Source organism: Novosphingobium album (ex Hu et al. 2023) (assembly GCF_022832385.1).
GTDB lineage: Bacteria > Pseudomonadota > Alphaproteobacteria > Sphingomonadales > Sphingomonadaceae > Novosphingobium > Novosphingobium album.
In genome coordinates this window covers 1-55,017 of the sequence record NZ_JALHLE010000031.1, presented here as the reverse complement: position 1 = coordinate 55,017, position 55,017 = coordinate 1, and the positions used below count along the sequence as shown (strand labels likewise).

The window sequence follows — 55,017 nt, the reverse complement described above, 5'->3', positions numbered from 1 at the left end:
ATCCGCCTGTCTCCCCAAGATCCTCCCCAGGCTCGTCCTGGGGAGGGGGACCATCGCGCAGCGATGGTGGAGGGGGATGGCGCGGGCGTTGAGGAGGTTCCTCCCCCTCCACCACCCGCTGCGCGGGCGGTCCCCCTCCCCGAGCAAGCTCGGGGAGGAATGGGCACCTCGCTGGGCTCCTCTTCCGTTTGCCCTTCCCGCCGCACCTCGCGCACCGCGTTCTTCGACGAGCCGCCGGACGCGGACGATCCGTTGCTGGGGTTCGCGCCCTATCTGCACACGGCGCCGCGCCGCAATTCGATCACGCCGGACCGGCAGCGCGCGTTCATCGCCGCGCTCGCGGCCACCGGGATCGTCACGCAGGCGGCGCGCACGATCGGGGCTTCGCTGGAGGCGCTCTACAAGCTGCGCCACCGCAAGGGCGCCGAGGGCTTTTCCAAAGCCTGGGACATGGCGATCGACCGGGGCGTCGCCCGGCTGGAGGACTGCGCGCTCGAACGCGCGATCGCAGGCGAGGAACGCGTGGTGGTGTGGGACGGCAAGGTGGTCGCCACCTGGCGGCGCTACGACACGCCGCTGATGCTGTTCCTGTTGCGCCAGCGCCGCGCGGAGCGTTTCGGCGGCACGGCGGAACTGCTGCGCGAGCAGCGGCGCGAGGCGCGCGAGTACGACAGCGAAGCCTTGCTCGACAGCATCAATGCCAAGATCGAGAAAATGAAGGAACGCCGCCTCGCCGCGCAGGAAGGCCGTGATCCGGAGCCTGACGAAAGCTGAAAACAGGGCACCCGGGGTACCGGGGCAGCGCATCGGCAATGCGGAAAATGCTGAAATGCGACCGTCCGGGCGACCGTCCGGATTGTGCGGCGCGAATGGTGCCTCGCCGCGAAAGGCAAGTCAATGCGAGTGGCCTGCAGGGCTTGTTTCCATGAATCCGCACGATTGACTTTCGCGGAACACGGGGCGAAGTTTCCGCCGTCCTTGACGCCGCCGCGCGGAAGGATGCTCCGGGGAGAGGGACAGAGGGTCGGAGGGCCCTTGACGTGGGAGAACTTCGCCATGCCGAGCCAAAGGATCCGTGATCTCGCCGGTGAACTCAACGAACTCATATCGCAGGTTGCGATCCGCGACGAACCCGATGACGAAGCCGATGGTCAGCCCCTGATCCCCACGGTGGATGACTGGCTGGAAATCGCGCTGGGCACCTACAACATGCGGCGACATCGGGAAAAAGTGTTCGGCTCGCCGCAACTATTCGGGGAGCCGACCTGGGATATCCTGCTCGACCTTTTCATCGGCGAGTTGCGGAACCGGCCGATGCAGACGACCAGCGTGTGCCTGGGCTCGCAAGTGCCGCAAACCACGGCGCTGCGCTGGATCACCTTGCTGGAAAAGGAAGATCTGGTGCGCCGCTATCGCGACAAGACCGATTCCCGCCGCGTCTACGTGCAACTGACCGACCGCGCCCTGCGGGGCATGATCCAGATCTTCATGGAACGGTGCTTCTGGCTGACAGCACGGAAGCGAAAGGGTCTGCCGGCCCTGTTCCTTGGGGCCTCAGGCGGCGGCTTGCGCCAGAACACGGAAGCCATCGTGGCGGAAGCGATGGCCCAGATCACCCGCGGGCGGACGGGCGCGGGCTGAAACGTTCCCGCGCGCGGCCTGCCGCCTTCAGATATCCGCGTAGGCGGCCAGCCGCAGAGCTTCGTTGGTCGAATCCGTCTCGAGCTTGGTGATCATGTTGGCGCGGTGGATTTCCACCGTGCGCGGGCTGATCCCCAGTTTCATGCCGATGATCTTGTTCGAGTCTCCGTCGGCCATGCACTTGAGCACTTCACGCTCGCGCTTGGTGAGCAGCACCAGCTTGGCACGCGCTTCGGCCCGCAGGCGGCCGTTTTCCATCAGCTTCTGGCGCTCGGCCCGGTTCGAGTTGATGACATCCATCACGCCATCGAGATCGGGCAACCGGTCGATATAGCCGATCGCGCCCTTGAGCATCGCGGAGACAATAGAGTTAAGCGGAGCCTCTTCCGCATAAGGGATAATCGGAAACCATTGGGCCTGACCGTTGATCAGCTTCAACAGCTTGTCCAGATTATCGCCACTATCGTGGATCAGGACGATATAGCTCGTCTTGCTCTCGGAAATGAATTCCTCGATCTCCTCGAACGGTTCCACATGAAAACCGCCAGCGAACAGGGCGTTCGTGATCTTCGCCCGCTTCTGGTAGTCGTTTTCGATCAGTGCGATAGTGCGATAGTGTTCCATACTCGATCAGTACGGGGGATTGCGGTCCGGATTAATCCCTAATCCGCTCCATCGGCGACTATTTTGCATCCAAAACGGAACTATCTTTCGTAAGTGTCGTGCAATCGTTTGAATTTTTCCGGCGCGGCATGACCCGAAAATCAACCACAAATCTGCCAAAAACCACCGAGTACCGCTGATGCGCGAGGAGTCCGTACCGCTCGGAACGCGCTTCAGGGGCGCGAACGCGTGATCACGCCCCTGATTGCAGTGTTGCCGCCTGCGCTGGCGGCGGTCAGTCGATGTCCAGCTTCGTCGGAGCGCCACGGCCCTCCATGAAGTTGGCCAGATTGCGATGAAGGTTAATCACCTTCTGCTCCTGATGCGGGTTGGGCAGCGGCCCGCGGAAGCCGGAGGACTTCATCCCCTTCTGCACGAACTGCATGTTCGAGAAGTCCTGCGCCAGCACCGAGCCCCAGTTCTCGCCGGTGGGATCGGCATAGACCCATTCGGTCCGCGGCTCCTCGCCTTCCGGGAAGCGTTCGAGCGCATAGCTTTCGAACACGCACTTGTCCGGATCATTGCCATAGGGACGCACCCGGTAGCACAGCGCGAACGTCTCGCCGTGGAGGATGTTCTGGTTGGGGAACAGGCCCCAGGCCAGTCCGCTCTCCTTCTTGATCTCCGGCGGCACGGCCGGCCAGATCACCCCGCGCGCGGCATCGTCGGCCCTGGCGGACTTGATCCAGTGCGCGATGCATTCGGCCGGCGAAGTGCCCTCGGGCAGTTCATCGACCAAGCGGCTGGCGGCCTTCACCAGCGTCTCTGTAGACGCCGAGTAATTCACCGTCTCGTAGTTCTCGCGGATCAGCTCGTAGGTCGAGACGCGCGCGTCGTCGCCCTTGCCGGCGCGGGTGGTGCCCGCGCTCTCGCTCATCTGGAACTTCTCCTCGCGCGTGTCGTAGCTGGACACCGAGTGCAGGCCGTACTGCTTCGAGAGCGCGTAGTAGTCGCCATAGGCGAGCAGCTGGGTGTGGGTGCCCGCGACGTGGTAGGGTTCGAGGAAGGCCTCGATCGCGGTCTTCCAGTTGCAGTCGTAGATCGCCCACTGGCGCCACTTGTAGCGCATCTTGTCGAGTTCGAAATGCTCCAGGATCTCGCCCGCGCGGCCCATCCACTCCTTCAGCGGCACCGCGTCGGGATCCATGGTGATGTAGATGTACCCGCCCCAGGTATCCACCTGCACTTCGGACAGGCAGGTCATCTCGGGCGTCAGCTTGTTCTGCCAGTCCTGCGGATCGAGGATGTAGGTGTTGTTGCCGTCGGTATCGAAAGTCCAGCCGTGGAAGCCGCAGATGAAGTTCTTGCGGTTGTTGCCGCGCACGTCATGCACCTTGCCTGGCAAATGATCGGGCGTGGAGACAAGCTGGCGGCCGCGGTGGGGGCAGACGTTGTGGAACGCCTTGAACGAGCCGTCGTCCTTGCGCAGCACGATCACCGATTCATCGGCGACGTTGTAAGTCATCCAGTCGCCGGGGTTGGGCAGGTCCTCCACCCGCTCGACCATCTGCCAGACCCTGGGCCAGAGCAGCTTCTTCTCCACCTCGAGGTAGTCCTTCGAAAGGAAGGCATCTGTCGGATAGGTCGACAGCACCTCGTCATCCATGTCCTTCGCAGTCAGGCGGCTGGGTTCGAACTTTTCCGGCTTTTTCACGCTGCGTCTCCCTTGGCCCTTGTGGCCTGATCTCCCGGCGCGGGGCGACTTTGAAGCCCTCCGCTACTCAACAGGGGTGTTTATTAAGGGATCACGAGGCCGAGCACCAGACCCGAAACGGCCTCATCGCTCGCGGGATGCCTTCTCCGCCGCGTGCCTGCGCCGCCCGTCCCGGTGCGCGGCATAGCTGTCGAGCACCTTGCGCATCTGCGCCAGAGCCTCTTCGCGCGCCTTCTCGTCCTCGATGCGGCCGAGGTCGCGCTTGAGGCCGGTGACGAAGGAGGCATAGGCGTTCTGCCAGTCGTGCCCGAGGCTCTGGGCAATGTCCTCGCGGCCCGTCTTCGTGCGCCGTGCGGGTGCGCCCGCAGGCAGCTCCCAGGTCTCGCCGATCGACGGAACGACCATCGTGGCATCGGGCGCGCGGGTCTGTGCGAGCTGGCGCATGGTTTCCAGCCCGCTGTCCTCGCCATGAACGAGGAACACACTGCCGTGAATCGGCGCGCGGGCGGCCACCCAGTCGAGCAGTTCGGACTGATCCGCATGGGCCGAGTAGGAATCGATACGCCGGATCGACGCGCGCACGTGCACGTCCTGCCCGGAAATGCGCACCCGCTGCGCACCGTCCAGGATCACCCGGCCGAGCGTGCCCGCCGCCTGATAGCCGACGAACAGGACGGTCGCCTCGCGGCGGTAGAGGTTGTGGATCAGGTGATGGCGGATGCGCCCGCCCTCGCACATGCCCGAGGCGGCCAGGATGATCGCGCCGCTCACCGAATTGAGCCGGATCGATTCCTGCACGCTTTCCACGAAATGGAGCTGCGGATGCGTGAACACGCAGGAGCCGTGGAGGTCCTCCAGCTCGGCGGCATGGCGCTTGAACACGTCGGTCGCATGGCTGGCGAGCGGCGAGTCGATGAACACCGGCACCGGCGGGATCGCCTTGGCCCGCAACAGTTCGACGATGTCGAGCAGCAGTTCCTGCGTGCGTTCCAGCGCGAAGCTGGGAATGAGCAGGTTCCCGCCCCGGTCCAGCGCCCCGCGGATTTCCGCCTCCAGCACCTTGCGCCGCGCCTCGATCGTCACCCGCTCGCGGCGGCGGTCGCCATAGGTGCTTTCGCAAAGCACGTGGTCGAAGCCCGAAGGCCCTTCGGGATCGGGATGGAAGGCCTTGTTGTCCGGCCCGATATCGCCCGAGCACATGACACGCGTGCCGCCCGCCTCCATTTCGACCGAGGCCGAGCCGAGGATATGCCCCGCGTTCCACAGCCGCGCGCGGAAACCGGGAGCCGGTTCGAACCATTCCTCGCGCTCCACCGGACGGCACAGGCCCCATGCGGCCATGGCATCGGCTTCGGTATAGAGCGGTTCGAAGGGTTCCTCGCCCGCCCGGTCGCGGCGGCGGTTGCGGCGGGCGGTATCAGCCTCGTGAATGCGCCCGGAATCGGCCAGCATGTATTCGAGCAGGTCGGCGGTTGCCTGCGTGCACCAGATCGGCCCGCTGAACCCTTCGGCAACGAGGCGTGGCAGAAGGCCCGAATGATCGATGTGCGCATGGGTCAGCACCACCGCATCGACATGGTGCGGATTGAAGCCGAACGGGCTGGCATTGAGCCCTTCGAGCGTTCGCGATCCCTGGAACATCCCGCAATCGACAAGCACGCGCGTCTTGCCGAACACGAATTCGTGACAGGAACCGGTTACCGTCCGCGCGGCGCCGTTCAACGTCAGGGTGAGAGGCTGTGTCATGGCCGGACCATGGAACCGCCCCGGCGCCGTAACAAGGGGTTAGATCAAATTCCGGAGAATGGGCATGTGGCCCATGGCGATGCACGCGCGGCTTTCCAACTCCCGAAATTTCCCCCAGACAATCCGACAGTCGGATATTTTCAGACAAAAAGTTGCGACAGGCCTATCGGGTGAGACCCTCCCCGGTTGGGGCGAGATTCACGTTGCCCCTGAAAACTGGGGTGCGCAAAATGAAACTAGCCTACATCGGATGTGCTCTGAGCTCGATCTGCGTCGCGGCGGCCGCTCAGGCGCAGGAGATGGCCGATCCGGGGGCGGCCAACGAGATCATGGTGACGGCCCGCCGTCAGGACGAACGCCTGCAGGACGTTCCGGCTTCCGTGACGGTTATCACGGCGGACACCCTGATCCGCACCGGTGCCAACAAGGCCCAGGATTTTGCCCAGCTGACGCCCGGTGTCACGATCGTGACGGGCACGGCAGAGGCCGGCGACACCCAGATCTATATTCGCGGCATGAACGGGGCGCGCGATGCCGAAAGCTCGGTCGCGCTTGTCGTCGACGGCATTCTCAAGACCAACACGGCGCAACTCAACCAGACGCAGGGCACGCTGCGGCAGATCGAAATCCTGAAAGGCCCGCAAGGCGCCATCTACGGCCGCAATGCCGCCGCGGGCGCGATCGTCATCCAGACCGCCAAGCCCGGCGACCAGCTGGAAGGCGCGCTGCGGGCCAGTGCCGCCGAGCGCAACACCTACGAAGCGACCGCATACCTTTCCGGGCCATTGGCGGAAGGCGTAGGTGCGCTGGTATCCGGGTACTACCGCACGACCGACGGCTATTTCCGCAACGCCTATCTCGACAACCGCAAGGTCGTGGACGACCAGAAAGTGTGGAGCGTCGATGGGCGTCTGACCGCCGAAATCGGCGACGCCACCGAACTCGACGTGAAATCGCGCTATTCGAAGCTCACCGGTGCATCGATCAACTTCAATGCATCGTTCCACCTGCCCAACTTCGCTGCGGTCAATCCGGCCTTCTACGAGAACGTAAACGACCACGAATTCAACTATTACAGCAACATCCGGCCGACCAATACGCAGAAGACCTTCGACATATCCGCCAAGCTGGAGCACGATTTCGGCTCGACCAAGCTGACGGCCTGGGCACTCTATTCGGACGTCCGGCAGAGCCTGACCGCAGACGGAACCTCCGCGGACTTCGCGCGCTAAATCAGCGCCGTCGATCCCACCGTGCAGGGCGTGGTCGATGCCTGCTTTGCCAGCACTGCAGCGCTCACGGGCTTTCCGGTCAACCAGCCTGGTTTCATCGGCCAGATCCCCGTTCCCTTCATCTTCGCCCCGGCGAACGGCTCCACCTTCGGCGCCTACAGCCCGGCGACCTGTGACGGCAGCCAGCTCCAGATCCGCAACCAGAAGGACGTCAGCGGCGAAATCCGCCTGTCGTCGAAAGGGACCGGCCCTCTCTCCTGGCAGTTCGGCGCCTATTACCTGCACATCGACCGCAAGGTGGGTGTCAGCCTCGGCGCGGAAAACGGCAACGGGGTGAGCCATTCGCTCTACAACGATCCTACCAGCGACAATCCCACCTCGATGCTGCTGGCGGACAAGTTCCGCAGCAATGTCTACGCGGGCTTCGGCTCGATCGACTACAAGGGCGACAATGGCCTGAACGCCGGGATGGCGCTGCGCTACGACATCGAGCAGCGGCGGACATCGTCGCTGGTGCCCGACGCGCTCGACCCCTTCACCGGCGGCCCGATCAACCCCGGCCAGGCCTTCGGCGCACTTACCCCGAAGTCGCGCACCTACAAGCAGCTCGAACCCAAGATCAGCCTGAGCTGGGAACCGAGTCCGGAACTCAACATCTACGGCAACTGGGGAATCGGCTTCAAGTCGGGCGGCTTCAACAACCAGGGGTCTGCCGCTGTCATCGACCAGACCTTCAACCAGTTCCTCGGCACCGATGTCACCATCTCGGACGACTACAAGAAGGAAACCTCGAGCGCGTTCGAACTGGGCGTGAAGGGCTCGATGCTGAACGGACGGGTCACCTTCGACCTCGCCGGTTACTACACGCGCATCAGCGACATGCAGTTCTTCGAATTCTTCGTCGGCTCGTTCGGCCTGCTGCGTGTCGTCTCCAACATCGACCGTGTCGATGTGAAGGGCGTCGAGGCCAACGTCGCCGCCAAGATCATTCCCGGCTGGAAGATCTTCGGATCGGCCAACGTGACCGACAGCGAGATCAAGAAGAACAGCTCACGACCCAATACGGTCGGAAACAAGTCTCCCTACACGGCGGACTACACCATCAACATCGGCTCGGAAATCGAGGCGCCGATTGCCCCGTCGACCGATCTTGTGGTGCGCATGGACTACCGCATCACCGGCCCGACGTGGTTCCACACCGTGCAGAACCAGACCAACCCGACGCTGTTCAGCGGGCTGCTGCCGATCTCGGCGCTGGCCCTGCCGGCCTTCGTCGGCGATGCGAAATACGATGTTGCCAAGCGTGAGGCCTTCGGCGTCCTCAACGTGCGTGCCGGGCTTTCCGGCGAAAACTGGGATCTGTCGGTCTTTGCCAACAATGTCCTGAACCGGAAATACCTGGAAGAGGTCATCCCGGCAGTCGAATTCGGCGGCTCGTTCATTTCACCGGGTGCACGCCGCCTGGTGGGCGTGGAGATGGGCTACCGCTTCTGATCCGCGCGTGACCGGCGTGGCGGCCCCGCCGCCGCGCAGCAACAGAAAAGGGAGGAGGCGCACCGGGCGCCCCCTCCCCTCTGCATTCTTCCCGAAGGAAGCTCCAAGACTTAGAGACCGATGATGCCACCATCATCCTTGGTGATCGCAATGATCGCCGAGCGAGGACGAACGGTGGCGGCCGCCGTACCGGCCTGGCTGTCGGGCCAGTGGCTGCTCGGCGCGGCAGCATCGCCATTCTCGCCCGGATGCTGGATGCCGACGAACAGCGTGCGGCCGTCCGGCGTCATGTCGATGCCGGTGATCTCGCATTCGACCGGGCCTACAAGGAAACGGCGCAGGTTGGCGGCCGTCGCGGCGGTACCGGCGAACGTCGCCTGCGTGGCCGTGTTGCCATCCTTGTCCTTGTTGGTCAGCGTGGTCGCACCGCCGTCGCCGACATTGCCCGGAAGGGCGGCGAGCAGCATGCAGTTGGTACGGTCGGTCATCGCGCCGTCATCGGTTTCGATCCACAGCACCGGATTGATCTGGCCCGCCGGGTTGGTGTCGCGCGAGAAATACAGGCCGTCCGGGCTCGAGAAGTCGTTGCTGGTGGTGAGGCCCGAGACATTGACATTGGCATCCGACGGGTAGTCGGTGGCGTCAGCGCCGAACAGGTAGATGTCCCACTTGAAGGTGGTCGCATCGGTGGTGTCGCCATCTTCGCGCAGACGGATGATGTGGCCGTTCGGGTTGCCGTAGCTGGTCGAGCCCGAAAGGTTCGGGTCGCCATAGTGGCGTGGGTTGGCCGCATCGGTGCCATTCAGCGGCCGCTTCGAGGCATTGCTGTTGGTGAGAGTGAGGTAGATTTCACCGGTCACCGGATTGCCGGCGGTCCATTCCGGACGGTCCATCGGCGTGGCGCCTAGGGCGTCCGCGGCAAGGCGCGTGTTGACGAGCACGTCGGCCTGGTCGGCGAAGACGTATTCGGGGTAGGTGCCCGTCGCAGGCAGGCTCGGGACCGAACCATAGACCAGCTGCAGCCACTGGCCGGTACCGTCGGCGTTGAACTTCGCCACATAGAGCGTGCCGTTGTCGAGGTACTTGTCACCCACGCCCAGGCGGTCGCTGGCGCTGGCATCGGCGGAATCGAACGCGGTGTTCGAGACGTACTTGTAGAGATACTCGCCGCGGCTATCGTCGCCCATGTAGACGCCGACCTTCTGGCCTGCGACGACGCGCACGAAGGCGCCTTCGTGGCCGCAGCGGCCGAGCGCGGTGCGCTTGCGCGGGGTCGAAGTAGGGTCATAGGGATCGATCTCGACCACCCAGCCATACTGGTTGGGTTCGTAGCGGTAGTCGGCCGCGGCGCTGGCGCCGGTGATGGTGGCGTTCCACTTCTGGAACATGGCCTCGGTCGAGGCGACGGTCGACCAGGCATAGTTGCCTGTCTTGCTGCTGACGCCGTAGCGGGCCAGCGCGCGCAGTTCGTTACCGGTGCGCAGCGCCGCGTCGGACGCATCGCGGCGGAAGTAGCCGGCCCAGTTTTCCTCGCAGGTCAGGTTGGTCGCCCAGCCCGAAATGCCGTTGGCGCAGTTGTTGATGGTGCCGCGGCCGGCGGTGCCGTTGTTGGAATAGGCGGTGACCAGCATCGCCGAACCGGCGGCCGGACCGTGGAACGCCATCGGCGTCATCGGCGTAATGCGGCGGTTGAAGCTGCTGCTCTGGACATAGGCCCAGGTGCGGTCGCCGCTGTCGGCATATTCGGAAACCGAAACGCCGTGCGCCTCGATTTCCTTCTTCGCCTCGTCAGCGGGGCGCGGGCCGGTCGAGACATTGGTCGGGCCGCTCGGGTGGAGGTAATCAACGCTCAGGTTCTCGTGGTTCTGCACCATGAGGCCGCGCGTCGAACTGCTGTCGTCGCGCGAACCGGCGGCGGACAGACCGAAGAAGTGCAGCGCGTCACCATGGTCGCCGATGCGCTGGGCGAAGTTGTCGTCGGTGCCGTCGTTGGCATAGGCGGCAACGCCCGCCGCCAGCGGATCACCCAGACGTGTCATGACGGTGACCGAATAGCCCGCCGGGACGACGGCGATGTCTTCCAGGCTGTGCGCGATGGCGGTGAAGCCGAGTGCGGCAGGCGAAACGCGGACCGTGGTGGTCGACACCGCGGTCTCGCCATCGGCATTCGTCACGGCGAAGCTGAACTTCAGATCCGTCGCGGCCGAGACGGCCGGAGCGATGAAGGTGGCAGTAAGGCCGGAAATGGTCAGGTCGACAGTGGTGCCGCTGTTCTGCGCCCAGGCGGACGAGGTCACGCCGGTGTTGCCGGCGGTGACCGAGCCCGTCAGCACGACGACGCGGCCCGAACTGGTCGCGGCGCTGTCACCGGCGGAGACCACGAGCGTGGTTTCGTTGTTATCACCGCCGCAGGCCGCGAGCACACTTGTGCCCAGCACGGCCATGGTCGTGGCACCTGCGCCGCGCAGCAGTGCCTGGCGGCGCGAATAGCGCGCCTCGGCCAGCGCCTCGAGCGAGATCTGGGTGCTCGGATTGGTGTCGACGTCGCCGTCGGTATAGCCGTTGGTAGGGAGAATCTCGGTCATGCTACTGCCCCGCAATATTAACTGGAGCAGCGCTAGCTAGAGGACATTGATGGCACTATTGCGCAAAAACATTGGCAGTTTCGCGTCTGTGGCGTGACGCTTTTTTGGCAGTGCCGCCCCTTTCGCAGGGGAAGGCGCCGGCGCTATCCCTCCATGTCCGGATAAACACCGCCCAGCACCCTTTCGAAATGCGCCGAAACGTGGACATTGCACGAGCAGGCGCGGTTTTGCAGGGCATCCCGGTCGAGCACCACGATGCCACCCCGGCGCGTGCGCAGCAGTCCGTCGTGCTTGAAGCGCTGCAGCACGCGGCTCGCATAACTGCGGCCGATCCCCATCATCGCGGCGAGTTGATCCTGCCTCATTGTCACGTTGGCGTCGCCAATTCGGTCAACAGCGGCGCCAAGCCATTTCGCCGCGCGCTGTTCGATGGTGTGGACGGCGTTGCAGGCGATCGACTGGAACACTTGCGCCATCATGCAGTCGGCATAGCAGGCGAACAGGTTCGCGATCGCCGGGGACGCACGCTTGGCGGCTTCGAGTTCGTGCAAGGCAATGCGCCGGAACAGCCCGCCGTGCAGCACCTCCGCCCGGGCATAGGCGGGTATCGAACCATGGCTGACAAACCCGCCCAGCGCCCCTTCCCGGCCGATCAGCATTGTCTCGATGGCCGTTCCGTCATCGAGTTCGACGATGTACGAACACAGCGCCGCGCCTGTCGGCAGGTAACAGTGGTCGACTGCATCACCCGGCTTGTGGATCACCGCCCCTGCATCCAGCACGCAATCGGAAAGATGCCGCGTCAGGAGCGCCTGCTCCCGGGGCCGAAGCGCGGCGAGCAGGTCGCTGGCATTCGGATGCGGGGGGAATGGGGACATAGGGGGTTACCCGGTGTTTGGGATTCAGTCTCTGAAGCGCTCAACCCGCCTGGAAGGCTCCGGTTCCCGGTGATGCGTGCACAGGTAAAACGACAAGCGCCGCCACGGATTCCTTGTCCTCACCAACTAGAGCGCACGGGGCTGCCTGTCAGCGCAATGGCTCGAGGTCGGCCGGGCGGCCCGAAACGGGGCAGCCTGCCAGCGCATAGGCAATCGCTGCCAGAATCGACTGGCGCGTAAACGGCTTCTGGACCACTCCGATCGCGGTTTCGGCGGGCGTGTCGATCTGTCCGGGATTGGCCGTCACGTAGATCACGCGCGCGCCGTACTGCCCTGCAAGCTGGCGGGCCGCCACGGGCCCGGTAAGACCATCACGCAGGTTGAGATCCACCAGCGCCACGTCCGGCGCTTCCGACAGGCCCCCGAGCGATGCGAGATCGGGAACGGTTCCGACAACCGCGTGTCCGCCTCCCTCGAGAATGTCTTCCAGTTGCAGGGCAACCAGGAATTCGTCCTCCACGATGAGGACCTTCCCCCGGCCTTCCATCAATGCAGCACCCAAGGCACCGTATTCCTTATGCTAGGCGTCAGGCGGCCGCTCTGGCGTCGCCATCATAGTTCGCGATCTTGCCCAGTTCCGCAAAGAAGGCGTCGATCGCCTCGCCGTTGAGGACGAAGCTGTGGCGGAAATCGGGGAGCTGGCCCGACTCGATGATGTTGAGCAGCATCGCACGCGCGCGGCAGATGCGGCTTTTCACGGTGCCGAGCGCGACACCACAGATTTCGGCGATCTCCTCGTAGGAGAGGTTTCCGGCAGCGACGAGCACGAGTGCCTCGCGGTAGCTTTCCGGGATCGCGGTCAACGCGCGGATCACATCGGCAAGTTCTATGGCGCTTTCCTGGCCGGCATCCGCGCAGAGGATACGCTCTGCAGCCACTTCATCATATTCGCCGTGAAAGCGCGCGCGGCGCGTCTCGCTGTAGAAATGGTTGCGCAGAATCGTGAAAGTCCAGGCCTTGAAGTTCGTGCCGGCTGCATAACGGTCCCGCGCAGCCCAGGCGCGCAGCATGGCTTCCTGAGCAAGATCATCGGCCCTGTCGCGGTCGCCGCACAGACCTCGGGCAAAGGCGCGCAGGTGTGGTGCGACGTCGGCGAGAGCCTGCTTGAATTTCCGGTCGCCCAATGCCTTTGCGGGCGCCGGATCGGTCTGGACTCCCGCTTCGGATGCTGCGGTCATGCGTTATCCTCCATTCTAACCAGATGCAGCGCTAACGCCGACTGCGCTGAAATGGTTCCCGGCAAATTTCGACACGTGGCACGCAAGATACTGAGAACGGGCTGATATCCGGCCCGGCGGGCCGCGACCGGGCAATCCTCCGGGCGAGTGTGAAAAATATGCGGGCCGTGCGGGAACAAGTGTGCGCCAGAAACTTTGAGGCCCCCGACGGCTCTTGAAACCGTCGGGGGCCTCCGGGATCGGGTCACCACCGGGTGCGGGGGGTGGTTGGGGGACCAGTGGTGATACCGGGCAAACGTGGAGGAATGAATTTGGTTCCCGCTAAAAGCGAAACCGCGAAAAATTTTCCGGTTGCCCTGCATCCACCTGCCATTCAGATCATTTAGATCATAGGACAGGCACCTTGCGCCCTGACCAAGCGAAAGTGTGCGCCTGACCCAAAGGCCAGAGGAATTTCCATGTCCGTCTCAGACCAGATTGCCCTCCAACTCCCGTATCTGCGCCGCTATGCCCGCGCCTTGACCGGTACGCAGCATTCGGGCGACGCCTATGTGCGGGCCACACTGGAAGCCGCGCTTGCTGATCGCGACCTGCGCGACGAGATCGCGCACAGCCGCGCCGCGCTCTACGCCGCCTTCACCCGCATCTGGACGACGGGCCATGTCGAGAACGCGCAGCTGGAAAGCGGCGGAGACTCGCACGAACAGGCCGCCCGGACGCGCCTCGCAACGATCGCCCCGGCGCACCGGCAGGCCCTGCTGCTATCCACCGTGGAAGAATTCTCTCGCGAGGAAACTGCCCGGATCCTGGGCGTTTCACCCGACGAGGCCGACGCACTGGTGGCTCAGGCGATCGCCGAAATCGAGAACGAGAGCAAGACGAGGGTCCTGATCATCGAGGACGAACCGCTGATTTCGATGCAGCTGGAAAGCCTCGTCGGCGATCTCGGGCACGCCGTGGTCGGCACGGCAGCGACGCGCTCGCAGGCAGTGGACATCTTCGAGCGCTCGCCCGCCGGCCTTGTCCTCGCCGACATCCAGCTCGCCGATGGCAGTTCGGGAATCGATGCCGTGGAAGACCTGATGAAATTCGGCGATGTGCCGGTGATCTTCATCACCGCCTACCCCGAGCGCCTGCTGACCGGGGAGCGTCCGGAGCCCACCTACCTCGTGACGAAACCGTTCCAGGAAGTAACGGTCCGCGCGGCGATCAGCCAGGCACTGTTCTTCGGATCGAGCAAGCCGATGGAGTGAGGCCTGCGGGGCAAACGGCGGAGGATGAGATGACGGTCGGGCCCTTCTCGGGTCCGACGCGATCAGCCAGGCAGGGTTCCCGCCAGTTCGTGATAGTGATCAACGGCCGCGAGTGCGAGGGCACTTACAAGAGCCAGCGCGAAAGTGCTGCCCGATGACGTCGATTCGCGGCGCTGTCTGCTCAGCCGCACGGTCGCCATGTGATGGCCCGATCCGGACGTAGAGGTCATGACTCGCGCGTCGTAGGGAAGCAGGCGCAGCGCCGCCGTTTCGAAGGCACCCGCCATGACGGCACGCAGAACGTCGGCTTCGCCCTTGGCAGTCAGGCTTGCGCCGCCAAGGCCTTCAGGGCGCATGCGCATGAGCTTGCCCATCGCACGAACATATCCGGCTTCTGCCTCGGGGCATGCCACGGTCGACGAAAGGGCGATATTGTCGACTTCGTTGAGCCACTCGGCAATGCGTGGGGGGGATGCCATGGGCTATTCGCTCCTAGATCACGATGTTCAACGGCCCCCACCGCCCTTTTGACATTGCACCATTTGCGATCATGCAAGACACATATAGGTATATTCACGTATACATCAAAATAATCGTCGTACTTTAGGTATTTACCCTGCCCCATAGATCCCGGGGCCTGTCACGAGAACAGGGATCTCACACCTCGTCCGGCCCGCAAACTGAACTCCCGGGTAGCCCTGACGGGCATCTTGAGGCTGCACTCGACACCGGCCGGATTGAACCTGAGATCGACCTCGGAGTTGAGCTCGTGCGCGACGATCTTTTCGATCAGGTCGCGCCCGAAACCGCGCTTGGCCGGTTCGCGGACCGGAGGCCCGCCCTCCTCCCGCCAGTGGATTTCCGCGAGATCGGGCGACAACAGCGCCCAGTGGACGTAGATGCGTCCCTTGATCGTGCTGAGGGCCCCGTACTTGGCGGCATTCGTCGCCAGTTCATGAATCGCCAGCCCCAGCGACATCGCATCGTTGGGCGCCAGCTTGATATCGGGACCGGCCATTTCGACGAGGCTTTCGTTCCCGCCCATGTAGGGCGCGAGTTCGGAGCGGACGATATCCCCGATCGCAGCGTTGCCCCAATCTGACTGCGACAGCAGGTCGTGCGTTGCCGAAAGCGCCCGGATGCGTGCGGTCAGGCTTTCGGTGAAATCGTCGATGTCCGTCGCCCGGCGGCGGGTCAGGGCGGCTATCGACAGCACGTTGGCCAGCGTATTCTTGACCCGGTGGTTCAATTCGCGCGTCAGCGAATCGCGGATCGAGGCCTGGTTGGTGAGCCATTCCAGCACCCGCCGGTCCTCGGCAGCCCGCTTGGTGATGAGGCGGCCGATCGCCATGACCATCAGCGAGGCCAGCGCTCCGAAAAACAGGGTGATCCGCGAGAGCGCGGACAGGACACCGGTCTTCTTGTCATTGACCTGCACGATCCACGAATGATTGCCCACGTCGATTCGCCGTTCCATTGTCGAACCGCTCATGCCCTCGACGCGCTGCTCGGCCAGCAAGTTGTCGGGGGACACGGAGCCATCGTAGACCGAAACCTCGATGCGGTTGTTGCGATAGAGTTCCCCGGCCGAATTGAGGAAATTGTCCGCGCGGAAGGGGCTGTAAACGAACCCCTTCACACGATGGCGCCCCCCCTCGCCCGTTTCCACCGGCATGTAGATGAGGAAACCGGCCGCGCCGGGATCGGCCTTGTCCTGAACGAGGTGGACCTTGCCCGAGGAAACGGGGCGCCCCAGTTCCATCGCCTTCTGCATGGCCGCCCGGCGCACCGGCTCGGAGAACATGTCGAAGCCGATCGCGAGGCGGTTGTTCGACGTGCCGGGCTGCAGGTACACGATCGGCGTCGCATAGTCGGCATCGCGGCGCGGATAGGGATAGGTCAGGAAGTCGGGCTGCCCGGCATCGTGGACGTCATCCTCGAAACTCGCGAGATCGCGCACCGGAACCAGCGGCGCCCAGCCCATGCCCAGCGAACCGTAAAGCTTGCCGTCCCCCTGAAGATCGTCGGCGAATTCGCTGAACTGCTGCTCCGTCACTTCCGGCTGGGTGGCGAACAGCGCAGCCCCGGCCCGGAGCAGGGCGATGTTCTCGGTCACGCGGCGCTGGAGGGCCGAGGCGATTTCGGTGAGGTTGCGGTCGAGCTCCACCTCGCGCGTCTTGTGATCCGCCCGTTCGATCGCCATCACCGAGACAGCCGTGGTGATGCTGGCGATCAGGAACAGCAGGAACGGCCAGCCGCGCGGATACTTGTGGAACCACGACTGCTTCTGCACCCGGTCCAGAAGCGCCTGATCAATCACCCCACACTTTCCCGTCTCCTGACGCCGCCAGAACGCCGTCCCGCGCGCCCTGAAGCCCCTATGGCAACACTTTGCATTCGGGGGAACCTTGCAGCCGGTTAATTGTTCCATGCTCGAACAGTATTGTCATGGCACGCCGCCCTGTTCCCCGCCGGGACGAGCGGCTGCGACGGACTTGACCGGCCGCCCCTCTCTCAGCAAGGGTAGCCGGCGAAAGGGAGCTTGTGTTGAATCGACCCAATGGACGTAAGCCATCCGGGAAAGTGCAGGGTCTGCCACCCGGCATCGAGACGCCGCCGAAGGACGGCGAACCGGGTTGGGCGTCTGGGTTGCGAAAGCTCTACAACTCCGTGGTCGAAGAGCCGCTGCCGGACAGCTTTCAGGATCTCCTGAGAAAGCTGGATGACAGCGGCGATGCCTGACCGGATCGCACCCAGTCCGGCGGACGAGGCCTTCCGCAAGGAACTGCTCTCCGTCCTGCCTCACTTGCGCGCCTTTGCCCGCGGCCTGTGCGGGCGCCCCGACTTCGCGGACGATCTGGTGCAGGAAACCGCAGTGAAGGCCTGGACCGCGCGAGAACGCTATCAGACCGGCACCAACATGCGCGCCTGGACATTCGCGATCCTGCGCAACCACTACCTGTCCGAACTGCGCCGCAGCCGGCGTCAGACCGACCTCGACGACGGGGCAGCAGAGCGGATGCTGGTGATGGACGCCGATCAGGAAGCCCCGCTCCATCTCGATGACATGGAGCACGCGCTGCACCAGCTTGCCGCCGAGCGCCGAGAGGCGGTGCTGCTCGTGGGCGCGTCGGGCTTCAGCTATGAGGAAGCCGCCGGGATCGCCGGGTGTCCGGTCGGCACCATGAAAAGCCGCGTCGCCCGCGCAAGGGCGGAACTGGCGCGAATTCTCGAAAGCGAACCGCCGGCACTGACGGCGCGGCGCGGCTGAACGGTTGCCCGGTCAGGCCGCGGCGGCCCCCTCGCGCAGCTTCGGCAGCAGCACAAGGCACAACGTCGAGACCGCGTGGAACGCCAGCGCCGCACCCGCGACCGGCGCGCTGCCCAGTTCGATCCACGGCGAGACCAGCGCCGTGCCCACCGCCGCCGCGCCGAGCACGAACAGGATCACCAGCGCGCTGGCGCGGGCATCGTCGCCGTGCGCGGCAAGGATCGCCCGGAAGAACCCCGGCGGCCCGCGCAGGCCGAGCCCGGTGTTGACCGGCACGAACAGCGCGGTGATCACCAGCGCGGACGTCCCGCCCGTCAGTGCATAGAGGAATTGCGCCAGCGCGCCTGCCAGCGCGAGCCATGTGCCTGCGGCGATGACCTGCTCCACGCCGTGGCGGCGCACGGCCCGCGTGGCGAAATTGGCCGCGACCATGAACGTGACGATGCCGCAGGCCTGCATCACGATGAAGTCGGTCAGCGTGCCGCCATGGACGCGCACGAAGACCGTGGGCATCCCGAACACAAAGACCAGCAACCCGCCCAGCACCAACGCCTGGCTCAGCGCATAGCGCAGGAACGTCGCATCGCGCAGCAGGGCTACGAAGCTGCCCTTCCCCCGGCGGCGCACTTGCGGCACCCCGCCCGATGCGAGCAGCAGAACGCCCAGCAGCGCCGCCGTGGCAGCCATGACTTCGAAATTGAGATGCCATCCGCCAAGGGTCAGCAGCGCGGCTCCGGCGACTGGCGCCAGCGCGGGAGCCAGAGATTCGATGCTGCCGAGCACACCGATCGCACGCACCGCGTCCTCTTCCCGGAACATGGCGTTGACGATGCCGGGCGCGAAGACCGCGGGTCCCGATGCCACCAGCCCCTGCACCGCGCGCAGCGTGATCAATGCCTCCATCGACGGCGCCAGCGCGCAGGCCACCGACAGCAGCGCTGTGGCGAAGAGCGAAGCGATGAACAGGCGCGCGGTCGCTACCCGGTCGCCCAGCACGCCGTAGCCCAGCAGGCCGAGGCACGAACCGCCGACATAGGCCGCCAGCACCAGTTGCGCCTGCGCCGGATCGCCACCCAGCGCTTCGGGCAGGCCGGGCACGGCAGGCAAGACGAGGTCCGTGCCCATCAGCCCCACGATCGTGCTGCCCACGACCAGCCCCAGTGTGATCCACCCGCGATTCACGAACCTGCCCCTGTCCTGCCTGCCCTCGTTGCCGGACAGCGGGGATGACAGCTTGTTCGCAGGTGCACAATCCCGGACGAGCGGGCACCGCAGCGCCCACGACAAATTCCGTCGCGGTCAAAAAAGCGCAGCCTGACCCGATATCAGTTCCGGCGCACGGATAGCCGGGCTATGCCGCCTTCTGTTCAGCCCCCGCTTCCCCGGGCTGATCGGCTCCCCAGACCTTGATGCAGTTACGGCCCCCGCGCTTGGCTTCATAGAGCGCACTGTCCGCACGCTTCAGGGCGTTGTCGATCGCGATCTCGTCGTCCTGCAACTTGTCGACACCGATACTGACCGTGAAGGGAATGGGTTCCTGCCCCATCCAATCGAATTCGAAGGCGGCATTCGCAATGGTGCTGCGCATCCGTTCGCCGACCCTGGCCGCTTCGTCCCGATCGGTCATCGGCATGAGGATCGCGAACTCCTCGCCGCCAAGTCGGGCGAAGAAATCCGATTTCCGCAGACACCCTGCGCCGGACGCCGCCATCGCCTGCAGGACCCGGTCACCTGCCGCATGGCCAAAAGTGTCGTTGATCTGCTTGAACTTGTCGATGTCGATCATCAGCAGCGACAGCGGATTGCCGTGGCGGTGCGCCAAGGCGATGTGTTCGGTTGCCCGTTCATGGAATGACCGCCGGTTGATCAGGCCGGTCAGGGCATCGACCGTGGCCTGCTCCTGCAACTGATCGATCAGGCGGGCACGCTCCGAGATATCCCGCACGACCGCCGTGTATTCGGTTTCACCATCGACGTCGATCTTCGCGATCGAGATTTCTACCGGGAATTCGGCGCCATCGCTGGTCACGCCGGTGATCCGCCCGCCCCGTTCGAACATCTGGCGCGATCGGATCGGCGAGGAATTGAACTTCTTCAGGTGCTCATCATGCCGTTCGTGGAACCTGTGGGGAATGAGCGTCGAGATGTGCTTGCCGATGATCTCGTCCGCATCGTAGCCGAACATTTCCTCGGCGGACGCGTTGAAGATCTTGATCATCTGGTTGCTGTCGATCGTCACGATGCCATCATAGGCCGACTGAATGATCGAGGAGAGGCGGGAATTCGCCGCGCGCAGGTCGTTCTCCAGCACCATCTTCTCGCTGACGTCGATACACGTCAGAAGGATGGACGCAGCTTCCTTCGTGTTGTCGAGCACGGGGTGCATGATGACTCTCCACCACCGCGTCGTGCCGTCCAGATCGAACGGCTGGATGAATTCCAGCGTGAACGATTTTTCGATGCACTCGGTCAGGTGCAGTTCGAATTCCTTCCTGGCGTACCGCGGAATGAACTCCCGCAGCGGCCGGTCAATGACGTCCCCGGTCCGCGCGCCCAGCATCGAGCAGAAATTCTGGTTGCAGCTGACAACGCATCCAATCTTTTTGTCATTTATGCTGACAACCGCCACGCTGGTTGCAATGGCTTCGATGAATTCGGACAACATATTGGATTCGAGTTGAAACACGCCACAATTCCCCCGTTTCTGCTGGGGGCAATGACTGACTGCATTGTGGTTAAATTTTTGTAATCCCGACTATCAGGACATATTCCTGCATCGAGCCCCCTCTTGGGGATTTCTTCAATAAAAACCCCCGCTTCCTTCCGGAAACGGGGGCTCTTGAATTCCGGCAGACCGGAAGCCGGATCAGGCCGGGTAGGTCCAGGCCGTACCGCGGTCGAAGTTGTCCGAGGCGAACTTCCAGTTGAGGAGGTTCTCGAGCACTGCCTTCACGTAGGCCGGACGCTTGTTCATCTGGTCGATGTAGTAAGCGTGTTCCCACACGTCGACGGTGAGCAGCGGGTTCACGTCCGAGGTGATCGCGGTGGCGGCGTCATGGGTCGAGATGACCTTCAGCTTGCCGCCGTCGACGACCAGCCAGGCCCAGCCCGACGCGAAGTGGTTCACCGCTTCGTTGGTCAGCGCTTCCAGCAGCGCGTCCATCGAACCGAAATCGGCCGTGATGGCAGCGGCGAGGCTTTCGCTCGGCGCGGTCTTCTCGGGGCTCAGCGAGTGCCAGTAGAAGCCGTGGTTGTAGACCTGCGCGGCGTTGTTGAAGAGCGGGCCCGAAGCCGACTTGCTGATTTCTTCGACCGACTTGCCCGCGTTGTCCGTGCCGTCGATCGCCGCGTTGAGCTTGTCGACATAGGTCTTGTGGTGGGCGCCATGGTGGATTTCGAGCGTCTTGGCGGAAATGTGCGGCTCGAGCGCATCCTGGGCGTAGGGCAACGGCATCAGGGCAATGGTCATGGCTAGTTTCCTGTTTCGGTTATCGAACGCGTGACGAAAGCACCGGCGGGAGAAGACATGGCCGGCGCCTGAGAGAACTCGGGGGCCTATGTCTGTCCTCACCTGCGACAATTCAAGCTTTCAATCACGGCATTTTCTTGGCCGGCGCGGAATTTCCGCGTGCACTGCGCTCAGGCATGCGCGAGGATAGCGGGAACACCACTACCCTCGCGCACTGGCGGGTTCAGGCAATACTGCGACGGATTCAGCGCACCGAACCCCGGCGGAACAGGTTCACCAGCGCCAGCAGGATCACCGCACCGAGGAACGAGGTGAACAGCGACAGAATGTCGAAGGCACCGCTGGTGATCGGCGCGCCGCCGAGCAGCGGGTTCACCAGGACGCCGGCAATCACGGCACCAACGACACCGACCACGATGTTGAGGAAAATTCCCTGCTGCGCGTCGGTGCGCATCAGGATCGAGGCCAGCCAGCCGATAATGCCGCCAACAAGCAGGATAAGCAGAAGGGTCATGGGATCTTCTCCATAATGTGTGTCTGTTGCCCCTAATAACGGATCGCCCCGGCGCTGGTTCCGGAGGCTGTCCCGGAAGCGTTCTCCGGCCGCCCGGCACTGCATCACCCACGCCGCCTCGAACTCCGGCATATTTGAAACCATTAAGGTGATTTAAATTGGATGTCAGGCACCATTCCCTCCAGCAAGGAACTCGGAAAAACACTATTGAAACGAAAAAGGTGTTTAATTAAACCGGCCACGGGCCATGATTCCTTCCCACGCAAGGAGCGAACGGCGGCCCGCCCCTTGGGAGAGGATGCCACATGATCAGTAATGAGCCCGACAGCTGGGATATCGAGACCGACTTCGTTTCCATCGGCTCGGGTATCGGTGGCCTGTCGGCAGCCATTGCCGCCGCAGAGCATGGGCTCGAGGCCGTGGTGCTGGAAAAGGCGGACCAGTTTGGCGGCGTGACCGCATTGTCGATGGGCGAGGTCTGGGTGGCGGGCAACCGGCACATGGCGGAAATCGGCGTCGAGGACAGCGTCGAAAGCGGGTTCCGCTACCTCAAGCGCCTGTCGATGGACTACGGCAGCGATGCGGCGATCCTCAATTTCACCGCCCACGCCCCGGTGGCGCTGAACTGGTTCGAGGACACGATCGGGCTTAAGATGGCGCCGATCCGCGGCTGCCCCGACTATTACTATCAGGTGAGCAACGACGGCGTACCCGAGGGACGCATGCTCGAAGTCGAGCCCTTCCCCGGCCCAACGCTGGGCGAATGGGCGGAGAAGACCCGTCTCTCGCAGATGCCCTACGGCATGACCCACGCCGACATCGACGAAGGCGGCGGCGTCGCCAACATGATCCACTGGGACTTCGCGAAGATGGCGGAGCGCCTCACGGCCGACGAGCGCTGCCTCGGCTGCGGGCTGGCCGCCTATTTCGTCAAGGGCGCGCTGGACCGGGGGGTGACGATGATGACCGGAACCGGCGCGGTGGAGATCTATGCCGACGGCACCCGCGTCACCGGCGTGCGCGCGCAGCAGGACGGCAAGGACGTGACCATCCGGGCGCGCAAGGGTGTGCTTGTCGCGGTCTCCAGCTACGAGCGGCGGCAGGACTACAACAAGACGATCGGCCAGCAACTCGAACTCGGCTCGATCGTCAGCATCTCTGCGGTAGATGGCGCCAACTTCCGCCTGACCGGCCCGCTCGGCGCCCGTACCGCGCGGGTGCCCGACATCACTTCGCTCGGCTTCATCATGCCCGGCGAAGAGGATGCGGAAGGCTTTCCGATCTGGCGCAGCGCGCTTCAGATCATCGGTCAGCCGCACATCATCGTCGTCAACAAGGGGGGCCAGCGCTTCGGCAACGAGGCCTTCTACCGCTCGTTCTACTACAACATCGACCGGATCGACGGCCTCAACCAGACCCACCCCAACATGCCGTGCTTCATGGTGTTCGACAGTCAGGTCCGCGCGAAGTACCCGGTCGGATCGGTTCTGCCCGGCATGGACTGGCCCGAGGGGCTCGGCTGCGTTGCGGACACGCTGGAGGAACTTGCGGGCAAGATTGGCGTCGAGGCGGCAGCGCTCAGGGAAACCGTTGCGACCTTCAACGAAGGGGCCCGGCAGGGCCGCGATCCCGCGTTCGGGCGCGGTGAGCAGCCGTGGAGCTTCTGGATGTGCGGCGACAAGCACAACAAGCCCAACCCCGTGCTCGGCCCGATCGAACAGGGGCCGTTCTACGCGATCGAACTGAAGCGCATCGGCGGCTCGGGCATTCCCTCCACCGGCATCCTCGCCGACGAGCACGGCCGCGCGCTCGACTGGAACAACGAAGCGATCCCGGGGCTCTATGTGGCGGGTAACTCGATGGCGCGGATGGAAACGGGCGCTGTCATGCAGTCGGGCATCTCCAATGCGCGCGGCATGACTTACGGCTGGCTCGCAGCCAGGCATGCCGCCGGGCAGCCCAGCGACCTGCTGGCGAAGGAAGCGGAAAGGCTCGGCCTTTGATCGAGACGTGCCAGACGGTTACCGTCAATGCCCCGATCGACGCGACCTGGGACTATGCCAAAGACGTGGAGCGCTGGGCCGAGATCATGCCCGGCTACCAGTCCTGCGAGATCGTGGACGAGGACAATTCGCTCTGGATTCTCAAGATCGGGGTCGGCGCGATGGTGCGCACGGTCAAGGTCGAGGTCCATGTCGACCGCTGGGCCGGGCCGGAACGAGTGGATTTCTCATTCAAACTGAAGGGCGATCCCGTCGAGGGCGGCGGCTCCTACGAGGCTGCATCCACACCGGACGGGCAGACCTCGGTGGACCTTGCCGTGCAGGTGCGCGGCTCAGGCCCGATGGCACCGATGTGGGAAGCCATGGGCGGGCCGGTCCTGCCCAAGTTCGCCAAGGGCTTTGCCGAGCAACTCAAAGGCCGGATCGAGGCCCAGGCGGGCACCGCCGCCCCTGCCCCGGCGGCCAGGCCATCGCTGCTGGCGCGCCTGCTGGGCTGGCTGCGGCGCCAGTTCGGCGGCTGACCTACAACGCCGGGGCGAACGCCGCAGATCGCTCAAATGGGAGATAGACAAGCGGTCGCCACGCGCGCACTGTACACATGTACAGCACAATCCTTGGGAGAGGAGCGCAAAGCCATGACCCTGACGGTAGAGCCCGTAAAACCGCTGATCGGCGGCATCGTCCATGTATCGCCCGAACACCTGCTCGACGACGAGACGATCGAGACCGTGCGCAGCGAACTGGAAAAGCGCGGCGTGCTGGTGTTCCCCAAGATCAACGTCTCCGACGAACTCCAGCTCGCCTTCACCGACAAGCTGGGAGACCGCGTGAACTTCACCCGGCAGGTGCCCGGCTCCGACGCCGAGACCAACGACGTCTACAAGATCACGCTCGACCGCAAGCTGAACACCGAGCCGGACTATGTGCTGGGCACCTTCTTCTGGCACATCGACGGCATCACCATCGACCAGCCGCTGCCCAAGGCCACGGTGCTTTCCGCCCGCCACCTGTCGGCCAGCGGTGGCGCCACCGAGTTCGCGAACCTCTACGCCGCCTGGGACCGGCTGCCCGAGGACGAAAAGCGCGAATACGAAAACCTCACCGTGGTCCATTGCGTCGAGGCTGCCGTGCGCCCGGTCCACGGCCACCCCAGCGAGGAACGCCGCGCGCGCTACAAGGCCATGGCGGCAGTGATGGAACAGCCGCTGGTGTGGACGCATGAGGACGGGCGCAAGTCGCTGCTGCTCGGCACCCATGCGGACGGAATCGTCGGCATGCCCGGCCCGCACGGCCGCGCCCTGCTCGCCCGGCTGCAGCAGTGGGCCGCGCAGCCCGATTTCGTCTACACCCACAAGTGGAACGTGGGCGATCTCGTCATCTGGAACAACCAGGGCGTGATGCACCGCGTGGTGCCCTATACCGACGAGGGCCGGGTGATGCACCGCACCACCATCGCCGGCAAGGAAAAGCCCGGACACAAGGCTGAAGAGGCCAACGTCGAACGTATCTACCAGATTGCTTGAGAAATGCGCGCCGCCGCCTTGACGCGGCGGCACCGGCGGGCGCAAGAAACGCGGAACATCTGTTCCTCGAGACGTCGCTCCCGCAATGCTTTCGCAGAAAACCCGCTATGCGATCCGGGCCATGCAGCACCTTGCCGACAAGTACGGCCAGGGGCCGGTTCCGCTGACGGAGATTGCCGAGGCGCAGAACATCCCGGCCAAGTTCCTCACCGTGATCCTCTCCGAGCTGACCCGCTTCGGCGTCGTCGCCTCGCAGCGGGGCAAGGATGGCGGCTACTGGCTGGGCGTCTCCCCCATCGACATCACCTATGGCGACCTGATCCGCGTGATGCGCGGCTCGCTGGCACTGGTGCCCTGTGCCAGCCGATTCGCGCACGAGACCTGCAAGAACTGCCTCGAGGAAAAGGACTGCCGCACTCGTGCGCTGATGCTGCAGGTCCGCGACGCCACCGCCAGCCTGCTCGACGGCATCCGCCTGTCCGATCCCATCGAACTGGCTCCTGCGGCCGGGGATGAAGGCAACCTTTAGCCACCTGTTTCGTGGGCCCGACCGCATGAAGATGATGCCTTGGCCTGCCTTTGACGCCCTCTCGCCTTCGACACCCGCATTCCGCCCCTGTCGTTAGCGGGGCGCTTCAAACACACGATTCGTCGCAAACACGCTTGCTGACTTTGCCCCAATGCACTCTGCACGCTGCGCTGCAACATGGCGGCGGCAAGAAATTCCCTTGCAGGAAGGTAGTCCGACGTGAATCTCGAGCGTGCTGATCTGGACCCATGGGTGCTGTTCATTGCACTCATGGCCCTGGTGACCTCGATCTGGATTTCGCGGGACGTGATTGCCACGCACCAGATCCGATCGAGCCGCATCAACGGAGCCGTGCGCCTTGTTGCCGCGGCGTCCTGGGCCTTTCTCATGGCAGGGCCATTGGTAGGATTTGCAGCGAGTGCCCCCCCGCTGATTGCGTTCCTGTGCCTGTCGGCAATCGTGAACCTCCTCGCCCGGAATCTGAGCACCTCGGGAACCGCGTGGCTCGCGATTGATGTCTTTGGATTGCTGATCGGCTGGTTCTGGTCCGCTCTCCTTTTGGTTGAAGCCGGATTGCCGCCACTCGTGCAGGCGCTTACCCTGACCCTGCAGACCGCGGCACAGTTCTTTCTAGTCCTGAAAAGCCTGGAGCGCTTCGCCCGGGAGGCGGTATTGACCCATGCGCACTGGCGAGAGCCCATTGCGGCCCCTCCTGACGCTGCGAGCCATTATCGGCCAAGGGTCTCGATACACCTGCCCTGTTACGCCGAGCCGCCCGAAGTGGTGAAGCAGACGATGAACCGCCTCGCTGCCCTCGACTACGACAATTTCGAAGTGCTCGTCTGTGACAACAACACGAAAGACGAAGCACTCTGGCGGCCTCTGGAGCAGCATGTCCGCGTGCTGAACAGGCGGGCCGGCCGCGAGATCTTCCGGTTCTTTCACGTCGCCCCCCTTGCCGGCGCAAAGGCGGGTGCGCTGAACTACCTGCTGAAGCAGATGGATCCGAATGCGGAACTCGTTGCCGTCGTTGATGCCGACTATTACTCGGAACCCGGCTTCCTTGCCCGGCTGGTGCCGTTTTTCCAGGACCCGCGAATAGCCTATTTGCAGACACCCCACGACTATCGCGAATATGCTGGCAGTTCCTATCTGACCGGTTGCTACTGGGAATACATGCCCAACAACAAGGTCGACATGCTGGGGGTCCACGAATACGGCGGCGCCTTCACGATCGGTACGATGTGCCTGCTGAGAGCCAGGGCTCTCAAGGACGTTGGCGGATGGGCGGAATGGTGCCTGACAGAGGATTCGGAAGTCTCCGTTCGCCTGCGCGCCGCCGGATATCGTGGCATTTATATCGGCGAAACCTTCGGTCGCGGCCTGATCCCGGCGACCTTCGAAGACTACAAGAAGCAGCGCTTCCGATGGACGGCAGGGCCCGTGCAGCAGCTGGTCCGGCATTGGCGTCTTTTCCTCCCGCAGCCATGGTCCACACCCATGGCAGGGTGGACCAAGCTCCTTGAGGTTCTGCGCTGCCTTGCGCCCCTGCAAAGTCTGCTTGCACTCGTATTCGGACTGGTCGCATTGGGGACCATATCAACCGCAGTCCTGATCGGCGAGCTTCCCCCGATAGCCGTCCCGAACCTCGCCTGGCTCATTTTGCCACTTGCGATCACGACACACCTTGTGCGCACGTGGCATCGTTACCGGTTGAGCGGGTGCCGGAGAATCGGCGAAATGATCCAGGGAGAACTTGCGCGTGCATCGCTGACGTATGTCGTGCTGAGTGCCGGCCTGGCAGGTTTGTCGAACAAACCGCTGGCATGGAACAGAACCCCGAAGTTCGGCAAGGGCAGCAGCATGTTGGCATCGTTCGCCTCCGTGCAGGTGGAGACCGTTTTGGGGATCATCGGACTGTGCCTTGCCGTGGCCCTGCTGTTCTTCCATTTCGAAGCGGGGGACCCACTCGGCATGCTCTTCGCGCTCGGTGTCGCTACACTCGCGGCAAGTTTTCTTTGTGCCCCCTACATGGCCTGGTTGTCATACCGCGACCAGTCGCGCCTGTCCGGCGGCGACACGTCCTGCTCGTCATGGGAATACAGGATCGACGAGGCAAGCGAACTCCAGGCCACGGCCAAGACTGGTTTCCCTTCATACTAAGACGGGGCCGTTTCACGTTTGCCAGTGACGCGCGCTCAATGCTTGGGAGATCCTGTCCGCAGGCGGTCTCGACCATCTGTCCAACTGCCCCGCGTCCCACACATTGGGAGGAGCGCGACAGAAAGCTCTGCATGGATACCGTCCGGGCGAGCGCGGGTCCTCAGATAAATCAGGTAACCCAGAAGGCCAGTGCCAATTAATGGCACTTGCCCGGGTGATCGATCGAGCAGTCCACGGCGTGTAAGCGATCGAGTGACAATGACTGCAAAGCGCAGCTGGCCGTTTGCCGCCTGACCCTAGGGTCAGGCGCGCCCTGCCTTGGCGCACCGGCAACGCAGTTACCCGCCGGTCATCCTGAGGCCTGCATCGGCAATCAGCGTCTCCCCCGTTACCCGGCAGGACGCCTCGCTGCCCAGGAACAGCGCGGTGCCCGCGATGTCCTCCGCCGTGGAGGCGACCTTGAGCGGGGTGCGTTCGATCACGGATTCGCGGATCTTGTCACGGTGGGGGCCGATCTTGTCGAACCAGACCGTGTCCATGAACCCCGGTGCCACCGAATTGATCCGGATCTTCGGCGCCAGCCCGCGCGCGAGCGTGAGCACCATCGTGTTGAGCGCTGCCTTCGAGGCCGAATAGGCGATCGACGAGCCATTGCCGGTCACGCCCGCGACCGAGGAGGTGACTACCACCGCCGCCCGGTCCGACTGCTCGAGCAGCGCGCGGCAGGCGCGCACGGTCTGGAACGTGCCGACCACGTTGACACGATAGACATCGAGGAAGTCCTCACCCGAAAGCTTGTCCAACTGGTGCGCGTAGGCAGGGACCCGCGTGGTCTTTCCGGCATTGCAGAACAGCGTGTCGATGCGGCCGTAGGGCGCGGCGGCCCCGGCGATGGCGATGCAATCCGCGTCCTCGCCAACGTCGCCCTGCACCACGACCGCCTCCGCGCCCAGTTCGCGCACCTGCCGCGCGGTTTCTTGCGCGTCCCCTTCGCTGCTGGCGTAGTTGACGATCACGGCCCGCGCACCCTGATCAGCGACCGCCACGGCAATGGCCCGGCCAAGCCCGGTCGAAGCCCCCGTCACGACGACGACGGCGTTTTCATAGGGTGGTTTCATGTCCTCTCCATGCTGCGCAGCCTTGCCGCAGCATCACTCGGGTGGTGATGTCATGACTTCGCCGTGATCCAGAAAGTAGAGGAGGCTGCGCGCCAGTTGCTCGATCGCGACCTTGACGCTCGGCCCCGGCCCGCCTTCGAGGATCTGCACCGTCGTGCCCTCGATCATGAACAGCATCATGTGACACTTGGTCCGCTGCAGTTCGCGCTGGTCGCGCGGCAGGGCATCGAGATCGAAGCCGGCAAAGCGCCGCCCGAGCGTGGCTATGATGTTGTCGTGATGCTGGAACACCGGATCGCGGATGTCGGTCTGCAGGTTCGCACCCGCCCAGAACAGGTTGAGCGAATTGCGGCGCTCCTCCTGCTCGCCGCGCAGCCGGAGGAGCCACTTGCGCACGGCAGCCAGACTGATCCGCTTCACTGTCACCAGTTCTGCGTAAATCTCCAGCTGGTATTCGAGGTCCTGCCGCATCAGGTCCAGCAGCATTTCGTCCTTGCTGCGGTAATAGAGGTAGACTGTCGCGCGGCTGACACCTGCCTTTTCCGCAATTTCCTCGACCGACGCCGGGAAAAACCCCTTGGCGTAGAATACTTTGCGGGCAGCAGCGCGGATACGCGCAATCGTCGGCTTCACTTTGGGGCGTGATGCCTTGCGTGACGTGGTTGTAGTCTCTGTCATAGACAAGTGTGTAGCGGCATCCTCTCGGCTTGAGCAAGCGCCGAACACGGACGCCCCCCGTGACCAATCGTTCCGGACACTGTAGAGGGACCCTCCCCCCGACGAGAAAACAGAGAGGTTGCCCGCAATGATCACTGCCGTGATCGACGAAACCCATGCTCCTGACCGCACATCCTGGGTTCCCGGTGCCGACGGACATGCCGATTTCCCGATCCAGAACCTGCCTCTCGGCGTGTTTTCCCGAGAGGGGGAAAGCCCGCGCGGCGGGATCGCGATCGGAAACAGCATTGTCGACCTTGCCGCCCTGACCCGCTCCGGCCTGCTCGAAGGCGAGGCCATGGCGGCCGCCAGTGCGGCATCGGCGCCCGCACTCAACGCCATGCTGGCCCTCGGCGCCGGTCCACGCCGGGCGCTGCGGCGGCGCGTTTCGGCCCTGCTCTCCGCAGGTGCTCACGAGCGCGAGAGCATCGCGCCGATGCTCGTGCCGGCGTCCGAAGCGGCGATGCACTTGCCCGCGCATGTCGGCGACTACACCGACTTCTATGTGGGCATTCACCACGCCACCAACATCGGCAGCATCTTCCGCCCCGACAACCCGCTGCTGCCCAACTACAAGCACGTGCCGATCGGTTATCACGGCCGCGCCTCGACAATACGGCCCAGCGGCGCCCCGCTGATCCGCCCGCAGGGCCAGACCAGGGCACCCGATGCCGCGGCGCCCTCGTTCGGCCCCGTCCGGCGGCTCGACTACGAGCTGGAACTGGGTGTGTGGCTTGCACGGGGCAACGATCTGGGCGCGCCGATCCCGATTGCAGAAGCAAGCGATCACGTCGCGGGACTCACCCTGCTCAACGACTGGTCCGCGCGCGACGTGCAGGCGTGGGAATACCAGCCGCTCGGCCCGTTCCTCGCCAAGAACTTCCTCACCACGGTCTCGCCGTGGATCGTGACGATGGAAGCCCTCGCCCCGTTCCGCCGTGCCCAGCCGCCGCGCCCGGAAGGCGATCCGCAGCCGCTTCCCTATCTGTGGGACGAGGCCGACCAGCGCGAAGGCGCGCTCTCTCTCGAACTGGAAGTGTTCCTGAGCAGCGCCGCCATGCGCGAGAAGCACATCGCGCCGCTGCGGCTAAGCCGGGGCCCGGCCAGCAACATGTACTGGACCGTGGCCCAGATGGTGGCGCACCATGCCTCCAACGGCTGCCAGATGCAGACGGGAGACCTGCTCGGCAGCGGTACCATTTCCGGCCCGCAGGACGGTTCGCAAGGCTCGCTCATGGAAATCACCCGCAGCGGCAAACAGCCGGTCACACTGCCGACGGGCGAGACCCGCACCTTTCTGGAAGATGGCGACGAACTCATGCTGGCAGGGCATTTCCGCACCGAAGGCGCGGTCTCGATCGGCTTTGGCGAATGCCGGGGGGTGGTCATGCCGGCCCGGATCTGACCAGCGAGCACCTGAAAGACAGAAGAACGGCGGGCCCCGGCATTCCGGAGCCCGCCGCTTCTGTTTCGGCCGGGGTGGCTGTTACTGGCCGAAACGATACTTCAGGCGAACGCCCCACATGCGCGGTTCGCCGATCAGGCCGGAAACGAAACCACGGGACGTATTCTCGTTGATGTTGAGAATGACCAGTTCCTTGGTGACGTTGGTCACGAACAGCGTCGCGTCGACCGGCATGCCACCGACATTGTTCCAGTTGAGGTTGAGATTGAGCACGTTGCTGCTCGGCACGATGCCCGCGCCGGCGGAGGAGTAGATCGTACCGTTCAGCGCGCGGCCGTCGGTGCCATCCGCCACCGAACGGAACTTGCCGGTGTAGAGCCAGGTTCCGCCGATGGTCACCTGTCCGACCGATTCCGGCAGCGGCAGCGTGTAATTGGCCGAGACCGTCAGCTTGTGCGGCTGCGCGTTCGGGATCGGATCGCCGACGTTCGGCAAGGTCACCGTGTCATACGGCGAGCCCGGCGCGAATGTCGGTGCCACCAGCTCCTTGATCTTGGTCTTCAGGTAGCCATAGGCGACGCCGATGCGCATGCCCTCGAAAGGCCGTACATTGAGTTCGGCTTCGAAACCCTGGAGCGTTGAAGAACCCGAGTTCACGATCGAGGCGCTCGGCGGCGCGGTCGGCGTGCCGTCGGTGTTGGCGATCAGATCCTGCACGCCCAGCAGCAGCTGCTGGTTGGTGAAGTCGTTGTAGAAGGCCGAGATGTTGAAGCTGCCGGGGATGACACCGCGCCAGCTGGACTTGAGGCCCAGTTCGTAGGTGTTGACCTTTTCCTGATCATAGGGCTGCGTCGTATCCGGGCTGAAGATCGACAGACCGCCCTGACGGTAACCGCGCGTCCACTTGGCATAGAGCAGCACGTCGTCGACCGGCTTGTAGTCCAGACCGATCAGCCAGGTCGGGGCCTTGGACGACTTGCTCTGGATGTCATGGCAGCCATCATAGATTCCGCTGATCGGGAACGGCGTGGTTGCCGTAATTGTGGTCCCGGATGTTCTGGAAACGCCAACCGGCGATCCGCAGAAGTAGATGCCCTGCGCCAGACGCGGACGCAGCTGCTGCACGTCCGTGCTCTGCTTGTCCCAGGTGTAGCGGATACCGGCAGTGAACTTCAGCTTGTCGGTGATGTCGTAGCTGGCCTGCCCGTACGTAGCATAGTCCTCGAACTTGGTGCTCGAGAGCTGGCCGTTGATCGAGCCGAACGAGAAGAAGCCATTCACGCCCGGGGCGATGTAGTTGGGCAGGACCGTCAGCGGGCAATCGAACGTAGTGATGTCGCCGCAAGCCGAGAAGGTGGCGGTCAGCACGCCCGACTTGCCGAGCGGATCGCTGATTTCGGAGTAGGCGCCGATCTGCCAGTTGAGGCGGCCATCGTCCGAGACGCCCTGCACCTGCAGTTCGCCCACGAAGGTCGACTGAGCGTTGGTGAGGCCGGTCCACGGGTTGATGTGGGTGAACGCAAAACCGCCCACCTGGCTGCCGGATGTTTCGGTTCCCGGCGTGACGTTCGGATTGATGAAGTAGGTGCCGAACAGATCGAGGTTCGTCTTGCCGCGGAATTCACCGTAGGACAGGATGTTCTTGACCGTGATGTTGTCGCTGGCATGCCAGGTCAGCTTATTGATGATCTGCCACTGTTCGATGGTCGATTGCGAATCCGGCAGACGGTTCGAGACGGTCCACGGATCGTAAGCCGCTTCACGCTGGTACTGGGCATAGGCCATGTCGCCGAAGGGAATGCCCGAGGCCAGAACGCCGGGATAGGCGTCGAGGATCTTCGGGATCGTGCCGTTGCTCTTCGACTTGGTGTAAGTCGCGATCGTGTAGTTTTCGAGGTCCGGCGTCAGATCGGCCACCACGCTGGCGCGGAACGTCCAGTAGTCGAGATTGCCCATACCCTTGCTGCCGTACTTGCCGTCGCCAAGGTTGCCGATGTTGCGCAGGTAGCCGTCACGCTGCTTGTGTTCGCCGCCGAGGCGGACCTTGAAAGTGTCGGCCAGCGGAATGTTGAGGACGGCCTGGACCCCGAACAGGTCGTAGTCGCCTGCGGTACCCTCGACATAGCCTTCCAGCACGTCGGTCGGCTTCTTGGGGACGAGCAGCACCGCGCCGCCGGTCGAGTTGCGGCCGAACAGGGTGCCCTGCGGGCCTTTCAGGACCTGCACGTTCTGGAGGTCGAACAGGGCGCCGGGACCGGCACCGTCACCGCCGAACGATGCGCCCGAACCGCGCGGCGCGACCACCTCCGCGAAGTAGACGCCCACCGTCGCGGTGGTGCGCTGTTCCTGCGTGAAGCCGCGGATCGAGAAATTGGTGCTGTCCGCGCCGTAGCGGTTGTTGACCTGCAGGCCCGGCGTGTACTGGGCAAGGTCCTTGATGTTGCTGACCGCGTTGTTGTCGATCGTCTCCTGATTGAAAACGGTGACAGAGACCGGCACGTCCTGCAGGCGCTGTTCGATGCGCTGTGCGGTCACGATGATGTCGTTGGCACTGCCCTGATCCGCCGATTGCGCCATGACCGGCGTGGCCACGGCCCCGCCCAGCGCGGTCGCTGCAAGCAGAATCGTCCTGTGGTGTAGTTTCATGCATTCCCTCCCTGTTACTTCCCAACCGGATTGTCGCCTGTGACGATCTGCCGATTCAAATTGTTCGAAATGAAGATGAACAATTCTCAGTTTCGAACTAGTGCCCCGAAGACAGATTCGTCAACGCGAATTCGTCATTCGCCTGTACACAACTAGACACTTGTCAAATAGCCGTGTCGTTCCGGCCACAGGTGCGCAAAAGAGCGATTTCCGTCGCAGTCAATTTGCATGGGTCGAGGTGCTTTTTACGACACAGCAGCGATCATATGCTGCAATTGCGGCATCGGCCGCCGTCCGATGTGCGCCGAAGCGAACCCGAATCATTGTTGGCAAAGAGGCATGGCCCGGCGCCTGAAAGATGCCAAGACTGCCAGTTAGTATACAATGCCTCTCAATCCGCCCCGTCCGCGTATCGTCATGGCGGTAACAGGCCAACGCCATTCAAGGCATGGGCTTCTTTTTCTGCTGCAGCCGCTGGGGTCTATTCGCCACGCTTCCCTGACTTGGGGTGATCTGCCAAGCTGGCCGGAAAAATGATCCGGATTTGCGCGGGAGAGGACCGGCACTTGGCCTATTTGTCAGAAATCGCCACGGCATGGCGGCCGATCCTGGCGGCAACGCTGGGCATGGGCACGGGCATGTCGATTGCCGGCACCGTCACGAGCGCGATCGCGCCGACGCTGGTCGCCGATACCGGCTGGGACAAGGCGCAGTTCGCGCTGATCGGCAGCCTGGGCGTGCTCACTGCCATTGCCATGCCCTTTATCGGCCGGCTGGCGGACGTGATCGGCGTGCGCGCGACTGCGGCCATCGGCCTGGTTCTGATGCCCCTGACTTTCCTGGGCTTCAGCCTGTGCGGCGGCTCGTTCGCACTGTTCGCGGTCTTCTACGTGATTCAGACGTTCTTTTGCGTGACGACGACCGCAACCGTCTATTCGCGGCTTGCCGTCCAGCACGTGGTAAAGGCGCGCGGGCTTGCGCTCGCGATCATCGCCTGCGGCCCGGCGGTATTCAGTGCTGCAGGCGGCCCCCTGCTCAACGACTATGTGGAAGTCCATGGCTGGGCCGCTGCCTATCGCGCGATGGCCCTGTTCGTGACGGTCACCGGCATCGTCACCTTCCTGCTGTTTCCGCGCGACGCCCCGGACACCGGCGATGCTGCATCCGGCGCCGCGCCCAAGGCGCGGACGCAAGCCGCACGCAGTGCCCGATCGGACTACCCGCTGATCCTGCGCTCGCCGCCGTTCTGGATCCTGCTGGGCGCCATGCTCCTGTGCAACCTGCCGCTCACGCTCGTGCTCGTGCAACTCAAGATGCTGGTGCTCGACAACGGCGTGACCGGGACCGGCGCGTCGGTGATGTTCACGACGCTCGCCGCCGGTATGCTGCTCGGACGCTTCCTGACCGGCGTTGCCCTCGACCGTTTGCCGCCACATCTCGTGTCCTTCGTGACGATGGTACTCCCGGCCATGGGTCTGTTCGCGCTCGCATCGCCGCAGGATACGATGACTATCGTGACGTTGTCGGTTTTCTGCCTGGGCTTCGCGGTCGGCGCGGAAGGCGACGTGCTGGCCTTCCTTGTTGCCCGCTATTTCCGCACCGCGATCTATTCGAGCGTTCTGGGCCTGCTGACCGCGGCCGCGGCGCTTTCCAACGGCGGGGGAGCGCTTCTGCTCAGCTGGTCGCTGGCGCGCACGGGGCACTTCAACCAGTTCCTGCTGATTGCCGGAACCGGGGTGCTTCTGGGGTCGTCGCTGCTCCTGCTGCTGGGCCGGGGGGAACGCCAGACACGCACTCTCGCGCCAGCCTGAGCACCCGTCAGCTACAGCGCACGTGGACCTTGGTCTCGTTGTTCGGGCCGCGCAGGGTTTCGAACATCGCGGGCAGGTCCTTCAGGCCGATATTGCCGCTGACGATCGCCTTGGGGTCGGGCGTACCGGCGCCGCGGATGCGATCCCGGTCGAGCTGTTCGGCGATGTAGATGAACTCCTTCATCGAATAGCCCACCGCGAACTGCATCGAGACGCACTTGTAGCTCGCCATGCCGGGGATCACCGGATCGGGCGCGGTGCAGAAGCCCAGCGAGATGATGCGGCCGAACTGCGCGGCGTGCATGACCGCTTTCATCAGCATCCCTTCGGCGCCCACGCATTCGAGCACGACCTGCGGCGCCCCGCCGAGCACTTCCTGCACCTCGCCGATCTCGTTGTCGCCAAAGGCCACGAAGGCATCGGCGCCCATCTCGAGGCACAGGTCCTTGCGGCGCGAGGAGCGCGACATGGCGACGATCCGCCCTGCCCCCAGCCGCCGCGCCCAGTAGATCGCATAGAGCGCCACCGTGCCGCCGCCGAGCACCACCACGCTGTCGCCCGGCTGGATATGCGCCATCCTGGTGCCGTAGAGGCTGATCGCCATCGGCTCGATCAGCGCGCCGTCCGCCATCGAGAGCGTCTGCGGCAGCCGCGTCGCTACGCTGGCGGGAACCTTGGCCAGTTCGGCAAAGCCGACCATGGCCGAGGCCGGGCTGGCACTGCACAGCACGTTGTTGCCGTGCGCCGTGCACGACGGGCAGGTTCCGCAGGCGACCGAGGGCAGCACCGCGATCCGCTCGCCCACTTTCCAACCCGAGATGTCCTTGCCGACTTCGATGATCTCGCCGGCGTACTCGTGGCCGAACTGGACGCCCTTTCCGTAGTCCCATTGGCCGCCCTTGGTCATCGACAGGTCGGTGCCGCAGATGCCGCAGCGGTCGACGCGGATCAGCAGGTCGCCGGGGCCGGGAACGGGATCGGCAATGTCCTCGATGACGATGGGCTTGCCTTCGCCCGGATAGATCGCGGCTTTCATCGCTTTGTCTCCACCAGATCGTAGCGTTCGACATAGTCCCCGAACGGCTCCCGCGCCTCTTCCTCGGTCATGCCGAAATCCGCGATGGAATAGCGATGCACGCCGTGCTGCAGTTCGGGCTTTTCCTCGATCCGCCGCGCCAACGCGGCGCGGGTGTCCCCGGGGATGTCCATGCCGATGAAGCGGTAGATCGCTTCGACTGTCTCCATCGGGCGCGCGTGGAAGTCGGCATGAACCACGTCGAGCACCTGTCCGGGATGCTTCTCGCGCACCTTGTCCGCCTTGCGCACCGCATTGGCCCACTTGGCCACCTCGCGCTGGAGCAGGTTCTCCGCGCGCTGCTGCGGCCGGTCGCCCTCCATTACGTTGTTGAGGTTCATCAGCAGCGAGACGAGGCTCGGCACCGCCTTGGCGGGATCGCGGTGGGTCTGGATCACGCGGGCATCGGGGAACACCGCGAAGAGCAGGTCGAGGTACTCGATATGCCCCGGATTCTTGAGCAGCCAGCGCTTCTCCGGCTCGTTCATGCCGATGAGCTGCACGCACTTGTGGAAGTGGCTGTAGGCCGCCGCCTCGCTCTGGCACTGCCACCAGGCGTCATAGGTCGCTGCCGACCAGCCGCAGGACCACAGGTTAGAGACGAACGACTGGCGCAGCACCATGCAGCATTCATGCACTTCCTCGGCGGCGCGGTAATGCGCGGCCTTGGCATCGGGCGCGGCGGCATATTGCGCCTCGAGCTGCGCAACGGTTTTCTGGAATTCCGGATAGTCGCTCCAGGTCTCGATCGGCGGGCGCGGCATGGGGCTGTCGAGCAGCCATGTCTGCAACCCCTGAAAACGCCTGTCGACCGCCAGCAGCCGGTGCAGCGCCGTGGTGCCGGTGCGCGGCACCCCGGTGATGACCACCGGTGCAAGGATGGGGCGGGCATCGAAGCCGGGATTGGCCTTCATCGCGGCATAGGCCTGCGCCCTGCCCCGCAGCACACCCACCACCATGCCCCAGGCAACGCGGCGCCCGGTCTCGGAGAAGTGCGGATCGTAGTCCATCGATTGCAGCAGGACCTTGAGCCCCGGCAGATAGTCCTCGGGGCCGAAATCGGTCAGGCCGGTCTCGGCAATAACCACCTCGTGTAGCTGGCCCAGCGCGTGGCGGAACGCTTCGGGCGGATCGTAACTCAGGTCCATGATCAGTTCCTCACCACCGGCGGCGGCGCTGGCAGGCCACCACGCGGCGGCGGATTTCCTCCGCGCGCTGCTCGGGCGTCACTACTAGCGTATCATCGGGCAGATGCTCGCGCAGGTCCGCCAGCTTGACGCGGGTGATCGTGGGCACCGGCTCGCTGTCGCAGTCGTACCAGCGGCCGTAGATGCCGCCTTCCTTGTACCCGGCCGGGTCGAGCCAGTTGGGCACGCCCGGATCGGTCAGCGCGATCACGGCGCGATACATGCCATCGCTCGACAGCGTGGCCAGTGCGCCGTTGGAGCTGCTGAGCCGGTAGACGTATTCCAGCGCGTTGAAGTAGGGATCGTTGAGCTGGATGTTCCAGTAGGGCGCGCGCTGCGGGATCTCGGTCTCGATGATCAGCGCCTCGTCTTCCTCAAGCTGGAACACCGCTGGCCAGTAGGTCTGCTTGACCAGCGCGCCCGGCATCCGCAGCGGTTCGAAGACATTGAAGCCGACGCGGTCCTTCACCCCGTTCTGCATCGCATAGTAGAGCTTCGTCTTCCGCGCGGGAAACTTCGCCATCTCCTGAATGCGATGCAGGATTTCCTCCGGCATCAGGCGCGGCTTGGGGGGGACCGGATCGAGGCATTCGATCGACAGCACCGGGTCCACCTCGTTGTGCCAGTCGTACATGCGGTAGCGGGTGAACATGCCGCGCGCATCGGGATCGATCGGCGCCCAATGGCCTTCATAGCCCTTGGGCCGTTCGGCACTGAACACGATCGAGAAGTCCTCGCCCAGCCCGATGCCGATGTCATTGGTATCGAGTTCGTTGTGGCCGCCCGGACGCGGGAGTTCGTCCACCGTGCCCGAAAGCGCCTTCTGCGAGGTGAACGAGAGGATCTTGCACGTCCCCCGGTTTCCCGAAACGCGGTAGGTCAGGTCACCCCGGATCGGCGACTGCACGTAGATGTCGTCAGGATTGGGCTGAAGCGTGTAGACCGGGTTCCACAGCGGCGCCCAGTCGGGATGTTCGGCATCGGCGTGGAAGTACATGAAATAGGCGTAGGACAGGCTCGTCATCGTCTGGCGGTAGACGTCGGCGCGGTAGGCCGGATCGTCCGGGTGCCAGGTGTCCCTGAGGTTGGCGACCGCGCCTTCGAGATCGGCGAGGTACGACAGGATGGTGGGTTCGATTTCCATCGCCTTACTTGCCTCCGGTCATGAATGAGGGGTCAATGGCGCCGGTATAGACACCGCTGGCAAAGCCCTGATCGGTCAGCAGGAACGCCCCCGTCACGGCGGCATTGAGCGGCGAGTTCAGCAGCACCAGCGGCCAGGCCTGCTCCTCCGCCGTCGCCATGCGGCCGAGCGAAGGATAGGGCCACGCATCGAGGAAGCCCTCTGGCAGGTACTGCCCCTGTTCGTCCATGAACGCGGTCTTCGTCGGGCACGGGCCAATGGCATTGAGTCGGATGCGCCGCTCGTTGCCGAGCTTTACCGCCGCGTTCTGCACCCAGACCACCAGCATCTCCTTCGACGAGGTGTAGCCGTCGCGCACGCGCATTTCCGGATCGGCCTGACACCACGCCAGCGCCTCGTCCGGATCGGAAATCGCCAGCATTTCCAGGCACTGCGCAAGGTTCTTCTGCCAGCCCAGCGCTGCGTCCGACGAGATCAGCGCGATCCCCGCGCCGTCGTTCAGCGAAGGCAGCAGGCATTCGACGAAATGGCGCGTGCCGATGTAGTTCACCTGCATGCAGTACATCGGCCCCTTCACCGTCGGCGGCAGCCCGGCGCAGGGAAACACGAAGTCGATGGGCGCCAGCGCAGCCAGCGCTTCGGCCACCTTCTTCACCGCCGGAAAATCGGCGAGATCGACCTGATGAAAGCTCTCGTGCGCCACCTTGGGCTCACGGATATCGACGATGTGCACTTTCGCGCCGAGTTCGCCGAGAATGCGCGCCACCTGCTCGCCCATGCCGGACGAACCGCCGGTGACCACCACCGTCTTGCCGCCATAGCCCAGCCCATCGAGGTTCAGCATGCCCGTCTCCCCTTCCTCCACTTCCGGCCGCGGTCATCGGTTGCCTCGCCGGAAGAATCACTTTCGATCGTTTAGATAGTATAAGCTATCTAAACAAGCCAGAGGGAGTGCCGAAGCGTCTTGCAGATGGCGGGGAAATGGAAGCGCAGATGCAATAAAGCCTGCCTCCCGTCACCGGAAAGCAGGCTTCGATTGCCAGTGGAGACAACCCGGAGGACGGGATCAGAATTCCGACCAGTCCGCCTCGTCGATCACGTGAGCCGATGCAACGGCAGCCGCAGCGGCAGCCGGTGCAGAGGCAGAACGTGCCGCCGGGGCACGACGCGGCGCTGCCGGGGCCTTGGCCGGGCTGAACGACACCACCTTGTCATTGCCGAGCCTGAAGCCGCCGACGAGCGCGGCAAGGTTGTCGGCCTCGCTGGCAAGGCTGCGCGCCGCGGCGGTCGATTCCTCGACCATGGCAGCGTTCTGCTGCGTCACCACGTCCATCTTGCTGATCGTATCGTTGGTTTCGCGCAGGTTGCCCGCCTGTTCGGACGACGCCGAGCTGATGCGCGTGACGACTTCGGTGGCCAGGTCGATGCGCTCGATGATCGTCTTGAGCGCTTCGCCGGTTTTGCGCACCATGTCGACACCGGACGCCACCTGGCCCGAACTGGTTTCGATCAGCCCACGAATGTCCTTGGCCGCCTCGGCCGAACGCTGGGCAAGACCACGCACTTCGGTGGCAACGACCGCGAAGCCCTTGCCTGCATCACCGGCACGGGCCGCCTCGACGCCCGCGTTGAGCGCCAGAAGGTTGGTCTGGAAAGCGATCGAGTCGATGACGGCGATGATCTGGCCGATCTCGCCGGTCGATTTCTCGATCTGCTCCATCGCCGTGACGGCCTGCCCGACCACTTCGCCGCCACGCCGAGCTTCGCCGACCGCGGCATCGACGCTGCGATGCGCTTCGAGTGCGTTCTGGGCGGTCTCCTGCAGGGCCTGGCTCAGCGTGCTGACCGAGCTCGCGGTATGGCCCAGTTCGCTGGCATGGTGTTCGGTGCGCTGCGCCAGATCGTCCGATGCCTGGCTGATTTCCAGCGAGCCGGTGCGGATCGCGTGCGTGGAGCGCGAGACCGATTCCATGGCCTCGCGCAGGCGCACAGCGGTGGCATTGAAGTCCTGCTCGAGCTGACGGTACGCGTCGCCCAGTCGCGGCAGTTCCACCGTTAGGTCGCCCGCCGCCATGGCCCGCAGGCGGTCGCCAACCAGATCGATCATCTGGCGCGCTTCGGCGTCGCCCTGTTCCTTGCCGCGCAGAGCGTCGCGCAGCCGTGCCGCGGCGCGGGCAAGATCGCCGACCTCGTCGGTCCGGTCCATGTTCTCGATAGGCTCGTCGAAGCGGCCTGCCTCGATGGCACCGATCGCGGAACGCAGCGAATCCAGTTCGTCACCGATGCTGTTGCGGATCGCGCGCGCCAGAAGGTAGGATACTACGCCCGCGAGAACCGCGAACCCGACGCTCAGGATCATGACCCAGGTCGCGACCTGCTGCTGCTGAGCGGCAATCTCGTCGCTGCGGGCGATAACGGGGTCGCGGATCTTCTCGATGTTGTCGTCGACTTCGTTGCCGATCGCGGCGACATGGTCCAGCTCTGCCGTATCGGCATGACCGCTCGCAAAGGCATCGGAAACTGCGCTCACGTATTCCTTCGCCTTGTCGCTGACGATCCCGACCTGCTCAAGTTCGTGGGCATCCACCCGCGCGCGGGTCTCACTGATCGAAGTCCCGAAGTCCTTCGCGTTGCCCTGCCACCCTTCCTGGGTATCTTTCGTGCCATAAACGGCGTTGCGGAACACGTCGCGCTCAAGCGAGGCGAAATCCTTTTCGAGCAGGGCAGCGTAGAGCGCCTGCTGCGAAGTCTGGTCCTTGAGCCCGATCATCCGCAGCGAAAGCATGGACCCGATGGCCGCTGTCGCGACAAGACAGAGCGCCAGCACCACGGCCGCCAGCGACTGCATGCTGAGCCTGCGAGAAATCGACTGACGGCGCAGCCAACCTGTGCCTTGCACGGACCCGTATGACATCGATTTTCATCCTTTTTGGCGCCGCCCTGCACAGTGCAGGCGACCGCTTTTTAGAGGACCTTGCTAGGCCCGATTTCCTGAAATCGGCCTCATCGCGCCTTACGAGAAAGTCCGGATAAAAGCCCCGGATTGCGCGGGATAGCGCGCTCCGCAAGCGCGGTGTCTGTCATTAAAATGACCGAAAAATGACAAACCGGTCAGATCCATTTGCCGATTTTCCAATGCATTCACCCGAGACTGTGCTAACAAACTGATTGGCAAATGGCGCCACACCAAAGAATCGCGCCAGCCCGGAGAGAGGAAAACCCGCATGACGGCCCAGCGCCTTGAACAGCTCGACCTGTTCCACCTGCCGGTGGAAACACCCGAATTCGCCGCCGATCCCGATCCCTGGCTGGAACAGGCGCGGGCCCGGCATCCCTGGCTGGCGCAGAGCGTGATCGGCCCGGTGCTTACCTCCTACCGCGCGATTGACGAGATCATGCGGATGGACGACGCGCTCAAGATGCCGGGCGCCGAGATCGTTTCGATCATGGGTGCCGAGGGCACCGGCTGGGGCGATTTCGCGCAGGACATGATGCTGGTGCGCGATGGCGCGGATCATCAGCGGCTGCGCGGCGCGGTCAGCGGTGCGTTCGGGCCGAACAACGTCAAGCGGATGCGCCAGGTGATGATCGCGACGATCTCCGCACTGCTGGACGAGTGGGCGCCGAGGGGCGCCTTCGATTTCACCGAATTCGCCGCCAATTTCCCGGTGCGGGTGATGTTCGCGCTGATCGGCGGCGACGTCGCCAAGCTGCCCGGCATCATCTCCTCGCTCGAGGTGCAGGGCTCCAGCTTCAACATGATCGTGGAGGACATGCCGAAGATCGAGGCGGCCTATCAGGTGCTCTGGGGCTTCGTGGACGAGCTGATCGAGGAGCGCGGGCCGGACGGCGGAAAGGGCGATCTTCTCGACGACCTGATCGCCGCCAATACCCGCGGCGAGCTGACCGACAAGGAGCTGCGGCAGATGCTCGTGTTCCTGTTCGGCGCCGGCTACGACACCTCGAAGAACCTGCTCACGCTGCTTATGGACACGATGATCGAATACCCGGCCATCTGGAAGCGGTGCGCCGAGGACAAGGAGTACTGCCGCTCGGTGGTGCGCGAGCAGCTGCGCCTGACCAGCCCTTCCAACACTTATCGCGTGACCACGCGCGACGTGACCTGGCAGGACGTGACGATCCCGGCCGGCACCATGCTGCTGTTCCCGCTGGGCATATCGGGCCGCGATCCCGAACTGTTCGACCATCCGCTGACGTTCGATCCGGGCCGGCCCGACCGCACCGCCCCGCTCGCCTTCGGGCGCGGCATGCATATCTGCCTTGGCCAGTTCCTCGCGCAGGCCAATGTCGAGGAAGCGACGCACCTCATCGCCCAGCGGCTTACCAACCCGCGCCACACTGCCCCGGCCAGCTGGCGCAGCTTTGCCGGGGTGTGGGGCATCAAGTCGCTGCCGATCGCCTTCGATCCCGCCCCGGCCCGCGTTCCGGAGCCCGCATGACCACGGCGACCGTCCCGAAGCGGCGGATGGGATCGCGCTCGTCCGCCACGCATGGCGCGCTGCTAGACGCGACCGAGGCGGTGATGCGCGAGGAAGGCTACGGCGCCCTCACCTCGCGCCGCGTGGCCGAGCGGGCGGGCATCAACCAGCAGACCGTCTATTACTACTTCGCGACGATGGACGACCTGCTGCTCGCCGCCTACCGCCGCCGCACCGCGCAGATGCGGGCGCGGGTGGAGGAGGCCATGGCCGCCGAGCGCCCGCTTCACGCACTGTGGCAATGCTTTGCCGATCCCTTCGACGCGGCGCTGACAATGGAATACCTCGCGCTGGCCAACCACAACGAGGCGGTGCGGCGCGAGACGGTAGCATTCGGCGAGGAACTGCGCGCGCTGGAAGTGGAGAAGCTGGCGCCCTCGGCGGACAGTGCCCTGCCCGAAGGCGCACCCGCAAGCCCGATCGGCCTCGTCATGGCGCTGACCTGGGTCTCTCACCTGATGGGTTTCGAAGCGACGCTGGGCCTGCGCGGCGGCCACCGCGAAGTGCGTCAGCTCGCCGAATGGGCCTTGCGGCAGGCGGAGCCGGTGGGGAAGCGTTAGGGGGCGCGGGCCGCTTGCCTGCCCGCCACCCGAAAAATCAGGCGACCGTCAATGGCCGCCATGCGACAGCGCGACGCTGGCACACCAACGCTCGAAACACATGGTCTGTGACCCCGCATCCTGCCCGGCAGCGAACTGGATGGCCGCCGTGGCCACGGTCTGAACTTCCACGATGTGCGGTGTAACCCCCAAATGCGAAAGCTGGCTTCTGACGGCACCCTGCACTTGCGCCCGATCGAGCCGGGTGCGCCCCGCATCCACGGTCAGCACCACCTCGGGCACCGTCGCACCATCCATGTTCTGCGCGCTCCCCAGCCCGATTTCGAAACCATATGTCCCCGCAATCGCGCTGGTGGGAATAGCAAGGGCAAAGGCAATCCACGCGAAACGCCGCATCGTTCAATCTCCATCCGCTCGATGAAAGACCGATAGCGGACGAACTGCTAAACTTTCCCTTTATCCACCCGCAGGAACCGCGTTGGCGCTTCGGGCCATCGTTCGGAAAGCAGGATCCCGCATTCGGCAGCGGTCGACCTTGCATCGGAAGGACAGCATTTCACGATTTTAATCTGGAAGCTGCCATTCCGGACACGCCGACATTTCGGACGTTGACGAAAGTGACTGAAAGGCGCGAAGAGTTGCTCATGGCGCTCCGAAGGACTGCATTCTGCCTCTGCATATCTGCTGTGGTGTTCATTGCGTGCAGCTTTGTCATGCTTCGTTTCAGCGGCGAACTTACTAGCCCTGTTATCGTTTATCCGTTCATGACGGCTTGGGGGCTTAGCGCACTGGCAGGACCAGTCTTCTTGGTTTGGACAGTTCGAGGAGTCGTCCTGAAACTGGCAAGGCGGCACTGACCCCAACGACCTAAGTCCGCTCACCCCGACCTTCCGGTCGTTCAGCGGCTCTCAAACGCTCCCCAAGAACAGCCATTCGTTCACACCGGGACGCAACTAAGCCGCCTCTACCGCCCCTTCGGCCTCAGCCTCCGCCGCAAATCGCCGCGCAAGGATGGCGCAGACCATCAGCTGGATCTGGTGGAAGAACATCAGCGGCAGGATCACCGCACCCACCTGCGCCGGGGCGAACAGCACGCCCGCCAGCGGCACGCCGGTCGCGAGGCTCTTTTTCGAGCCGCAGAACAGCAGCACGATGCGGTCCTCGCGCGAGAAGCCCATGGCCTTGCCGATCAGCGAGGACGCGACCATCACCACCGCGAGGATCGCCAGCGAGATCACCGCGATCAGCCCGAGTTCGCCGAGCGTCACCCGTCCCCACAAGCCTTCCAGCACCGCCGCGCCGAACGCGGTGTAGACGACCAGCAGGATCGAGCCCCGGTCGACGTAGCCCAGCACTTTCTTGTTCCGGTGCACGAAGGCGCCGATCCACGGGCGCAGGAAGTGCCCGGCAAGGAACGGCAGCAGCAGCTGCGTGGCGATCGCGATCACCGGGTCGGTGGAGAAGGCCCCGCCCTGCTTGCCGGTGATCAGCAGCGCGGTCAGCAGCGGCGTCACGAAGATGCCCGCGAGGTTCGAGAACGAGGCGCTGCACACTGCCGCTGCGACATTGCCCCCGGCAATCGCGGTGAACGCGATCGAGGACTGTACGGTGGAGGGCAGCAGGGTCAGGAACAGCACGCCCATCGTCAACGTCGGATCGAGGCCGGGGATCGCCTGCACGCCCAGCCCCAGCAGCGGAAACAGCACGAAAGTCAGCGACATCGTCGTCAGATGCAGCTTCCACGCCTTGGCACCATCGATGATCGCCTCGCGCGAAAGCTTGGCGCCGTGCAGGAAGAACAACAGGGCAATGCCCACGTCGGCCACGCCGCCCGCAATGCCCGCCCAGACGCCTTTCGCGGGCAGCACGGAGGCCAGTCCCACCGTGCCGACCAGCAGCAACAGGTAGGGATCGATGTTCAACCGCGCGAGCAGGCGGTTCGGACTGAAGCTCATGTGAGGACTTGCTTTGCCATGGAACGCCCCTGTTAGCCTGAACAGGCTTTCAGGCAACAGTTCTGTAACGCCCGGAAAGTTGATTTCCGCAGGTTTAGAGCGTCACGCACCCAGCATCCGCCCAACGTCCGCTCACCCTGAGCTTGTCGAAGGGGGCCACCCCCGGCGTCAGCCAAACGTCCTTCGACAGGCTCAGGACGAGCGGGATTTGAATGGAACCCAACGACCTAAAGTCAAAGCCACTTGTTGTCCCGATACCACTGCGCGGTGGCCTTGAGCCCCTCGCGCGTCGCGATCCTCGGCTGCCATAGAGATGACGGCACGGCACCCCCTGGGGAAACCACCCAGTCGGGATGGCTGAAGTAGGCCGCGCGGTCCAGGGTCATCTTGGCCTTGGTACCTCGGAAGAAGTTGTCCACCCTGGCCGCCCTCTCCAGAGACTTGCGCGACAGACCCAGCACCTTGGGCCTCCGCCCCATGGCCCAGCCGATCGCGCGGGCCAGTTCGTAATGGTCCCAGCCCTGTGCCTTGCCATCGTCGGGTTCGAAGGTGCGGCCCGAAATATCATTCCCGCTGTGGGCCAGCGTCACCAGCAGCCGCGCCAGATCCTCGACATGGATCATCGAGGCGCGTCCTTCGGCAGGCGTCGGGATCACGCCCCAGCGCGCGGCGCGGAACAGCTCGAACATTTCCTTGTCGCGCGGGCCATAGATCGCGGGCGGGCGCACGATGGTCCAGTCAAGCGGGCTGGCCTTGATCAGCTTCTCCGCCCGCGCCTTGGAAGCGCCATAGGCAGAGAGGTCCGGCTCGCGCGCGGACAGCGAGGAAACATGGACGAAACGCGGGATACCCTTGGCCACCGCCGTCTCGATCAGGTTGAGCGTGCCGGTGACATTGCCTGCCTCGAACCCGGCGGCATCGGGAGCGTTGACCACCCCTGCCACGTGGATCGCCGCATCCACGCCGCGCGTGAGCTCGGCGAGCGAGGCGGTATCGCCGAGTTCTCCGCGTACCCAGTGCACGTTCTCGCGCCCGGGCTGATCTCGCCGGGTCAGCGCGCGGACCGCGTAGCCCGCCTTCAGGGCTTCATCGAGCACCGCCTGCCCGACGAAACCGGTCGCGCCCGTCAGCGCGACCACCGGCTTGCCGGTCTCGATCACTTCAGCACCATCTGGTCGCGGTGGACGACGGCGGAACGCGGGGCATAACCGAGCACGGCCGCCTGCTCGCTGGAATGCATGCCGGTAATCGCCGCGCATTCGGCCGCGTCGTATTCGGAAAGGCCATGCGCCAGAACCTGCCCCGCGCCATCGACGATGGCGACGGGATCGCCGCGCTCGAACACGCCTTCCACTTCGGTGATGCCCTTGGCGAGCAGGCTGGAGCCGCGCTCGAGCGCAGCTGCCGCCCCGGCGTCGACCACCAGACTGCCCTTGAGCCGCAGCCGCCCGCCCAGCCAGGCCTTGCGCGCGCTCGCCTTGCGGCAGGGCAGGAACAAGGTGCCGATGCCCTCGCCCGTCACCCGCGCGACCGGGCGGTCATGCTGGCCATTGCCGATCACGAGGCAGATGCCCGCCAGTTCGGCGATCTCGGCGGCCTGAAGCTTGGAGATCATGCCGCCCGAGCCCATGCCCGAATTCGAATCCGCACTGGCCATGGCCTTGACCTCGGCCGTCACCCCTTCGACCACCGGGATCATCCGCGCGCCCGGTTCCTTCGGGTGGCGATCATAGAGACCATCGATGTCGGAGAGCAGCAGCACCGCGCTCGCCTGTGCCGCCTGCGCCACGCGCGCGGCCAGACGGTCGTTGTCTCCGAAGCGGATTTCCTGTGTGGCGACGGAATCGTTCTCGTTGATTACCGGCACCGCGCCCGCATCGAGCAGCCGGGTCAGCGTGGCGGTGACATTGAGATAGCGGCGCCGGTCTTCGAGGTCCTCCAGCGTCAGCAGCATCTGCGCGGCGGTAAATCCGTGGCTGCCGAGCAATTCGGCCCAAAGACCCGACAGCGCGATCTGGCCGACGGCGGCGCAGGCCTGCGCGTCGGCGAGCGATCCGCGCCCGCCCTTGTCCAGCCCCAGCGTCGCCGCACCCAGCGCGATTGCGCCCGAGGAAACCACGATCACCTGCTGCCCGCGCGCCCGCGCCTCGGCGATCTCAGCGACAAGCCCCGTCAGCCATTCGCGCCGCACGCCCTCCTTGCCCACGAGCAGGGCGGAGCCGACCTTGATCACAAGGAGCGGACACTCGGCTTTGCCGGCAAGGTCGGAGAGAGCAGCGATAGGCATGGGCGGCCAGCCTCTAGGAGAATTCCCGCGCCGGGGGAAGCGCTTGCTTGCGCGGCCAGTCGCGCCGAGGGACCGGGTGAGCGAGCACAGTCGCTTGCCTGATTGCCCTGCGAATGTTAGGGAATGCTCATGAACGCGAAGATCGCCACCCTCAAGCAACAAACCCGTCGCTTCCCGGCGGTGTCGGTGCGCGCGTTCGATTCAGGGACCCGGTAACCCGGCCCCTTTTCGAGCACAGGCTCATCAACCCCGCCCGATCGGCGGGGTTTTTCATGCCGGTTGGGCTTTTTCATACAGGACAACAGGCATGACACTTTCAACCGATTCCGAAATCGAACGCCTCGCCCTGCGCTTCATCGAGCGCAGCCTGCCCAAGGCGGAATGGACGCACGAGGCCCACTGGGCCGCCGCGCTGTGGCTGGCGCGGCACCGCCCGGAGCTGACCGCGCCGGACGCGATGCGCGGCCTCATCACGCGCTTCAACGAGGCGACCGGCACGGTGAACTCCGACAGCAGCGGCTATCACCACACCATCACGCTGGCCTCGATGCGGGCCACCGCGCACCACTTGCACGCGCACCCGGCAGACACGCCGCTGCATCACGTGCTGGCAAGCCTGATGGCTTCGCCACACGGGCATCCGGACTGGCTGCTGGGCTACTGGACGCGGGACAGGCTGTTCACCCCCGAGGCCCGGCAGGACTGGGTCGCGCCGGATAGCGCGGCGCTGCCGTTCTAGAATTAGGGGAAATCCCCCTTTTGACGGGGGCCTTGGATTACCGATGCCGGGCAATCCCGGCCTTGCCTGCCCATTTGGGAACTCTTCGCCAATGAACGGAGTTAGCGTTTCAGGTGCCTAATAAGGCACCTGAAACGCCATGGCTGAAACCGGCCGCCCGGGAATGGCTCCCCGCCATTCGCCCTCGGCTCCCGAAACCTGCCCCGGCGTGAAAATCAATGGGAGAGCCGAACATGATCAAGCCAGCAATAATCCTGCTCGCGGCGATCACGGCCTTCGCCGGACTCGCTCCGACCCAGGCCATGTCGCGCATTCAACGCACGGCGGTGGTCAAATACACCGACCTGGATTTGCAGAAAGCCAGCCAGGTGGCCGTGCTCAACCGCCGCCTGCAAGACGCCGTCTCCAAGGTCTGCGGCAAACTGGGAATGCCCGGCCCCAAGGGGTTCAACGATTGGTACCGTTGCGTCAGCGAAGCACGCCAAACCGCCGATACGGGGCGCGAGCTGGCGCTGGCCAATGCGCACACGCCGAAGCGAAGTGTGATCATCGAGCAATAAGGGCTGGAAACACTCCCGCTCGACCGGTCAGCAATATCGGGCGGGAATCCCGCGGGATGCTGCGCGCGGATCGCCCGGCGGGCAACAGCTCAGCGAAACGACCGCCTCAAAGCGGCGACCAGGGCTTCTCGTCGGCTTCTTCCTGCTCGCCTTCGGGGCGTTCGGTCACGGTCGCGGCGGGGAGGTATTCGATCACCGCGTCGAGCAGCTTCGACATGCCCTTGCCGGTCGCGCCGGAGATCGGGAACACTTCGTCGGCACCAGCCTTGAGCAGTTCCCTGGCATAGGCCGCCGCGAGTTCGTCGTCGACGAGGTCGATCTTGTTGAGCGCGACAAGGCGCGGCTTGTCTTCCAGGCCGCCGCCATAGGCTTCCAGCTCTTCCTCGACGACCTGCATCGCCTCGACCGGGTCGGTGCTGGAAATGTCGATGAGGTGGACGAGCACGCGGCATCGCTCGATGTGACCGAGGAAGCGGTCGCCGATGCCCGCGCCGTCGGCCGCGCCCTCGATCAGGCCGGGGATGTCGGCCAGCACGAATTCGCGGTTCTTGTGGTGCACGACGCCGAGCTGCGGGCGCAGCGTGGTGAAGGCATAGGCGCCCACCTTGGCCTTGGTGTTCGAGAGCTTGTTGATGAAAGTGGACTTGCCCGCGTTGGGCATGCCGACAAGGCCGACGTCCGCCAGCAGCTTCAGCCGCAGCCAGACCCACATTTCCTCCGCCGGAATGCCCGGCTGGTGCTGGCGCGGGGCACGGTTAGTGCTGGTCTTGTAGCTGGCATTGCCGCGCCCGCCCATGCCGCCTTCGAGCAGCGTGACGCGCTGGCCCGCCTCGGTCAGGTCGGCCAGCACGGTCTCGTCGTCCTCGTCCGAGATGATCTGGGTGCCGACGGGAACCTTGATGACAAGATCCTTGCCCGCCGCGCCATTGCGGTTCTTGCCCATGCCGTGGCCGCCGCGCGGGGCCTTGAAGTGCTGGGTATAGCGGAAGTCGATCAGGGTGTTGAGGCCAGCCACCGCCTCGAAAATGATGTCCGCGCCCTTGCCGCCATTGCCGCCGTCGGGGCCGCCGTACTCGACATACTTTTCTCGCCGGAACGATACCGCACCCGGCCCGCCCGCGCCGGAGCGAATGTAGATTTTGGCCTGGTCGAGAAAATGCATAATGTCTTATCCGGCGGAATTGCGAAGCTGTCGAGTGTGGCGATACTTGACCGCCGGAAACGGCACCAGCCCACGCCCCCACCCGGCCTCCCACGAGTGTACCATGGATGGGAGGCCGGGTGGGGGCGTGGGCTGGTGCCGCAAGCCTTTGGCGGATGCCGAAGGCGCACCAGTCTAAAACGCGAACGGCCGCAGCAATGTGCGGCCGGTCAGCAAGAGTATCAATACCTGGTGGAGCCGAGGGGGATCGAACCCCTGACCTCGTCATTGCGAACGACGCGCTCTCCCAGCTGAGCTACGGCCCCGTTCCGGTATTGCCCGACACGCCGCTCGACGCCCGGGAGGCGCCCCCTTAGCGAAGACATCTTCGCCATGAAAGAGCAAAAATGCGCCGCGTGAAAGATTCCGCGCGGCGCCCGCCGGACGATTATTGCGCGTACGTCGGCGAATGGGCCGCCTGCTGGCTGGCCTGCTGGTCGAAATCCGGACGCACGGTGATCAGCCCGCCGCCATAGCGGGCCTGCCACGCGGCCAGATCCGCCTTGTACTTCTCATAGCTGTCGAAAAAGGCCTTGAACGGGGCTTCCATCTTGGCAAGGCCGACGAAGGAATAGGTGTTGAACTGGCCCGCATCGACAGTTTCGAGCTCGGTGGTCAGTTCCATCGCCGCCTTGCAGAACTCGGCGTCGACCGGCGGCAGGGCAAAGAAGTTGTAGACCTGGGTCTGATAGGATTCCCGCGCCACGATGGCCGCACGGCCCTTGTGCTGAGTACGGAAACTGGCGTCGATCTCCCGGTTCGCGGCCGCCAGCGATTTGGCATAGACGCCCAGGAAGCGCTTGTAGCCTGCGAGGATCGGCGCGTATTCCGCCTCGACGCAATTGAGCGCGGCGACGTTGTAGGCGGAACGCAGGTTCCACACCGCCTGCGACGTGGAAATGCCGCTGTTGACCGTGTGCCGACTGCCATCGGCATCATGCGGCGGAATGGTCATCTCCAGCGGCGCGCCCATGGGCGGCACCGGCATTGGCGGAACGACCGCGACGGGCGGCGGAGGAGGCGGCGGAGGCGGTGGCGGGGCGGCGCAGCCCGAAAGTGCTGCGACCGTCAGAACGATCGCCGAACCCGCCAGAAGCGGCAGCCTGCGGCCAAGGTCTTTGAACTTGCGGTAATCCACCCAATCACACTCCATCACGCATCACGATATCTAGCGATAGCGCCGGTCAAAGAAAATGCCCGGTGCGACGAAACGCACCGGGCATCCCTATCAGTCGAGTCGAGGCTGTGGATTACCGCGCCAAACGGCGCGATCCGGGCCTGTTTCTGCTCAGTTGCGGTTGCCGAGGAAGCTCAGCAGGAACTGGAACATGTTGATGAAGTCCAGATAGAGGCTGAGCGCGCCGAGAACCACCGCCTTGCCGACGAACTCGGTGCCGCGCAGGTGGTAGTACTGGTTCTTGAGCATCTGCGTATCGTAGGCAGTGAGACCCGCGAAGATCAGCACGCCCAGAACCGAGATCACCAGCTGCAGCACGGTCGAGCCGACAAACAGGTTGATCAGCATCGCAACGAGAATGCCGACGACACCCATGATCAGGAACGTGCCGAAGCCCGACAGGTCCTTCTTCGTGGTGTAGCCATAGAGGCTGAGGCCGGCGAAGGCGGCAGCCGTCGCGAAGAAGGTCGTCGCAATCGAGCTGGCGGTGAAGACCAGGAAGATGGTCGAGAGCGAGAGGCCCATGACCACGCAGAAGCCCCAGTAGAGCATCTTGAGCGTCGATTCCTGGAACCGGTTGGCACCACCGCTGATCGCGAAGACGAACCCGAGCGGGGCCAGCATCACCAGCCAGCGCAGCGGCGAGGTGACCATCTGCATGGCCATGCCGGAATTTGCAAAGAGCAGCGCGACCACGCCCGAAAGCAGCACGCCCGAGGCCATGTAGTTGTAGATCGACAGCATGTGCCGACGAAGCCCCATGTCATAAGTGGCACGGCCAGCCGCACGTCCGTCCAGGCTGGGCGACGCACCGAAGCCCTGACGGGGCTGGGGGTCGTTCCAATTCGCCATTTCAAACTCCCTTTCGCGGGGGCCTTCCGCACAACGCGGTCCCCGCACGCATGCAATATCGGGCCGCAATCCTAAAGATTCAAGAAAAACCGGCGCCGGCGAATTGTGACAAATTGTACAAGTTCTGTCAGGTTTGCCGTGCGGCGATCAGGCTTTGCGCGCTTCGGCCGCCATCTCGGCGTTGCGATCGCGCGACGCGGCCATGGCCTCGGCGATGATTCGCGCCAGCGCCTGACCGCGATCAAGCACGTTCATGCCTGCGCGGGTCGAACCGCCCGGGCTGGCCACCTTGTCCGCCAGCTCGCCGGGCGAGAATTCCGACGAAGCAGCCAGCTGCGCCGCACCTTCGACCATCGCCAGCGCCAGCCGCTGCGACTGCCCTTCGTCGAGCCCCAGCGCCACGGCACCTGCCGCAAGTGAGTCAATGAAGCGGTAGACAAAGGCCGGACCGCAGCCCGCCAGCGCGGTGACGGCGTCGAACAGGGATTCGTCCGCCAGCCATTCCGGCGTGCCAAGATGCGCCATCAGGGCGGTGACGGAAGCCCGCCCCACTTCGTCCAGCCCGCGCGCATCGAGTGCGATGGGCGACTTGCCGATCGCCGCGGCTAGGTTTGGCATGATGCGCACGAGCGCCCCCGCATCCGGGAAACGCGCGGCCAGGCTGTCGAACTCCACCCCCGCAAGGATCGAGAACAGCACCGTTTCGCGCCCGGCCATGGCAGCAAGCACTGGCGCCACGTCGTCCAGACCCTGCGGCTTTACCCCCAGCATGATCGCGTCGAAGCGGCCATCGGGCAGGTCGCTGCGCAGCGTCACACCTGCGGGGACCTCGCTGCGATGCGGATCGACGACAGTGAAGCGCGAGGCGGGAATGCCGCCCGCCAGCCATCCGGTGAGCATGGCGCCGGCCATGTTGCCGCAGCCGACGAGGAGAATGTTCTGAAAGCGGTCCATGTGCGCCCGCTTAGGCGAGCGTGCGCATACTGCCAAGAGCCCCGGGGGCCCGACAGCCCCGTCAGGCTTCTCCGGCCGCGTCCACCAGCGCTGCTGCCAGTGCTTCGGCCGGGGTCTTGTCACCCCAGAGGATGAACTGGAAGACCGGATAGAAGCGGTCGCATTCCTCGATCGCCGCCTCAACCACCATCTGCGCCTGCCCCGGCCCGAGAAGCCCGTCCTCGCCCAGCATCAGCCCGTGGCGATAGAGCACCACGCCGCCGTTCGACCAGACGTCGAAGTGGCCCAGCCAGACCTGCTCGTTGATCATCGCCAGCGCTTCGTACATCGCCGCGCGCTTGCCATCGGTGATGCGGATGTCGGGCAGGCACAGGAGCTGCAGCACCCGGTCCTCCGCGCGCCAGACCGCCTGGAACTGGTAGGTCGCCCAGGCCCCCTTCACTTCCGCCGAGATTTCATCCTCGCTGGAATATTCGAAAGGCCAGTCCCGCGCCTCGAACAGCGAAGCGAGCATTTCCACCGGAGCGGCCTCATCATCATCACGATCGATATCGTCCTGAACCGTCCTCATAAATTCCGACACAAGCCCTCCGTGTGCTTCAGGCGCATGGATGCTTTGCATCGGCGGTCGAGTACAATCCGGCAGACGCGATCACCTGCGCAAAACTGCACAAGTCTGTTTACAGCGTGTGGATAAGGCTAACCGCGTATTAACAGATGCTGCGGATCGGGCCGGAATTCCGGCCCGATCGGGCAAAGCCGCAATCAGTTGACCGGAAGGACGTCGACCACCTGCCCTGCCGGGCTCGTCCACGGCAGCACGCCATCGAAGCCGGCCTTCTTGAGATCGGCGATGAATTCATTGGCGGCCTTCTGCGTTTCGAAAGGCCCGGCCAGAATGCGGTTGGTGCGGCCCATCTCGCTGATATAGGCCTTGCGCCCCTTGAACAGCGCGGGCTCCTGCCGGGTATAGCGCCGCCAGTCGAAGGCAATCGCCTTCTTGTCGCGCCCGACGCCGATCTGCACCCAGATGCGGCTGGGATGCGCGGGCGGTGCGGGCTTCTTCGGCTTGGGCTTTTCCTCGACCTTGGGCTCGGGCTTCGGTTCGGGGCGCGCCGGTTCGATCTTGCGGATGTCCACCGCGCCCGAGGCAGGAGCGGCCTGCATCGTCGGCTTGCCCAGATCAGCAAAAGCTGCGGTCAGCGACGGTTGTGGCGCCGCTTCCACAGGCTTCGGCGCCGGTGCGGGCGGCGGCGGGGCGGAGGGCTCGGGCG

Annotated in this window: 49 protein-coding genes and 1 tRNA gene; 18 read left to right on the top strand and 32 right to left on the bottom strand. The window is 64.4% G+C overall.

Annotation, left to right across the window (positions count from 1 at the left end; all coding sequences use genetic code 11):
* Positions 1 to 159 precede the first annotated feature (159 nt).
* Both MTR64_RS17275 and MTR64_RS17270 read left to right on the top strand, forming a co-directional pair.
* Positions 160 to 774, top strand: coding sequence for a hypothetical protein (locus MTR64_RS17275; protein ID WP_243995758.1), 615 nt, complete (start codon positions 160 to 162; stop codon positions 772 to 774).
* Between the two features lie 282 nt (positions 775 to 1,056).
* Positions 1,057 to 1,641, top strand: coding sequence for a winged helix DNA-binding protein (locus MTR64_RS17270; RefSeq protein WP_243995757.1), 585 nt, complete (start codon positions 1,057 to 1,059; stop codon positions 1,639 to 1,641).
* A gap of 27 nt (positions 1,642 to 1,668) precedes the next feature.
* Here the strand turns inward: MTR64_RS17270 and MTR64_RS17265 are convergent, their stop codons facing one another.
* The 3 genes from MTR64_RS17265 to MTR64_RS17255 form a co-directional block, all read right to left on the bottom strand.
* A complete protein-coding gene (locus MTR64_RS17265; protein ID WP_243995756.1) occupies positions 1,669 to 2,265 on the bottom strand; it encodes a response regulator transcription factor in 597 nt (198 codons plus the stop codon).
* 274 nt (positions 2,266 to 2,539) lie between these two features.
* Positions 2,540 to 3,910 (bottom strand): aromatic ring-hydroxylating dioxygenase subunit alpha, encoded by a 1,371-nt coding sequence (locus MTR64_RS17260; RefSeq protein WP_268740987.1) that lies wholly within the window; start codon positions 3,908 to 3,910, stop codon positions 2,540 to 2,542.
* A 171-nt stretch (positions 3,911 to 4,081) separates the two neighbouring features.
* Positions 4,082 to 5,704 carry an MBL fold metallo-hydrolase RNA specificity domain-containing protein gene (locus MTR64_RS17255; RefSeq protein ID WP_243995754.1) on the bottom strand — a complete coding sequence of 541 codons (1,623 nt, stop codon included), beginning with the start codon at positions 5,702 to 5,704 and terminating at the stop codon, positions 4,082 to 4,084.
* Positions 5,705 to 5,934: 230 nt separating this feature from the next.
* Between MTR64_RS17255 and MTR64_RS21520 the strand changes: the two genes are divergently transcribed.
* Both MTR64_RS21520 and MTR64_RS21515 read left to right on the top strand, forming a co-directional pair.
* Positions 5,935 to 6,936 carry a TonB-dependent receptor gene (locus tag MTR64_RS21520; RefSeq protein ID WP_327194287.1) on the top strand — a complete coding sequence of 334 codons (1,002 nt, stop codon included), beginning with the start codon at positions 5,935 to 5,937 and terminating at the stop codon, positions 6,934 to 6,936.
* 21 nt (positions 6,937 to 6,957) lie between these two features.
* Positions 6,958 to 8,430 carry a TonB-dependent receptor gene (locus tag MTR64_RS21515; RefSeq protein WP_327194286.1) on the top strand — a complete coding sequence of 491 codons (1,473 nt, stop codon included), beginning with the start codon at positions 6,958 to 6,960 and terminating at the stop codon, positions 8,428 to 8,430.
* A gap of 110 nt (positions 8,431 to 8,540) precedes the next feature.
* Here the strand turns inward: MTR64_RS21515 and MTR64_RS17245 are convergent, their stop codons facing one another.
* The 4 genes from MTR64_RS17245 to MTR64_RS17230 form a co-directional block, all read right to left on the bottom strand.
* A complete protein-coding gene (locus MTR64_RS17245; protein ID WP_243995753.1) occupies positions 8,541 to 11,015 on the bottom strand; it encodes a PhoX family protein in 2,475 nt (824 codons plus the stop codon).
* Between the two features lie 143 nt (positions 11,016 to 11,158).
* Positions 11,159 to 11,893 carry a Crp/Fnr family transcriptional regulator gene (locus MTR64_RS17240; RefSeq protein WP_243995752.1) on the bottom strand — a complete coding sequence of 245 codons (735 nt, stop codon included), beginning with the start codon at positions 11,891 to 11,893 and terminating at the stop codon, positions 11,159 to 11,161.
* 148 nt (positions 11,894 to 12,041) lie between these two features.
* The gene (locus MTR64_RS17235; RefSeq protein ID WP_419144958.1) at positions 12,042 to 12,440 is read right to left on the bottom strand and encodes a response regulator; all 399 of its coding nucleotides are present in this window, start codon (positions 12,438 to 12,440) and stop codon (positions 12,042 to 12,044) included.
* Positions 12,441 to 12,480: 40 nt separating this feature from the next.
* Positions 12,481 to 13,131, bottom strand: a complete 651-nt coding sequence (locus MTR64_RS17230; protein ID WP_243995750.1) for a sigma-70 family RNA polymerase sigma factor — start codon at positions 13,129 to 13,131, stop codon at positions 12,481 to 12,483.
* Between the two features lie 458 nt (positions 13,132 to 13,589).
* On the opposite strand from MTR64_RS17230, the gene MTR64_RS17225 reads away from it, so the two are divergent.
* A complete protein-coding gene (locus MTR64_RS17225; RefSeq protein ID WP_243995749.1) occupies positions 13,590 to 14,384 on the top strand; it encodes a response regulator in 795 nt (264 codons plus the stop codon).
* Positions 14,385 to 14,446: 62 nt separating this feature from the next.
* Here the strand turns inward: MTR64_RS17225 and MTR64_RS17220 are convergent, their stop codons facing one another.
* Positions 14,447 to 14,863 (bottom strand): hypothetical protein, encoded by a 417-nt coding sequence (locus MTR64_RS17220; protein ID WP_243995748.1) that lies wholly within the window; start codon positions 14,861 to 14,863, stop codon positions 14,447 to 14,449.
* 161 nt (positions 14,864 to 15,024) lie between these two features.
* Positions 15,025 to 16,704 carry a CHASE domain-containing protein gene (locus MTR64_RS17215; RefSeq protein ID WP_243995747.1) on the bottom strand — a complete coding sequence of 560 codons (1,680 nt, stop codon included), beginning with the start codon at positions 16,702 to 16,704 and terminating at the stop codon, positions 15,025 to 15,027.
* Positions 16,705 to 16,967: 263 nt separating this feature from the next.
* Between MTR64_RS17215 and MTR64_RS17210 the strand changes: the two genes are divergently transcribed.
* A complete protein-coding gene (locus MTR64_RS17210; RefSeq protein WP_243995746.1) occupies positions 16,968 to 17,126 on the top strand; it encodes a NepR family anti-sigma factor in 159 nt (52 codons plus the stop codon).
* On the top strand, positions 17,119 to 17,655 hold the full coding sequence (locus MTR64_RS17205) for a sigma-70 family RNA polymerase sigma factor (RefSeq protein ID WP_243995745.1): 537 nt from the start codon (positions 17,119 to 17,121) through the stop codon (positions 17,653 to 17,655). Before MTR64_RS17210 ends, MTR64_RS17205 begins: the two co-directional genes overlap by 8 nt.
* 12 nt (positions 17,656 to 17,667) lie before the next feature.
* Here the strand turns inward: MTR64_RS17205 and MTR64_RS17200 are convergent, their stop codons facing one another.
* From MTR64_RS17200 to MTR64_RS17185, 4 genes are all read right to left on the bottom strand, one after another.
* On the bottom strand, positions 17,668 to 18,837 hold the full coding sequence (locus MTR64_RS17200; protein ID WP_243995744.1) for an MFS transporter: 1,170 nt from the start codon (positions 18,835 to 18,837) through the stop codon (positions 17,668 to 17,670).
* A gap of 169 nt (positions 18,838 to 19,006) precedes the next feature.
* Positions 19,007 to 20,320 carry a sensor domain-containing diguanylate cyclase gene (locus MTR64_RS17195; RefSeq protein ID WP_243995743.1) on the bottom strand — a complete coding sequence of 438 codons (1,314 nt, stop codon included), beginning with the start codon at positions 20,318 to 20,320 and terminating at the stop codon, positions 19,007 to 19,009.
* Between the two features lie 201 nt (positions 20,321 to 20,521).
* The gene (locus MTR64_RS17190; protein WP_243995742.1) at positions 20,522 to 21,124 is read right to left on the bottom strand and encodes a superoxide dismutase; all 603 of its coding nucleotides are present in this window, start codon (positions 21,122 to 21,124) and stop codon (positions 20,522 to 20,524) included.
* A gap of 244 nt (positions 21,125 to 21,368) precedes the next feature.
* Positions 21,369 to 21,638, bottom strand: coding sequence for a GlsB/YeaQ/YmgE family stress response membrane protein (locus tag MTR64_RS17185; protein ID WP_243995741.1), 270 nt, complete (start codon positions 21,636 to 21,638; stop codon positions 21,369 to 21,371).
* A gap of 305 nt (positions 21,639 to 21,943) precedes the next feature.
* Between MTR64_RS17185 and MTR64_RS17180 the strand changes: the two genes are divergently transcribed.
* The 5 genes from MTR64_RS17180 to MTR64_RS17160 all read left to right on the top strand — a co-directional run bounded on the left by MTR64_RS17180 (position 21,944) and on the right by MTR64_RS17160 (position 27,856).
* A complete protein-coding gene (locus MTR64_RS17180) occupies positions 21,944 to 23,641 on the top strand; it encodes an FAD-binding protein (protein ID WP_243995740.1) in 1,698 nt (565 codons plus the stop codon).
* A complete protein-coding gene (locus MTR64_RS17175) occupies positions 23,638 to 24,162 on the top strand; it encodes a CoxG family protein (protein ID WP_243995739.1) in 525 nt (174 codons plus the stop codon). Before MTR64_RS17180 ends, MTR64_RS17175 begins: the two co-directional genes overlap by 4 nt.
* A gap of 114 nt (positions 24,163 to 24,276) precedes the next feature.
* Positions 24,277 to 25,164 carry a TauD/TfdA dioxygenase family protein gene (locus tag MTR64_RS17170; protein ID WP_243995738.1) on the top strand — a complete coding sequence of 296 codons (888 nt, stop codon included), beginning with the start codon at positions 24,277 to 24,279 and terminating at the stop codon, positions 25,162 to 25,164.
* Between the two features lie 85 nt (positions 25,165 to 25,249).
* On the top strand, positions 25,250 to 25,693 hold the full coding sequence (locus MTR64_RS17165; protein WP_243995737.1) for an RrF2 family transcriptional regulator: 444 nt from the start codon (positions 25,250 to 25,252) through the stop codon (positions 25,691 to 25,693).
* Positions 25,694 to 25,912: 219 nt separating this feature from the next.
* Positions 25,913 to 27,856, top strand: a complete 1,944-nt coding sequence (locus tag MTR64_RS17160) for a glycosyltransferase (protein ID WP_243995736.1) — start codon at positions 25,913 to 25,915, stop codon at positions 27,854 to 27,856.
* 338 nt (positions 27,857 to 28,194) lie between these two features.
* Here MTR64_RS17160 and MTR64_RS17155 read toward each other — a convergent pair whose 3' ends face one another.
* Together MTR64_RS17155 and MTR64_RS17150 are read right to left on the bottom strand one after the other, a co-directional pair.
* Positions 28,195 to 28,974, bottom strand: a complete 780-nt coding sequence (locus MTR64_RS17155) for an SDR family NAD(P)-dependent oxidoreductase (protein WP_243995735.1) — start codon at positions 28,972 to 28,974, stop codon at positions 28,195 to 28,197.
* 33 nt (positions 28,975 to 29,007) lie between these two features.
* On the bottom strand, positions 29,008 to 29,652 hold the full coding sequence (locus MTR64_RS17150; protein ID WP_243995734.1) for a TetR/AcrR family transcriptional regulator: 645 nt from the start codon (positions 29,650 to 29,652) through the stop codon (positions 29,008 to 29,010).
* 127 nt (positions 29,653 to 29,779) lie between these two features.
* On the opposite strand from MTR64_RS17150, the gene fahA reads away from it, so the two are divergent.
* Positions 29,780 to 31,096: a fumarylacetoacetase gene (gene fahA, locus MTR64_RS17145; RefSeq protein WP_243995733.1), complete on the top strand. Its 1,317-nt coding sequence runs from the start codon at positions 29,780 to 29,782 to the stop codon at positions 31,094 to 31,096.
* An 81-nt stretch (positions 31,097 to 31,177) separates the two neighbouring features.
* Here fahA and MTR64_RS17140 read toward each other — a convergent pair whose 3' ends face one another.
* Positions 31,178 to 33,742 (bottom strand): TonB-dependent receptor, encoded by a 2,565-nt coding sequence (locus tag MTR64_RS17140; protein WP_243995732.1) that lies wholly within the window; start codon positions 33,740 to 33,742, stop codon positions 31,178 to 31,180.
* A 566-nt stretch (positions 33,743 to 34,308) separates the two neighbouring features.
* Between MTR64_RS17140 and MTR64_RS17135 the strand changes: the two genes are divergently transcribed.
* Positions 34,309 to 35,553, top strand: a complete 1,245-nt coding sequence (locus MTR64_RS17135; protein WP_243995731.1) for an MFS transporter — start codon at positions 34,309 to 34,311, stop codon at positions 35,551 to 35,553.
* Between the two features lie 7 nt (positions 35,554 to 35,560).
* Here MTR64_RS17135 and MTR64_RS17130 read toward each other — a convergent pair whose 3' ends face one another.
* The 5 genes from MTR64_RS17130 to MTR64_RS17110 all read right to left on the bottom strand — a co-directional run bounded on the left by MTR64_RS17130 (position 35,561) and on the right by MTR64_RS17110 (position 41,807).
* Entirely contained in the window at positions 35,561 to 36,589 is a 1,029-nt protein-coding gene (locus MTR64_RS17130; protein ID WP_243995730.1) for an alcohol dehydrogenase catalytic domain-containing protein, read from the bottom strand.
* Complete coding sequence (locus tag MTR64_RS17125) at positions 36,586 to 37,776, bottom strand: sulfotransferase family protein (protein WP_243995729.1); 1,191 nt, start codon at positions 37,774 to 37,776, stop codon at positions 36,586 to 36,588. The genes MTR64_RS17130 and MTR64_RS17125 overlap by 4 nt, the downstream gene beginning before the upstream one ends.
* A 10-nt stretch (positions 37,777 to 37,786) precedes the next feature.
* Positions 37,787 to 38,959 (bottom strand): hypothetical protein, encoded by a 1,173-nt coding sequence (locus MTR64_RS17120; RefSeq protein ID WP_243995728.1) that lies wholly within the window; start codon positions 38,957 to 38,959, stop codon positions 37,787 to 37,789.
* A 4-nt stretch (positions 38,960 to 38,963) separates the two neighbouring features.
* Positions 38,964 to 39,803, bottom strand: a complete 840-nt coding sequence (locus tag MTR64_RS17115) for an SDR family oxidoreductase (RefSeq protein WP_243995727.1) — start codon at positions 39,801 to 39,803, stop codon at positions 38,964 to 38,966.
* A gap of 222 nt (positions 39,804 to 40,025) precedes the next feature.
* On the bottom strand, positions 40,026 to 41,807 hold the full coding sequence (locus MTR64_RS17110; protein WP_243995726.1) for a methyl-accepting chemotaxis protein: 1,782 nt from the start codon (positions 41,805 to 41,807) through the stop codon (positions 40,026 to 40,028).
* A gap of 376 nt (positions 41,808 to 42,183) precedes the next feature.
* Between MTR64_RS17110 and MTR64_RS17105 the strand changes: the two genes are divergently transcribed.
* Both MTR64_RS17105 and MTR64_RS17100 read left to right on the top strand, forming a co-directional pair.
* Positions 42,184 to 43,419, top strand: coding sequence for a cytochrome P450 (locus tag MTR64_RS17105; protein WP_243995725.1), 1,236 nt, complete (start codon positions 42,184 to 42,186; stop codon positions 43,417 to 43,419).
* Complete coding sequence (locus MTR64_RS17100) at positions 43,416 to 44,018, top strand: TetR/AcrR family transcriptional regulator (protein ID WP_243995724.1); 603 nt, start codon at positions 43,416 to 43,418, stop codon at positions 44,016 to 44,018. Before MTR64_RS17105 ends, MTR64_RS17100 begins: the two co-directional genes overlap by 4 nt.
* Before the next feature lie 48 nt (positions 44,019 to 44,066).
* Here the strand turns inward: MTR64_RS17100 and MTR64_RS17095 are convergent, their stop codons facing one another.
* From MTR64_RS17095 to proB, 4 genes are all read right to left on the bottom strand, one after another.
* On the bottom strand, positions 44,067 to 44,414 hold the full coding sequence (locus MTR64_RS17095; protein ID WP_243995723.1) for a hypothetical protein: 348 nt from the start codon (positions 44,412 to 44,414) through the stop codon (positions 44,067 to 44,069).
* A 557-nt stretch (positions 44,415 to 44,971) separates the two neighbouring features.
* The gene (locus MTR64_RS17090) at positions 44,972 to 45,973 is read right to left on the bottom strand and encodes a bile acid:sodium symporter family protein (RefSeq protein WP_243995722.1); all 1,002 of its coding nucleotides are present in this window, start codon (positions 45,971 to 45,973) and stop codon (positions 44,972 to 44,974) included.
* A gap of 233 nt (positions 45,974 to 46,206) precedes the next feature.
* Positions 46,207 to 47,133, bottom strand: coding sequence for an NAD-dependent epimerase/dehydratase family protein (locus MTR64_RS17085; RefSeq protein ID WP_243995721.1), 927 nt, complete (start codon positions 47,131 to 47,133; stop codon positions 46,207 to 46,209).
* A complete protein-coding gene (gene proB / locus MTR64_RS17080) occupies positions 47,130 to 48,260 on the bottom strand; it encodes a glutamate 5-kinase (protein ID WP_243995720.1) in 1,131 nt (376 codons plus the stop codon). Before proB ends, MTR64_RS17085 begins: the two co-directional genes overlap by 4 nt.
* Positions 48,261 to 48,567: 307 nt before the next feature.
* Between proB and MTR64_RS17075 the strand changes: the two genes are divergently transcribed.
* Positions 48,568 to 48,999, top strand: coding sequence for a hypothetical protein (locus MTR64_RS17075; protein ID WP_243995719.1), 432 nt, complete (start codon positions 48,568 to 48,570; stop codon positions 48,997 to 48,999).
* 233 nt (positions 49,000 to 49,232) lie between these two features.
* Positions 49,233 to 49,559, top strand: coding sequence for a UrcA family protein (locus tag MTR64_RS17070; protein WP_243995718.1), 327 nt, complete (start codon positions 49,233 to 49,235; stop codon positions 49,557 to 49,559).
* A gap of 106 nt (positions 49,560 to 49,665) precedes the next feature.
* On the opposite strand, the gene obgE is transcribed toward MTR64_RS17070, so the two are convergent.
* From obgE to MTR64_RS17035, 7 genes are all read right to left on the bottom strand, one after another.
* Positions 49,666 to 50,721 carry a GTPase ObgE gene (obgE, locus tag MTR64_RS17065; protein ID WP_243995717.1) on the bottom strand — a complete coding sequence of 352 codons (1,056 nt, stop codon included), beginning with the start codon at positions 50,719 to 50,721 and terminating at the stop codon, positions 49,666 to 49,668.
* 229 nt (positions 50,722 to 50,950) lie between these two features.
* Positions 50,951 to 51,026: transfer RNA gene (locus MTR64_RS17060), tRNA-Ala, on the bottom strand.
* A 122-nt stretch (positions 51,027 to 51,148) separates the two neighbouring features.
* Entirely contained in the window at positions 51,149 to 51,898 is a 750-nt protein-coding gene (locus MTR64_RS17055) for a hypothetical protein (RefSeq protein ID WP_243995716.1), read from the bottom strand.
* Between the two features lie 150 nt (positions 51,899 to 52,048).
* Entirely contained in the window at positions 52,049 to 52,789 is a 741-nt protein-coding gene (locus tag MTR64_RS17050) for a Bax inhibitor-1/YccA family protein (RefSeq protein ID WP_243995715.1), read from the bottom strand.
* A 147-nt stretch (positions 52,790 to 52,936) separates the two neighbouring features.
* Complete coding sequence (locus MTR64_RS17045) at positions 52,937 to 53,743, bottom strand: pyrroline-5-carboxylate reductase family protein (RefSeq protein WP_243995714.1); 807 nt, start codon at positions 53,741 to 53,743, stop codon at positions 52,937 to 52,939.
* A gap of 61 nt (positions 53,744 to 53,804) precedes the next feature.
* On the bottom strand, positions 53,805 to 54,314 hold the full coding sequence (locus tag MTR64_RS17040; RefSeq protein WP_243995759.1) for a YbjN domain-containing protein: 510 nt from the start codon (positions 54,312 to 54,314) through the stop codon (positions 53,805 to 53,807).
* Between the two features lie 194 nt (positions 54,315 to 54,508).
* Positions 54,509 to 55,017, bottom strand: a 509-nt coding sequence (locus MTR64_RS17035) for an SPOR domain-containing protein (protein WP_243995713.1), incomplete at its 5' end; no start/stop codon positions are given.

Bases quoted from the DNA above. Each gene is read 5' to 3' on its own strand.
- MTR64_RS17125 (WP_243995729.1), bottom strand. From the start codon at position 37,776: ATGGACCTGAGTTACGATCCGCCCGAAGCGTTCCGCCACGCGCTGGGC.
- MTR64_RS17190 (WP_243995742.1), bottom strand. From the start codon at position 21,124: ATGACCATTGCCCTGATGCCGTTGCCCTACGCCCAGGATGCGCTCGAG.
- obgE (WP_243995717.1), bottom strand. From the start codon at position 50,721: ATGCATTTTCTCGACCAGGCCAAAATCTACATTCGCTCCGGCGCGGGC.
- MTR64_RS17045 (WP_243995714.1), bottom strand. From the start codon at position 53,743: ATGGACCGCTTTCAGAACATTCTCCTCGTCGGCTGCGGCAACATGGCC.
- MTR64_RS17150 (WP_243995734.1), bottom strand. From the start codon at position 29,652: ATGACAGAGACTACAACCACGTCACGCAAGGCATCACGCCCCAAAGTG.
- MTR64_RS17040 (WP_243995759.1), bottom strand. From the start codon at position 54,314: ATGAGGACGGTTCAGGACGATATCGATCGTGATGATGATGAGGCCGCT.
- MTR64_RS17090 (WP_243995722.1), bottom strand. From the start codon at position 45,973: ATGAGCTTCAGTCCGAACCGCCTGCTCGCGCGGTTGAACATCGATCCC.
- MTR64_RS17095 (WP_243995723.1), bottom strand. From the start codon at position 44,414: ATGCGGCGTTTCGCGTGGATTGCCTTTGCCCTTGCTATTCCCACCAGC.
- MTR64_RS17120 (WP_243995728.1), bottom strand. From the start codon at position 38,959: ATGGAAATCGAACCCACCATCCTGTCGTACCTCGCCGATCTCGAAGGC.
- proB (WP_243995720.1), bottom strand. From the start codon at position 48,260: ATGCCTATCGCTGCTCTCTCCGACCTTGCCGGCAAAGCCGAGTGTCCG.
- MTR64_RS17265 (WP_243995756.1), bottom strand. From the start codon at position 2,265: ATGGAACACTATCGCACTATCGCACTGATCGAAAACGACTACCAGAAG.
- MTR64_RS17270 (WP_243995757.1), top strand. From the start codon at position 1,057: ATGCCGAGCCAAAGGATCCGTGATCTCGCCGGTGAACTCAACGAACTC.
- MTR64_RS17260 (WP_268740987.1), bottom strand. From the start codon at position 3,910: ATGGATGACGAGGTGCTGTCGACCTATCCGACAGATGCCTTCCTTTCG.
- MTR64_RS17130 (WP_243995730.1), bottom strand. From the start codon at position 36,589: ATGAAAGCCGCGATCTATCCGGGCGAAGGCAAGCCCATCGTCATCGAG.
- MTR64_RS17105 (WP_243995725.1), top strand. From the start codon at position 42,184: ATGACGGCCCAGCGCCTTGAACAGCTCGACCTGTTCCACCTGCCGGTG.
- MTR64_RS17110 (WP_243995726.1), bottom strand. From the start codon at position 41,807: ATGCAGTCGCTGGCGGCCGTGGTGCTGGCGCTCTGTCTTGTCGCGACA.
- MTR64_RS17155 (WP_243995735.1), bottom strand. From the start codon at position 28,974: ATGAAACCACCCTATGAAAACGCCGTCGTCGTCGTGACGGGGGCTTCG.
- MTR64_RS17205 (WP_243995745.1), top strand. From the start codon at position 17,119: ATGCCTGACCGGATCGCACCCAGTCCGGCGGACGAGGCCTTCCGCAAG.
- MTR64_RS17220 (WP_243995748.1), bottom strand. From the start codon at position 14,863: ATGGCATCCCCCCCACGCATTGCCGAGTGGCTCAACGAAGTCGACAAT.
- MTR64_RS17115 (WP_243995727.1), bottom strand. From the start codon at position 39,803: ATGCTGAACCTCGATGGGCTGGGCTATGGCGGCAAGACGGTGGTGGTC.
- MTR64_RS17070 (WP_243995718.1), top strand. From the start codon at position 49,233: ATGATCAAGCCAGCAATAATCCTGCTCGCGGCGATCACGGCCTTCGCC.
- MTR64_RS17225 (WP_243995749.1), top strand. From the start codon at position 13,590: ATGTCCGTCTCAGACCAGATTGCCCTCCAACTCCCGTATCTGCGCCGC.
- MTR64_RS17275 (WP_243995758.1), top strand. From the start codon at position 160: ATGGGCACCTCGCTGGGCTCCTCTTCCGTTTGCCCTTCCCGCCGCACC.
- MTR64_RS17140 (WP_243995732.1), bottom strand. From the start codon at position 33,742: ATGAAACTACACCACAGGACGATTCTGCTTGCAGCGACCGCGCTGGGC.
- fahA (WP_243995733.1), top strand. From the start codon at position 29,780: ATGATCACTGCCGTGATCGACGAAACCCATGCTCCTGACCGCACATCC.
- MTR64_RS17255 (WP_243995754.1), bottom strand. From the start codon at position 5,704: ATGACACAGCCTCTCACCCTGACGTTGAACGGCGCCGCGCGGACGGTA.
- MTR64_RS17185 (WP_243995741.1), bottom strand. From the start codon at position 21,638: ATGACCCTTCTGCTTATCCTGCTTGTTGGCGGCATTATCGGCTGGCTG.
- MTR64_RS17050 (WP_243995715.1), bottom strand. From the start codon at position 52,789: ATGGCGAATTGGAACGACCCCCAGCCCCGTCAGGGCTTCGGTGCGTCG.
- MTR64_RS21520 (WP_327194287.1), top strand. From the start codon at position 5,935: ATGAAACTAGCCTACATCGGATGTGCTCTGAGCTCGATCTGCGTCGCG.
- MTR64_RS17170 (WP_243995738.1), top strand. From the start codon at position 24,277: ATGACCCTGACGGTAGAGCCCGTAAAACCGCTGATCGGCGGCATCGTC.
- MTR64_RS17180 (WP_243995740.1), top strand. From the start codon at position 21,944: ATGATCAGTAATGAGCCCGACAGCTGGGATATCGAGACCGACTTCGTT.
- MTR64_RS17165 (WP_243995737.1), top strand. From the start codon at position 25,250: ATGCTTTCGCAGAAAACCCGCTATGCGATCCGGGCCATGCAGCACCTT.
- MTR64_RS17195 (WP_243995743.1), bottom strand. From the start codon at position 20,320: ATGTTGTCCGAATTCATCGAAGCCATTGCAACCAGCGTGGCGGTTGTC.
- MTR64_RS17075 (WP_243995719.1), top strand. From the start codon at position 48,568: ATGACACTTTCAACCGATTCCGAAATCGAACGCCTCGCCCTGCGCTTC.
- MTR64_RS17230 (WP_243995750.1), bottom strand. From the start codon at position 13,131: ATGACCGCAGCATCCGAAGCGGGAGTCCAGACCGATCCGGCGCCCGCA.
- MTR64_RS17100 (WP_243995724.1), top strand. From the start codon at position 43,416: ATGACCACGGCGACCGTCCCGAAGCGGCGGATGGGATCGCGCTCGTCC.
- MTR64_RS17235 (WP_419144958.1), bottom strand. From the start codon at position 12,440: ATGGAAGGCCGGGGGAAGGTCCTCATCGTGGAGGACGAATTCCTGGTT.
- MTR64_RS17240 (WP_243995752.1), bottom strand. From the start codon at position 11,893: ATGTCCCCATTCCCCCCGCATCCGAATGCCAGCGACCTGCTCGCCGCG.
- MTR64_RS17245 (WP_243995753.1), bottom strand. From the start codon at position 11,015: ATGACCGAGATTCTCCCTACCAACGGCTATACCGACGGCGACGTCGAC.